Annotated in this window: 48 protein-coding genes (2 of these 48 cut by a window edge); 26 read left to right on the top strand and 22 right to left on the bottom strand. The window is 72.0% G+C overall.

The features are described from left to right. Positions 1–715, top strand: partial view of a FadR/GntR family transcriptional regulator gene (locus D2L64_RS02360; protein WP_233558713.1) — the 3' portion only. The gene continues 44 nt to the left of window position 1, outside the view; the window shows 715 of its 759 coding nt (coding positions 45–759); the start codon falls outside the window, past its left edge; the stop codon is at positions 713–715. Between the two features lie 154 nt (positions 716–869). Here D2L64_RS02360 and D2L64_RS02355 read toward each other — a convergent pair whose 3' ends face one another. Both D2L64_RS02355 and D2L64_RS02350 read right to left on the bottom strand, forming a co-directional pair. Further along, positions 870–1217, bottom strand: a complete 348-nt coding sequence (locus D2L64_RS02355) for a hypothetical protein (RefSeq protein WP_119572744.1) — start codon at positions 1215–1217, stop codon at positions 870–872. A gap of 9 nt (positions 1218–1226) precedes the next feature. Next, positions 1227–1802 carry a Dps family protein gene (locus D2L64_RS02350; protein WP_119572743.1) on the bottom strand — a complete coding sequence of 192 codons (576 nt, stop codon included), beginning with the start codon at positions 1800–1802 and terminating at the stop codon, positions 1227–1229. A gap of 164 nt (positions 1803–1966) precedes the next feature. Between D2L64_RS02350 and D2L64_RS02345 the strand changes: the two genes are divergently transcribed. Next, positions 1967–2605, top strand: a complete 639-nt coding sequence (locus D2L64_RS02345) for a CG0192-related protein (RefSeq protein WP_119572856.1) — start codon at positions 1967–1969, stop codon at positions 2603–2605. 55 nt (positions 2606–2660) lie between these two features. Next, the gene (locus tag D2L64_RS02340; protein WP_119572742.1) at positions 2661–3284 is read left to right on the top strand and encodes a DUF6518 family protein; all 624 of its coding nucleotides are present in this window, start codon (positions 2661–2663) and stop codon (positions 3282–3284) included. A 29-nt stretch (positions 3285–3313) separates the two neighbouring features. Here D2L64_RS02340 and D2L64_RS02335 read toward each other — a convergent pair whose 3' ends face one another. Next, complete coding sequence (locus D2L64_RS02335) at positions 3314–4198, bottom strand: sigma-70 family RNA polymerase sigma factor (RefSeq protein ID WP_119572741.1); 885 nt, start codon at positions 4196–4198, stop codon at positions 3314–3316. 175 nt (positions 4199–4373) lie between these two features. Between D2L64_RS02335 and D2L64_RS02330 the strand changes: the two genes are divergently transcribed. Further along, entirely contained in the window at positions 4374–5156 is a 783-nt protein-coding gene (locus tag D2L64_RS02330) for an SDR family oxidoreductase (protein WP_119572740.1), read from the top strand. Between the two features lie 10 nt (positions 5157–5166). Here the strand turns inward: D2L64_RS02330 and D2L64_RS02325 are convergent, their stop codons facing one another. Continuing rightward, positions 5167–5871 (bottom strand): CBS domain-containing protein, encoded by a 705-nt coding sequence (locus D2L64_RS02325; RefSeq protein ID WP_119572739.1) that lies wholly within the window; start codon positions 5869–5871, stop codon positions 5167–5169. 263 nt (positions 5872–6134) lie between these two features. Between D2L64_RS02325 and D2L64_RS02320 the strand changes: the two genes are divergently transcribed. From D2L64_RS02320 to D2L64_RS02305, 4 genes are read left to right on the top strand one after another with little or no spacing between them, the layout of a single operon-like run. Further along, complete coding sequence (locus D2L64_RS02320) at positions 6135–6530, top strand: YbaB/EbfC family DNA-binding protein (RefSeq protein WP_119572738.1); 396 nt, start codon at positions 6135–6137, stop codon at positions 6528–6530. Beyond that, positions 6520–6837, top strand: a complete 318-nt coding sequence (locus D2L64_RS02315) for a type VII secretion target (RefSeq protein WP_119572737.1) — start codon at positions 6520–6522, stop codon at positions 6835–6837. The genes D2L64_RS02320 and D2L64_RS02315 overlap by 11 nt, the downstream gene beginning before the upstream one ends. After that, on the top strand, positions 6834–7988 hold the full coding sequence (locus D2L64_RS27760) for a WXG100 family type VII secretion target (RefSeq protein ID WP_233558712.1): 1155 nt from the start codon (positions 6834–6836) through the stop codon (positions 7986–7988). The genes D2L64_RS02315 and D2L64_RS27760 overlap by 4 nt, the downstream gene beginning before the upstream one ends. A gap of 3 nt (positions 7989–7991) precedes the next feature. After that, positions 7992–8192, top strand: a complete 201-nt coding sequence (locus D2L64_RS02305) for a DUF4926 domain-containing protein (protein ID WP_119572736.1) — start codon at positions 7992–7994, stop codon at positions 8190–8192. 56 nt (positions 8193–8248) lie between these two features. Here D2L64_RS02305 and D2L64_RS02300 read toward each other — a convergent pair whose 3' ends face one another. From D2L64_RS02300 to D2L64_RS02285, 4 genes are all read right to left on the bottom strand, one after another. Continuing rightward, entirely contained in the window at positions 8249–9250 is a 1002-nt protein-coding gene (locus D2L64_RS02300) for a CehA/McbA family metallohydrolase (RefSeq protein ID WP_119572735.1), read from the bottom strand. Positions 9251–9346: 96 nt separating this feature from the next. Then, a complete protein-coding gene (locus D2L64_RS02295) occupies positions 9347–11656 on the bottom strand; it encodes an alpha-L-fucosidase (protein WP_119572734.1) in 2310 nt (769 codons plus the stop codon). Between the two features lie 494 nt (positions 11657–12150). Next, positions 12151–12660, bottom strand: coding sequence for a hypothetical protein (locus D2L64_RS02290; RefSeq protein ID WP_199714366.1), 510 nt, complete (start codon positions 12658–12660; stop codon positions 12151–12153). Further along, positions 12657–14444, bottom strand: a complete 1788-nt coding sequence (locus D2L64_RS02285; protein WP_119572733.1) for a RyR domain-containing protein — start codon at positions 14442–14444, stop codon at positions 12657–12659. The genes D2L64_RS02290 and D2L64_RS02285 overlap by 4 nt, the downstream gene beginning before the upstream one ends. A gap of 313 nt (positions 14445–14757) precedes the next feature. Here D2L64_RS02285 and D2L64_RS02280 point away from each other — a divergent pair, with 313 nt between their 5' ends. Continuing rightward, the gene (locus D2L64_RS02280) at positions 14758–16935 is read left to right on the top strand and encodes an AAA family ATPase (RefSeq protein ID WP_119572732.1); all 2178 of its coding nucleotides are present in this window, start codon (positions 14758–14760) and stop codon (positions 16933–16935) included. A gap of 4 nt (positions 16936–16939) precedes the next feature. Here D2L64_RS02280 and D2L64_RS02275 read toward each other — a convergent pair whose 3' ends face one another. Genes D2L64_RS02275 through fxsA form a run of 3 tightly spaced genes read right to left on the bottom strand, consistent with a single transcriptional unit; the run spans position 16940 to position 22015 of the window. Further along, a complete protein-coding gene (locus D2L64_RS02275) occupies positions 16940–17932 on the bottom strand; it encodes a hypothetical protein (protein WP_119572731.1) in 993 nt (330 codons plus the stop codon). A gap of 11 nt (positions 17933–17943) precedes the next feature. After that, positions 17944–21846, bottom strand: a complete 3903-nt coding sequence (gene fxsT, locus D2L64_RS02270) for an FxSxx-COOH system tetratricopeptide repeat protein (protein ID WP_119572730.1) — start codon at positions 21844–21846, stop codon at positions 17944–17946. Further along, positions 21833–22015, bottom strand: coding sequence for an FxSxx-COOH cyclophane-containing RiPP peptide (fxsA, locus tag D2L64_RS02265; protein ID WP_119572729.1), 183 nt, complete (start codon positions 22013–22015; stop codon positions 21833–21835). Before fxsA ends, fxsT begins: the two co-directional genes overlap by 14 nt. A gap of 291 nt (positions 22016–22306) precedes the next feature. On the opposite strand from fxsA, the gene D2L64_RS02260 reads away from it, so the two are divergent. Genes D2L64_RS02260 through D2L64_RS02250 form a run of 3 tightly spaced genes read left to right on the top strand, consistent with a single transcriptional unit; the run spans position 22307 to position 25619 of the window. After that, on the top strand, positions 22307–23503 hold the full coding sequence (locus D2L64_RS02260) for an FxsB family cyclophane-forming radical SAM/SPASM peptide maturase (RefSeq protein WP_119572854.1): 1197 nt from the start codon (positions 22307–22309) through the stop codon (positions 23501–23503). Positions 23504–23511: 8 nt separating this feature from the next. Further along, complete coding sequence (locus D2L64_RS02255) at positions 23512–24810, top strand: HEXXH motif domain-containing protein (RefSeq protein WP_158603432.1); 1299 nt, start codon at positions 23512–23514, stop codon at positions 24808–24810. A 35-nt stretch (positions 24811–24845) separates the two neighbouring features. After that, entirely contained in the window at positions 24846–25619 is a 774-nt protein-coding gene (locus D2L64_RS02250; RefSeq protein ID WP_147376168.1) for a hypothetical protein, read from the top strand. 16 nt (positions 25620–25635) lie between these two features. Here D2L64_RS02250 and D2L64_RS02245 read toward each other — a convergent pair whose 3' ends face one another. Further along, the gene (locus tag D2L64_RS02245) at positions 25636–27249 is read right to left on the bottom strand and encodes a flavin monoamine oxidase family protein (RefSeq protein ID WP_119572853.1); all 1614 of its coding nucleotides are present in this window, start codon (positions 27247–27249) and stop codon (positions 25636–25638) included. Between the two features lie 151 nt (positions 27250–27400). Between D2L64_RS02245 and D2L64_RS02240 the strand changes: the two genes are divergently transcribed. From D2L64_RS02240 to D2L64_RS02230, 3 genes are read left to right on the top strand one after another with little or no spacing between them, the layout of a single operon-like run. Continuing rightward, positions 27401–29020: a circularly permuted type 2 ATP-grasp protein gene (locus D2L64_RS02240; protein WP_119572726.1), complete on the top strand. Its 1620-nt coding sequence runs from the start codon at positions 27401–27403 to the stop codon at positions 29018–29020. Beyond that, complete coding sequence (locus tag D2L64_RS02235) at positions 29014–29970, top strand: alpha-E domain-containing protein (protein WP_119572725.1); 957 nt, start codon at positions 29014–29016, stop codon at positions 29968–29970. Before D2L64_RS02240 ends, D2L64_RS02235 begins: the two co-directional genes overlap by 7 nt. 22 nt (positions 29971–29992) lie before the next feature. Continuing rightward, the gene (locus D2L64_RS02230; protein WP_119572724.1) at positions 29993–30853 is read left to right on the top strand and encodes a transglutaminase family protein; all 861 of its coding nucleotides are present in this window, start codon (positions 29993–29995) and stop codon (positions 30851–30853) included. Positions 30854–30951: 98 nt separating this feature from the next. Here the strand turns inward: D2L64_RS02230 and D2L64_RS02225 are convergent, their stop codons facing one another. Both D2L64_RS02225 and D2L64_RS02220 read right to left on the bottom strand, forming a co-directional pair. Further along, positions 30952–31962, bottom strand: coding sequence for a methyltransferase (locus D2L64_RS02225; RefSeq protein ID WP_119572723.1), 1011 nt, complete (start codon positions 31960–31962; stop codon positions 30952–30954). Between the two features lie 140 nt (positions 31963–32102). Continuing rightward, entirely contained in the window at positions 32103–32606 is a 504-nt protein-coding gene (locus tag D2L64_RS02220; RefSeq protein WP_119572722.1) for a phenolic acid decarboxylase, read from the bottom strand. A 480-nt stretch (positions 32607–33086) separates the two neighbouring features. Between D2L64_RS02220 and D2L64_RS02215 the strand changes: the two genes are divergently transcribed. Next, positions 33087–36107, top strand: coding sequence for an amino acid adenylation domain-containing protein (locus tag D2L64_RS02215; RefSeq protein ID WP_158603431.1), 3021 nt, complete (start codon positions 33087–33089; stop codon positions 36105–36107). Positions 36108–36486: 379 nt separating this feature from the next. After that, entirely contained in the window at positions 36487–37719 is a 1233-nt protein-coding gene (locus D2L64_RS02210; protein WP_119572720.1) for a helix-turn-helix domain-containing protein, read from the top strand. Between the two features lie 422 nt (positions 37720–38141). Here D2L64_RS02210 and D2L64_RS02200 read toward each other — a convergent pair whose 3' ends face one another. After that, positions 38142–40070, bottom strand: coding sequence for a DUF2075 domain-containing protein (locus tag D2L64_RS02200; protein ID WP_119572719.1), 1929 nt, complete (start codon positions 40068–40070; stop codon positions 38142–38144). A 119-nt stretch (positions 40071–40189) separates the two neighbouring features. Then, positions 40190–40573 (bottom strand): nucleotide pyrophosphohydrolase, encoded by a 384-nt coding sequence (locus tag D2L64_RS02195; RefSeq protein WP_233558710.1) that lies wholly within the window; start codon positions 40571–40573, stop codon positions 40190–40192. A gap of 166 nt (positions 40574–40739) precedes the next feature. Between D2L64_RS02195 and D2L64_RS02190 the strand changes: the two genes are divergently transcribed. Further along, entirely contained in the window at positions 40740–42611 is a 1872-nt protein-coding gene (locus D2L64_RS02190) for an arylsulfotransferase family protein (protein WP_199714365.1), read from the top strand. Positions 42612–42753: 142 nt separating this feature from the next. After that, positions 42754–43701, top strand: coding sequence for a sugar phosphate isomerase/epimerase family protein (locus D2L64_RS02185; protein ID WP_119572718.1), 948 nt, complete (start codon positions 42754–42756; stop codon positions 43699–43701). Between the two features lie 79 nt (positions 43702–43780). Here D2L64_RS02185 and D2L64_RS02180 read toward each other — a convergent pair whose 3' ends face one another. From D2L64_RS02180 to D2L64_RS02160, 5 genes are all read right to left on the bottom strand, one after another. After that, on the bottom strand, positions 43781–44413 hold the full coding sequence (locus D2L64_RS02180; protein ID WP_233558709.1) for a hypothetical protein: 633 nt from the start codon (positions 44411–44413) through the stop codon (positions 43781–43783). Next, positions 44410–45747 (bottom strand): hypothetical protein, encoded by a 1338-nt coding sequence (locus tag D2L64_RS02175; protein WP_119572717.1) that lies wholly within the window; start codon positions 45745–45747, stop codon positions 44410–44412. The genes D2L64_RS02180 and D2L64_RS02175 overlap by 4 nt, the downstream gene beginning before the upstream one ends. Continuing rightward, complete coding sequence (locus D2L64_RS02170; RefSeq protein WP_119572849.1) at positions 45744–46544, bottom strand: ABC transporter ATP-binding protein; 801 nt, start codon at positions 46542–46544, stop codon at positions 45744–45746. The genes D2L64_RS02175 and D2L64_RS02170 overlap by 4 nt, the downstream gene beginning before the upstream one ends. Positions 46545–46632: 88 nt before the next feature. Next, positions 46633–47436: a cupin domain-containing protein gene (locus D2L64_RS02165; RefSeq protein ID WP_119572716.1), complete on the bottom strand. Its 804-nt coding sequence runs from the start codon at positions 47434–47436 to the stop codon at positions 46633–46635. Continuing rightward, entirely contained in the window at positions 47433–47990 is a 558-nt protein-coding gene (locus D2L64_RS02160; protein ID WP_119572715.1) for an RNA polymerase sigma factor, read from the bottom strand. The genes D2L64_RS02165 and D2L64_RS02160 overlap by 4 nt, the downstream gene beginning before the upstream one ends. Before the next feature lie 620 nt (positions 47991–48610). On the opposite strand from D2L64_RS02160, the gene D2L64_RS02150 reads away from it, so the two are divergent. The 7 genes from D2L64_RS02150 to D2L64_RS02120 all read left to right on the top strand — a co-directional run bounded on the left by D2L64_RS02150 (position 48611) and on the right by D2L64_RS02120 (position 57021). Then, positions 48611–49855, top strand: coding sequence for a PucR family transcriptional regulator (locus tag D2L64_RS02150; protein ID WP_147376167.1), 1245 nt, complete (start codon positions 48611–48613; stop codon positions 49853–49855). Between the two features lie 126 nt (positions 49856–49981). Next, positions 49982–50815 carry a carbohydrate ABC transporter permease gene (locus D2L64_RS02145; protein ID WP_119572713.1) on the top strand — a complete coding sequence of 278 codons (834 nt, stop codon included), beginning with the start codon at positions 49982–49984 and terminating at the stop codon, positions 50813–50815. Then, on the top strand, positions 50812–52098 hold the full coding sequence (locus D2L64_RS02140; RefSeq protein ID WP_119572712.1) for an ABC transporter substrate-binding protein: 1287 nt from the start codon (positions 50812–50814) through the stop codon (positions 52096–52098). Before D2L64_RS02145 ends, D2L64_RS02140 begins: the two co-directional genes overlap by 4 nt. Then, the gene (locus D2L64_RS02135; protein ID WP_119572711.1) at positions 52095–53093 is read left to right on the top strand and encodes an ABC transporter ATP-binding protein; all 999 of its coding nucleotides are present in this window, start codon (positions 52095–52097) and stop codon (positions 53091–53093) included. Before D2L64_RS02140 ends, D2L64_RS02135 begins: the two co-directional genes overlap by 4 nt. Beyond that, positions 53090–53968 (top strand): carbohydrate ABC transporter permease, encoded by an 879-nt coding sequence (locus D2L64_RS02130; protein ID WP_119572710.1) that lies wholly within the window; start codon positions 53090–53092, stop codon positions 53966–53968. Before D2L64_RS02135 ends, D2L64_RS02130 begins: the two co-directional genes overlap by 4 nt. A gap of 17 nt (positions 53969–53985) precedes the next feature. Next, positions 53986–54456 carry a hypothetical protein gene (locus D2L64_RS02125; RefSeq protein WP_119572709.1) on the top strand — a complete coding sequence of 157 codons (471 nt, stop codon included), beginning with the start codon at positions 53986–53988 and terminating at the stop codon, positions 54454–54456. 177 nt (positions 54457–54633) lie between these two features. Beyond that, positions 54634–57021 (top strand): WD40/YVTN/BNR-like repeat-containing protein, encoded by a 2388-nt coding sequence (locus tag D2L64_RS02120; protein ID WP_233558708.1) that lies wholly within the window; start codon positions 54634–54636, stop codon positions 57019–57021. Between the two features lie 314 nt (positions 57022–57335). On the opposite strand, the gene pdxY is transcribed toward D2L64_RS02120, so the two are convergent. Further along, on the bottom strand, positions 57336–57671 hold the end of the coding sequence (gene pdxY, locus D2L64_RS02115) for a pyridoxal kinase PdxY (RefSeq protein ID WP_119572708.1). It continues 516 nt past the right edge of the window; the window shows 336 of its 852 coding nt (coding positions 517–852); its start codon lies off the right edge, out of view; the stop codon is at positions 57336–57338.

Genomic DNA, 57671 nt, shown 5'->3' with positions numbered 1-57671 from the left:
CGTCGAGGCCGGGCTACACGGACGCGTCCTCGATCACCTCGGCACGGCCATCTGCGGTGGCGAGCTGGCACCCGGCGCGGTGCTCAACATCGACGAGTTGGTCGAGCGCTACGCCGTGTCCCGCTCCGTGGTCCGCGAGGTGCTCCGGGTGCTCGCGTCGATGGGCTTCATCGAGACCCGTCGGCGGGTCGGCGTCATGATCCGCCCGGCCGACCACTGGAACGTCTTCGATCCCCAGGTGATCCGCTGGCGGCTGGCCTCGGCCGGACGGATCGCCCAGATCCGCTCCATCACCGAGCTGCGCACCGCCGTGGAACCGCACGCCGCCTGGCTGGCCGCGCAGCGCGTCGACCACGACGCGGCGAGCGAACTGGTCGGCCTGGCCGCCAAGATGTGGGCCGCCGGCAAGGCCGGCGACGAGGAGCGCTTCCTGCACCTGGACATCGAGTTCCACCAGCGGGTGCTGCGCGCCTCCGGCAACGAGATGTTCGTCAAGCTGCAGGACCTGGTCGCCGAGGTGCTCACCGGCCGGCACCACTACCACCTCATGCCGCACTACCCCCACGAGCAGGCCCTCCAGCTGCACGCCGACGTCGCGCAGGGCATCCAGCGCCACGACGGGGAGGGCGCCCGCAGCGCGATGGTGCAGATCATGGAGCACGCGTTCGAGGAGATGTCCTCGATCTGGGAGCAGGCACACCTCACCGAGGCGTGATCGACTCGGCCCGGCCCGCGCGACCGACTCGGCCCGGCCGCGCGTGATCGACTCGGTTCCGCCGAAACGGCGGTGTCCGGGGCCCTCGGGTCACCGCCGTAACGGCGGCGGCAAGCGGACAGCGCCGCCACGGCGGCGGCAAGCGGGCGGCGGGTCAGTGTGGGCGGACCAGCCACTCCCAGGCGCGGCGCACCCCGGTCCGCACCGGGTCGTCGTCCTCCTCGGCCCGCGCGGCCGGTGCGTCCGTACCCGGCTCGTGCAGCTGCCCGACCGGCACCGACAACACGACGCCCCGCTCGTAGAGGTCGGCGATCTGCTCACGGTGGGCGAAACGGTGCACGTTGTGGGAGCGCGACGGCCCGATTATCACGCCGTGGAAGATGTCCTGCCGCTCGTCGGCCAGGACGTGCTCGACCACCCCGACCGGTGCCGAGTCGGCCGTGTAGACGGGGGTGCCGTCGGCGAGCGCGAGGTACGAGATCTTCGCCCCGAGATCCGTCACGACGTACGCCTAGGCCACGACGACCGGCGTGTCGACCAGGTGCTCGGCGACGAACCAGGTCTGCAGCTCGTTGGTCCGGATGACGTTGGAGACCAGCAGGTCGTTGCTGCCGTCGTCGCCCCCCTCGGCCACCCGGGCCGCCGCGTCGTGCGCGTCGACCAGAATCGTCTCGTGCGCCTCCAGCAGGCGCGACAGCATCGCCGGCACCTCCTCGGCGCCGTCCGGCGGACGCGGGATCCGGGTCAGCTCGGCCACGTGCCGCGGGTCGCCCACCGCGATCCCGCCCAACGTCTGGATCCGCTCGGCGATCATGTCGACCAGCGCGAGCTGCTCGTCGGCGTGCTTGTCGAGCAGCAGGTGCAGCTGGTAGAAGGTCGGTCCCCGCATCAACCAGTGATGCTTCTTGTAGAGCGAGTAGAGGATGCGGGTGTCGGCCACGACCCGGTTCAGCCGCTCGCACGAGTACATCCGTGCGTCGTACGACAACGCGACCGGCAACTGCCGTACGGTGCCGAACGCCTGGATCTCGCGGCCGTGCTGGTGCAGCCGGGGCTGGCTGTCCGACTGCGCCTTCTGCTGGGTCATGGTGTCCTCCTCGGGTTGCTCCGGCGGCAGCCCGGTGCCCTCCGCCCCGGGTGAGAGAGCCCGCGGATACCCACCTACGGGCCGCGCACACGTCGGCTCCCGCCTCGAAGCGGGCGCCGGACCGGCTTCCCCGCCGGTCGGGTGATCGTCGTACGATGCGGCGCATGGCGCTGCTGCACCGGGCGGAGATCCGCCCCACCAAGCTGGAGCTACTCGCGTCCTGGCTGCCGAGCCGTGACTGGTATCGGGGCGATCCCACCGCCGAGGTGGTGCGGGTGGCCGCGTACCGGTTCGACGACCCGGCCGGCGAGGTCGGCATCGAGACGCTGCTGGTGCGGGCCGGCGCCGGTCCGGTCCACCAGGTGCCGCTGACCTACCGGGGCGCGCCGCTGGACGGCGCCGACGCCTGGCTGGTCGGCACCATGGCGCACTCGGCGCTGGGCACCCGCTGGGTCTACGACGGGTGCGGCGACCCGGTCTACGCCGCCGCGCTGGCCGACGCCATCCTCGCGGGCAGCGGACAGGCCGAGGAGTACTTCGAGGTCGACGGCCGACGTGAGGTACGGGCACCGAGCATGGAGATCGGCAGTAGTCCCGCGCCCCGGGACGTGCCGACGGTCGGGTCCGTACGCGAGGTGGTGGACGGCGACCGGACGGTGATCGTCACCGACGCCGTACGGCTGACCGTGCTCCGCCGTCCCGACCCGGCCGAGCCCGCCATCCCCGCCGCACCGGCCGGGCCGAGCCTGATCGGCACCTGGGACGGTGCCAGCGCGCCGCTGGCGTACGCCACCCTGCTCTGACGCGGCCCCGGGCACCGCCCGGCGGCCGGATGCATACCGGGTATCCTCCTGCGTCATGCGCACTCCACCCGACCGGCGAACCGTGGCGCTCACCGCGGTTCTCGGTGGTCTGCTGCTCGGCATCGTCGACTTCGTCTGGATCAGGTTCCTGCCCTATCCGGTCGGCAACCTGGGCAACTCCAGCGCCGTGTGGGCGGTCGCCGCGTTCGGCTTCGGGTTCTGGGTGCGTACCGGCCGGGTACGCGCGGCCACCGGGGCCGCCGCCGGACTCGTCGTCGCGGTCCCGGGCTACTACCTCGCGGCGGCGCTCATCCAGGACGACGACTGGTCGGTGCTCTGGGCACCGACCTCGCTGGTCTGGATGTGCTTCGGCGTCCTCGCCGGGGTGGTCTTCGGCGTCGGCGGGATCTGGGCACACCGGCGTGGATGGCGGCAGGTGGTGGGAACCGCGCTGCCCGGCGCGGTGCTCTTCGCCGAGGCGCTGCTCGACGCCCGCCGGGTCGCCCACCCGGGCTACGGCACCGAGCCGCTCTGGGACGCCCTGCTCAAGGTCACGCTCGGCGTGCTGGTGGTGCTCGTCGTCGGCCGCGCCGCCCGGCCACGGCTCCTCGCGCTGGCCGCGGCGATGCCGTTGGCCCTGGCCGGCTTCACCGCCTTCCTGCTCGCCGGCTTCGGCTGAGCGACGACCCGCGCCACAGCGACGGCGAGTCAGTCGACGAAGGCGGTGAGATCCCACCGGGCCAGGCGCTGCGGGTCGGCGATCACGTCGATCTCGGCGACGAGCCCGCCGGAGACGGTGAAGGCCATCACCGACAGCACCCGGCCGCCCGCGACGACCACCACACCGGCGCTGCCGCTGATCACGGCGGGCCGGGCGAACGGCGAGAACCGCCCGAAGGCGGTGGCCTGCGCGGCGACGTCCCGGGCGCCGGTGATCACGGTGGTGTGGCGGGTACGGGCGAGGCCACCGTCGGACCGCAGCACCACCCCAGGGTGCAGGACACCGACCAGCGCGTCGAGGTCTCCGTCGCGGGCGGCGGCGAGAAAGGCGTCGACCACCCGCCGCTGCCGGGCCAGGTCACCGTCGGGAACCGGCGCCTGGCCGCGTACCCGGCGACGCGCCCGGCTGGCCAGTTGCCGGGCCGCCGCCGGTGAGCGGTCGATCATCGGAGCGATCTCGTCGAACGGTACGGCGAACATGTCGTGCAGTACGAAGGCGAGCCGCTCCGCCGGGGTGAGCGTGTCCAGGACCACCAGCAGCGCCAGCCCCACCGAGTCGGCCAGCACGGCGGCGTACTCGGGATCGTCGGTCCCGGCGGGGCTGACCACCGGATCCGGCACCCGGACGTCCAGCGGCTCCTCGCGGCGGCGGCGCCGGCCGCGCAGCGTGTTGAGGCTGACCCGGGCGACCACCGTGGTCAGCCAGGCGGCGAGGTTGTCCAGCTCGTCGGGGTCGGTGCGGGACAGGCGCAGCCAGGCCTCCTGCACCGCGTCGTCGGCCTCGCCGTGGGAGCCGAGCATCCGGTAGGCCACCGCGCGCAGGTGCGGCCGGTGTTCCTCGAACCGCTCGGCCAACCAGGCGTGCCCGTCCATCGTCGATCCTTCCGCCGGTCACACCGAGTCGACCCCGACCGGCACCCCGACGTGACCACCGGGTGACATGGATCACCTCCGGTCACGCCGACCACCGCGGCGGGGTCGAGCCGGTGCAGCCACGAACGGTAACCGACCGCGAGCAGCAGGCCCGGTCCGAAGCAGGGAGAACAGCGTGCATCCACCGATCCTGGTCACCGGCGGCACCGGCACCATCGGCCGCCTGGTCATCCCGCTGCTGGGGGCAGCGGGTCATCCGGTGCGCAGCCTCAGCCGGCGCGGCGGTGCCGACTCCCCCGGCGTCGAGCAGGTCGTCGCCGACCTGGCCACCGGCGCGGGGGTCGACGCGACGGTACGCGACGTCGAGGTGGTACTGCACCTGGCCGGCGGCCGGCAGGGCGACGACCAACTGGCCCGCACCCTGGCCCGGGCCGCGCGGCGGGCCGACGTACGCCAGTTGGTCTTCGTCTCGGTGACCGGCGCCGACCGGGTGCCGCTGGCCTGGCTGCGCACGAAGCTCGCCGCCGAGCAGGCCGTCGCCGACTCCGGCGTGCCGTGGACGACCCTGCGCGCCGGTCAGCTCCATGAGCTGACCCTGACCCTGGTCCGCAAGCTGGCGGCGCTGCCGGTGGTCCCGGTCCCCGGTGGGATGCGGCTGGAGCCGGTGGACGGTCGTGAGGTCGCCGCCCGGCTCGTCGAGCTGACGCTGGCCGCGCCGGCCGGCCTGGTTCCCGACCTGGCCGGCCCACAGGTGTACGAGCTGGGCGAGCTGGTCCGCGGCTACCTGCGCGCCACCGACCGGCGTCGGCTGCTGGTGCCGGTACGGATCCCGGGGCGCGCGGGCCGCGCGTACCGCGCGGGGGCGAACCTGGCCCGGCGCGGGGCCACCCGCGGCACCCGCGCCTGGACGGAGTTCCTCGCCGAGCAGGTCCGGCCGGCGACGGCCGACACCCGGTAGCCGGTCGGGCTCACGCCACCCGGGTCGGCTGGACCGGGAACGACGGGAAACCGGGCAGTTCGGTGTCGTCGAAGTCGTACCCCAACTCGTCGACCACCTCGACGACGCCGCTGACCCGCGCGGCGAGCCGTACCGCGATGTCCGCCGCCGACCGCCGGTCCAGCTTGCCGGTCATGGTCACCACGCCGTCGCGGACCTCGACCCGGACGGTCCCGTCGCGCACCGCGAGCACCCGCCGCAGTACCTCCTGGACCACGTCGTCGCGGATGTCCGCGTCGGGGCGCAGATGCACGCTCAGCAGGTCCGAGCGGGTGACGATCCCGACCACCCGGCCCAGGTCGTCCACCACCGGCAGGCGTTTGACGCCCGCGCGGTCCATCAGCTTGGCCGCGCCCACCACGGAGGTGTGCGCGGAGACGGTCACCGCCGGGGAGGTCATCAGTTCCCGGGCGGTCCCCGCCGTGCCCTTGCGCCGGGCCCGGCGCTGCCTCGGCCCCTCGAAGACGCGCCGCTCGTGCGGCTCCCCCATCCACTCCACCTTGTGCAGCAGGTCCGCCTCGGACACCACCCCCCGTACGTGCCCGAAGTCGTCCACCACCACGACGGCACCGACCCGACGCTCGGCCAGCAGATCGACGATCTTCCGGTACGGGGTCTGCTCCACCACCGTCGCGACGTCCCTGGTCATCACGTCGCCCACCTGCCAGGCCCTCATCACGCCCTCCTCCGTCGGCTGTGACCTCACGCTATGCCCGACGCGGGCGCCCCGGTCAGTGCCGGCCGGCCCGGGCCGGCGGGACTTCCGGCGGGCCCCGGGCGGGCGCAACGACCCTGCCCCGGTGGCCGTCCCCGCCCCGGTGGCCGTCCCCGCCCCGGCACGGGCCGCGGCCGGCGCGGGGCAGCACGCAGCGCGACCGGTTGGTAACGTGACGGCGACCTCGCCGGTGGCGACCGGTGACGTCCCCTGGGGAGGGTCGCATGTGGGCGGACGAGACCGCGCTGGACGCGACGCGACGCCGGCTCGACGAGTGGGAGGCCGGCTTCGCCGAGCGGGCCCGGCGGGCCCAGGCCCTCTCCGCGCGGGCGAGCACGCTGACCGGCACGGCCCACAACCCCGACCGCACGGTGCAGGTCACCGTCGACGCGGCCGGGCTCCTGGTCGACCTGCGGCTCGACGAGCGCATCCGCCAGCAGTCCGCGGCCCACACCGCCCGGCAGGTGCTGGCGACCACCCGGGCCGCGCGGGCCGACCTGCTGCGTCAGCTCAGCGCGGCGACCACCGAGACCCTCGGCGACGACCCGGCCGGGACGGCGATCCTCGACTCCCACCGGCGCCGACTCACCGGCGAGCAGGGCCGGCCGGATGCCCGGTGACGGCATCCGGGTCGACCCGGACGACCTGACCGGCCACGCGACACGCCTCGACCGCCACGCCGACACCCTCGACACCGCCCGCCGGGCCGGCGAGCACGTCCGGCTCGACACCGGCGCGTACGGGCAACTCTGCGCGATCATGCCGGTGCTGCTCGACACCCTGCAAGGCGTCCTGGTCGAGGGCGTCGGCACCGCCGCCGACTCGGTCCGCGACACGGCCGGCCGGGTGCGCGGCAGCGCCGAGGACTACCGGGCCGTCGACCAGCGCGCCCAGCGCCGCCTGGACCGGGTACGGGACCGACCGTGACCAACCCGCTGGTCGCCGCCCCGACCCGGACCGGGCCGAGCCCCTGGGCCGGGGTGTGGATCCTCGAAGACATCGAACTGATCCACCAGGGCGTCACCACCGGCAGCTGGATCGACGGCAGCCTCGGCGTGGTCAGCGCCGGCCTCGACGCCCTCGCGTTCGTCTCCGACCCGGTCGGCGCCCTCCTGCAGTACGGCATCGCCTGGCTCATCGAACACGTCAAACCCCTCAGCGAGGCCCTCGACTGGCTGGCCGGCGACCCCGCGCAGATCACCGCGCACGCCCAGACCTGGCGCAACGTCGCCGCCTCCCTGCGCGGCGAGGCCGCCGGCCTGGCCCGCGACGTCGCCGCCGACGTGGCCGGCTGGAACGGCGGCGCCGGCACCGCCTACCGCGCCTGGGCAGCCGAACAACGCCAGGCCATCACCGGCCTGGCCCGCGGCGCCGACGCGATGGCCGCCATCACCGAGGGCACCGCCGGCCTGGTCGCCGCCGTCCGGCTCCTGGTCCGCGACGCCATCGCCACCTGCGTCTCCCGCCTCATCGGGTACGCCACCGAACTCGTCGCCACCGCCGGCCTGGCCACCCCCCTGGTCGTCGAGCAGGTAACCACCCTGGTGGCATCGTGGGCCGCCCGCATCGCGCGACTGCTACGCGGACTGCTCAACAGTCTCCGCCAGCTCATCCCCGCCATCCGCCGCCTCGGCACCCTCATCGACGAACTCAAGCAGACCCTCGGCCGACTACGCGGACAATCCACGAAGCCGCCCAGCTCCGATGATCCAGGAAGAGCGAAGGTCAACAACAGCCCTGTTCAGCCGGACTTCACCAATCCAGAGATCGATTCACGGAAGATCACCGCGTACGCGTTGAATCCCCATCATCCGGTTGGCAAGAACAAGTACCGCGTGATCAACTCAGCTACCGGGCTTGGCCTTGAGGACGCAGACGCGGTCCTGCATCAGATACGAGAGGGCGTCCGCTCCGGCTCGCCGATGCTCGGAAGAGTCGACGAGTACGGTCAACGCTGGTTCATCGATCTGCCGCTGTCCGGGCCGACCGGAGACATCATTGTCCGCACGGCCTGGATCCTCGAGACTGGCGCGACCACCCCACGCATGGTCACGATCTCATTCCCATCGAAAGGTTGATCATTGGACGTCTATGACGTGGTCGAACTTCAGGAGGCCGTGCCGCACGAGCATCTGGCGGCAGGAGCGGTCGGCACGATCATCCACATCTTCGACCGGGATCCCGTCGCCTACGAGGTCGAGTTCACCGACGAGGATGGCAGGACAGTAAGCATGCTGACGCTCACGGCTGCCCAGCTCCGACCGTCGACCCGTGGCGGCTGACCACAGGTATCGTCCCGCCTGGCGTACCGGCGCCTCGACACGAGACGGTCTGGTGGTCAGTCCAGGATGATCGGGTTGGTGAGGGCGGCCAGGTGACGGTTGGGGTGGCGTACCTCGGCTCGGACGAAGCCGGCCTCATCGACGTTGGTCCGCCATGCGGTGCTGCCCGAGCCGTCGGCGGGCAGGGTTGCCCGATGCACGAGGCCGCGTTCGGTGTGCAGGGTGATGGTGCCGGACGGCACACCGACCACCTGTACGCGTACCGTGATCGGCTGGTCCTCGGCGGTCAGGCGTTCGCCGACGCCGACCGAGCGGTCGGCGGTGGTGGCGGTGAGGGTAACGTCCACGGTGGACGATTCGGCGACCCAGCTTCGACCGGCCCGGACGCCGGCCAGCACCGCTTCGGTGCTCAACTGTTCGGCGTGGACCACGGTGTGTGGGGTACCGAGCTGACCGGCCAGGTGCGCGTCGCTGTTGCCGACCGCAGGTTGCCAGTCTCCGCGACGCAGGCCGTACGCGAGGTGGCGCCCCCATTCGGCGAGGGTCGCCTCGTTGTCGGCGTTCCACGGCAGGTCGGATGCCCAGCGCCCGTTCCACACCTCCACCGCGTCGAAGCACCGGTACGGGTACATCGACGTCCCGTGGGGGTACGGCGCGTGCGGGTGGGCTGCCACGCACAGCCCGCCGTGGCGACGCACCTGGTCGAGGTGGCGGCCGATCGCGTCGTCCCGGACGCCGTACCGCCATTCGACCGACTGCCCGGGATCCAGGCCGAGCGCCAGCCAGTGCCCGGTGTGGGTGGTGACCTCCTGGCCCAGGATCACCAGCAGGTCGTCGCCCGCGTACGGCCCCCAGTGGGCGTGCCCGTCGGCGGTGTTGTGTTCGGTGGTGGCGAGGAAGTCGAGCCCGAGGGCCCGGGCGGCCGCGGCGAGCTGCGCCGGGGTCAGGTCGGCGCCGTACGACAGCAGCGAGTGCACGTGCAGGTCGCCCCGGTACCAGCCGGGGCCCCGACCAGCCGCCCGGCGGGGCGGGAAGGTCGCCGGGGTGGGCTCGGGCATACCGGCATGGTATTGATTCGGCGCGGCCGGCGTCGCCCCAGGCGCGGACGGCGCGGCGGCGGACCGGGTCCGCCGCCGCCTGACCGTCGGTCCGGATCAGCGGGTCGTCGCGGTCAGCTGCCACCGAAGGTTGGGGCTGCTGTCGACGGTCCACTGTTTCAGCGACGAGCCCGCCGGGACGTTGCCACCGCTGTCCAGTGCCAGCCCGGTCTGCTTGTTGATGAGGTGGTGTTCGCCCGCGCCGAGGCTCGCCAGGCGCCACAGTTGGCTGTCCGCCCCGGTCGCCGCCCGTTGCTGGACGAAGGTCCCGCTGCCGAGCCCCAGCCCGTCGATCACCAGCCCGCTGGCGGGATTGGCGATCTCGAAGTGGCCGGGGGTCTTCTCGGTCAGCTTCCACTCCTGTTCCGGGCCGCCGTCGGGCAACTGTTGCCGTACCGGGCTGCCGGCGGCGCCGGAATCGGTGTCCAGGGCGAAGCGGTTCGCCACGTTCGTCAGCACGAACGGCCTGCTGAAGTCCTTGACGACGCGGATCGAGCCGACCGTGGTCTTCTTGGGCAGCGACCCCACCGCGCCGGTGTAGCGGGTCGGCGTTCCGGCGAAGTCGTCGGCGGGGTACAGGACCAGTTCCGTGCCGGGCGCGACGTGCAGCGAGGCGAGGTGCTTCCCGGTCAGCCCCAGGTCGGTCAGCTCGGCCCTGGTGTAGTCGCCGGGAGCGAGCAGGGCGCTGACGCCACGGAAGTCCTTCTCCTGGTAGACGCTCGCGCCGTCGGCCGCGGGACGTGGGGTCGGGATGCCCTTCTTGAAGGACAGCTTCAGTACGTACGCGGGCGACGCGACCGGACGCTGCCCCGGCATCGTCACCTTCAGGCCGTCCGGGTCCTGGCGCACGTTCTTGGTCAGGTTGACGGACTTCTTCGCGCGGTCACCGAGCAGCTCGACCTTCTTCAGGTCGGCCAGGTTCGTGGTGGCCGAACCGAGGCTGGTGATGTTCAGAACCTGGTTGTCGCCGGGCCAGCCGAGCACCGTGGCGTAGAGCGTGTCGTCCTTCTTGTTCCGGGTGAACCTGATGTCGGTGTTGGTGCCGACCTTGGGCGCGACGAACGAGCCGCCGCCCATCTTGGTCGGACCCTCGCCGTAGATGTCCCAGGCCCGGGTGGAGTAGATCGACTCACCGTACCGGCCGAGGTAGTCCCCGATGTCGTGGAGCACGTCGCGCTGCCCCTGCGGGATCTCCCCCTCCAGGGTGGGCGAGACGTTGAGCAGCATGTTGCCGTTCTTGCTGACCCGGTCGATCAGGGCGTGCACCATCTGCTGTGACGAGTAGTAGCCGATGCCGGTGGTGTAGCTCCAGCTGCTCGACGAGATCGCGTCGTCGGTGAGCCAGTACGGGCGTACGATGTCCGCCGGCCCGCCGCGCTCGTAGTCCTCGACGGCGCTGCGGTTGTCGAAGCCGCGGTCGAAGTGCTTGTAGGTCGTCACGACCTCCTTGCCCCACTGCGCGGCCTGGTTGAAGTAGTAGGCCAGGAAGTTGAGGCGCTGCTGCTCGTCGACGGCGCAGGGGCCCGGGTCGCCGTGGCAGTAGCCGGGGCTGTTGAGACCGAAGTCGTTCCAGATGATGTCCGGCTGGCTCTGGTCGATCACTTCCTTCTGCTTGTCGAACCAGAGCTGGTCCGCCTCGGCGCGCGGCAGTTGGCCGTAGAGCTTGCGCAGGCTCGGGTCGGACTGCGGCGCGACGAACCGGAAGAAGCCGTTGTAGTTGAACGACTGGTGCATCGCCACCAGCAGCTTCATGTCCTGTTTGCGGACCGCCTCAGCGAAGATCTGCAACAGGTCCAGCTTGGGTCCGCGGTCGACCGAGTTCCACTCGTTGACCTCGCTGTCCCACATGGAGTAGCCGTCGTGATGCTCCGCGACGGGTCCGCTGAACCGGGCGCCGGCCCGCTTGAAGAGGCTGACCCACTCGTCCGGGTCGAACTTGCCACCCTGCGACTTCAGCACCGGCTTGAACTGGACGTGGTTGCCGGCCTTGTCGATCCCGCCGTCGATGAACTTCTCGTAACCCCACTCGGTCTGCGGGTCGCCGTAGGTGGCCTTGTGATGGTTGTTGATGCCGCTGCCGTTGACGTACATCTCGCGGCCGTACCACTCGTGCCCGTACTGCGGGGTGGTGAAGGCACCCCAGTGCCAGTAGATGCCGAACTTCGCGTCCTTGAACCACTCCGGCGAGGCCACGTGCCGGTTCACCGACTCCCAGGTGGGTTCGTAGGGGGCGGCTGCGGTGGGCGGTGACGGGGGCGCCGCGGTGCGGACCGACGCCGCCACCGGTGGACCGGCGAGCAATCCGATCCCCAGCGCGCCGGTGGCCGTCAGGGCCGTCGCCGCCCGCAGAATTGATCGATTCGTCATGCCTGAGAAACTCCCTCGTCGCAGAGATGTGTTATCGACTTCACATACATCTGATGTTAAGTTCATCGATCATGCAAGGTCAAGGATGTCACGGGCCAGACTGAGGCAGATTCGTCAGATCAATCGCGGTCGTCGCCCGTCGAAACGACGCAGGCGTGCCCGCCGCTGGCCCACGCCTCGCCGTGGGCCGTTCCGTCGCCTACCCGGGTAGGAGACAGGCCCCGACCAGTGGCCGCGACCGGTGACGCGACCACCCCGTTGAACGCCGCCCTGTGGCAGCTGATGGGCGCCGTGATCATGGTGTTGTTCGTGGCGCCCTGGTGCGCGCCGTCGCGGTGCTGCGGCAACCCAACATCACCAGCCTGATGACCAAGACCGGCAGCCCGAACCGGGTCCGGCTGGCGCGGTACGCCCGGGGCGGCTGGAACCGACCACCGCCCGGGGCGGCTGAGCCGGCACCGCCCGGTGCGTTCGGGCGGGGCCGCGCCGCGCGGTCAGGTGCGGCGGGGGGCGCGGCGGGCGGCGGCGGGCCAGAGGACGGTGGTCGGGATACCCCGTCGGCGGGCACCGTCGACGGTACGGTCGGTCGCCGCGGCGTGGCAGCCTGGTTCGCCGTCCCAGACCGCCACCAGCCGCTCCACCCGACGCAGCAGTTCCTGGTTGGCGGCCACGTAGGCGGCGGTGCCGGAGCTGCGGTACCCGGTGTGCACGACGCTGCTCGCCCGGGCCAGCAGTTCGTCGAAGGAGTCCCGCCAGGCCGGCTCGATGGTGTCCCGGTAGTCCAGCGCCGGCAGGATCACCTCGTACGTGCCGCCGGTGGCCAGGACCGTCCGGGCGAAGATCTGGTCGGTGCCGGCGGCCAGGCAGGTCACGCCGTGTACCGGACGGTCGCTGATCCGGTCCAGCTCGGACCGGAGCGCGTCGGCGACCAGCGGTTCGGTCTCCGGTGCCAGATGGATGTGCCCGGTGACGCCGACGCGCACCGGGGCGGGTTCGGGCGTCATGGGTTGCCTCCCGGCCGGGGTACGGGCACCGCGGGCGCCAACCGGATCAGCTCGAACCCGCTGTCGGACAGCACGTCCGGCAGCGCTCGGATCTCCTCGCGGTTCTGTTCCTGCACGGCGGCGGTCAGCTCGTCCCACGGCCGCAGCTCGGGGTGGCGCTGCCGGGCGTCGTCGCGCGGCGCACCGAACGTCCAGCCCTCCGCCCGCCGTTCCCTGCACCACCGTTCGTGTTCCAGCCGGGCCAACTGGTCGATCCGGTCGTCGATGGCCTGCCCGGCGGCCGAGGCGTCGCCGGTGTGGCCGTGCCGGGGCGCCACCACACAGCCGAGGTTCAGCAGCTTGGCGGCGATGTCCTGGACGTGACTGCGGTTGGCCCGGCGCAGCGACTCGGGCAGCCGGGACCAGTCCACCATCGCCGGTGCCGCGCCGAGGCGTACCCCGGCGCGCTGCCGGGCGTGCAGGTACCGTTCGTGGATGTGCCGGGCCAGCCGCTCGGTGAGGTCCTCGGCGATCAGCCGGGCGTCGCAGGCGCGGGTCAGCACCGGGTAGAGGCACAGCTTGCCGTGCACCTCGTCGAGCAGGTCGTGGCGGGAGTCGCCGTGGAAGGCGGCGGCGAGCGCGGCCTGCCGGTAGACCGGTACGAAGACCGCGGTCCGGGCCCCCTGCCAGAGCGCCGGGGTGTCCAGTACGAACTGCAGGCCGCTGCCCTCGTCGGGGTGACAGACGTAGATCCGGTCGTAGCCACCGGCGCGGAACCGGTCCAGGCCGGTCAGCCCGTCGACGTCCCGGTCGTAGGCGGTCACCGCACAGACGGTACGCAGGAACGGGTAGCGGGCGGCGACCAGGGCGAGTTCACTGCTGGCGTCGGGTGCGACCAGCTCCACCCGCAGTGCCGGCGCGCCGGCACTGCGGTGCGTACGCCAGTGCCGGGCCGTCTCCACCAGCAGGGCGCGGCGGAAACTGGCGTTGCCGGCGATGAGCACCGTCGTCGGCCGGTCCCGGACCGGCGGCAGCGGATGGTGCCGGTGCAGGGCGCGGGCCGCGATGTCGTCGACGTGGAAGTAGTCCAGCCGCAGCCGGCTGGATCCGGCGGCGCCGAGCCGCCGGGCCTGCAGCGACAGGCACATCTCCGGATCGTGGACCTGGACATAGACCCGGGGCGGCTGGCGTCGGTCCTGGATCAGCCGGCTGGCGGCGTTGGCGATGGCGTGGTTCAGGTCGTCGTCGTCGGTGCAGGCGTAGATGGTGTGCGCGCGGGGCAGGCCGGCGCCGCGCAGCACCGCCACGCTGGTGGGGTCACCGATCACGCCCAGGTACCGGCGCTGGCGGTACTCCAACGGCCCGAACGGTTCGGAGCGCACCACGACCACCCGTTCGCCGTCGGCGAAGAGCTGGTCGGCGAGCATGTGGGCGAACTGGGAGTCGCCGCAGACCAGAGCGTGGCCGGTGGCCCGGCGGGCGCGTAGCCGGCGGATCTCGGCGGCCAGCAGCAGGCGGCTCGCCTCGGCGACGGCCAGCAGGGTGACCAGCGGCGCGACGAACCGGGCGACCTGTAGCTGCCACGGGAAGGGGCCGGGATCCTCGAAGGGTTCGGCGCTGAGCACGAAGAGCTGCAGCGCGTAGTAGAGCACGTCGTACCGGTCGTGGATCGCGTCGTCGCGCAGCTGACCGAGACGGTCGAAGCCGATGCAGCCGAGGATCAGGGCGACCACCCCGACGACGCCGAACAGCACCCGCAGCCACCAGACGAAGGGCCGGGTGGAGCCGGGAAGCGGGTGCGTCATCGGGCGGCGTCCTCGCTCGGGAACCCGTGGTCACGGCGGCCGGCCAGGTCGGACGGCCCGGATCGGCGGTGCGACCACCGGGCTGCGACCATGGACCAATGGTATTGGACGTAGTCGATCGTGTCGGCGTCCGGCATGCCCACCGATCGGCTCTTTTTGCAGGTGAGCCCGTTCTAAGGGACGCCGGGGGTCCGCCTCGATGGCTACCGACGGCTACCATTTGAGGACGCTCCGGCGGCGGCCTACGTGGGGAACCGGCCTCCGGCGTGAGACAGCCTGGTGCCCAGACCAGAGCTACCGGAGGATCGAAGCAATGGACGCAACCGAAGATCCGCCGGCGGTCGGCCCGGTCAATCCGTTCTCTCCGACGGCCGTCGCCCGGGTGACCGGAGACGGCGCGCACGCGGCCACCGTCCGCACGGTGGCCATCCGGGACGCCCTCGCCCACCTGGACAACTACCTGCTCACCGGCGCTGGCGGGGCGGTCGCGGTGGTGGGTGACTACGGCACCGGCAAGACCCATCTGGCGGCCGAGTTGCTGGCCCACGCCCGGGAGGTCGGCGGCGCGGCCGGTCAGGCGGTCTACCTGGACGCGCCCGCCGACACGTTCCAGTCACTGAGTCGCCGGTTCCTGGGCACGCTGTCGCGCGACGCGGTACGCGCCCTGGTGGACGGGTACCGGGCGCAGTGGGCCGGCCCGGCGACGCCGGAGGGTGAGCGGACGCCGCCGGGGACGGATCTGCTCGCCGAGCGGTTGCGCGCGGAGCTGGCCGAGGTGACCACCGACCCGTCGTTCGGCACCGTGCTGGCCATGCTGGTCGACCCGGCCACCGAGGCGATGGCGTGGGACTGGCTGATGGGTTATCCGCCGGCACCGGCGCTGGTGAGCGTGGGGGTCACGGCGCGCCCGGACGTGGAGTCCGGTGCCGTGGAGACGATGGGTGTGCTCGCCCTGCTGTGCGGTCGCCGGCACGAACGTTTCGTGCTGGTCCTCGACGAGCTGGACAAGATCCTCTCGGCAGCCGGGCGGCCGGGCGACGAGACCATGTCCCGGCTGTCCCGGATGATCGGGGTGTTCGCGTCGGCCGGTGCGCTGCTGGTGCTCGCCGGGCTGCCGGACCTGCTGCACCTGCTCAACCCCGAGGTACGGCAGCGGATCGGGCCGATCGTGCGGATGTCGGCACTGAACGCCCAGGACGTGCGGGACTTCATCCGGCAGAGCCAGTTGCGGGCCTTCGGGCAGGCCCGGTTGACGCCGTTCACGGTGGAGACCACCGAGTACCTGACGAACCTGACCGACGGGGTGCCGCGCCGGCTGATCCGGCTGTGCTACCACCTCTACCAGCGGGCGGTGCAGGACGGCACGCCGGTCACCCACCGGATGGTCCGCGAGGCGGTCCGGGTCCAGTTCGACCTGGCCAGCCGGCAGGACGTCGCCGCCGACGTACGGCGGGTGCTGACCCAGGAGGGCTGGTCGTACCAGCGCGACCATCTCCTCGGCTCGCTGCGGGACCTGCCGGTCGACTTCTGGCTGCCGCTGGACGAACAGGGCGCCGGCTGCTGCGTGTTGCTGTCCGAGTCGGTGCTCAAGGCCGAGGAGGTCGACGAGCTGAACCGGCGGGTGGTGGCGATCCGGGCGGCGGCGCCGGACACCGAGGTGATCCTGGTCGTGGTCGGGCACCTGCCGGCCGAGTTCGCCGCGGACCTCACCGAGACGTTCAGCGTGGAGCCGATCGTCCACGATCCGCAGACCTTCGCCGAGGATCTCTCCGGCAGCGTCAAGGCGTCCATGCGCCGGCTGGAGCAGGCGCTCGGGTCGGACGCGCTGACCTCCGTACGGCAGCGGGTCGAACGCATCCAGCGCCAGCAGACCAACGCCCAACGCTCCATCGAACGACTGTCGTACCAGCTCGACGAGATCCGCGGCGACCTGCGTCCGGACAGCCGTGCCTCGGCACAGCGCGACGCCGCCACGCCGACCCAGCGGGGCGAGGTGGCCGCCGCGTCCCCGCTGCCGGGCCAGGTGGCGCGGGTCTTCGCGGAGGCGATCACAGCCCTCGACCAGCTCACCGGCTTCGAACGGCACCTGCGGGACGCCTTCGCGCCGACCCGACCGGAGCCGGTCCGCGGATCGGGCCGGGCCACGCCGCTGCGTTCCGGCCTGCGCTCCCGCGACGTGCAACGGGCGTTGGGCACGGCCCTGGTGCTGCGCCGGCTGATCGAGGCGTTCCGCGACGGCGTCGAACGGTGGTACGCCAACCACCGCCGCGCCCCCCACCCGGCCGACCTGGAGCGGTTGGACCGGCTCTGCGAGAACTACGACGGGATCGCCGAGTTCCTGCCGTTGTTCCAACTGGACCTGCTCGGCGACCTGGCGCTGCCCGTCGACGACGTGGTCGAGCCGACGGACCGCGCACGCAGTTGGGCGGAGGCCCGGTCGGTGTTCGACGGGCTGAGTGGGCGGGTACGGCGGCTCGCGGTGGCCGGGTGAGCGGCTACGCCTGGGCCGCCACCAGTCGGCTGCCGACGGCCCACATGGCGTCGTCGGAGTGGCTGACCCAGTCCTGGTCGAGGCAGACACCGAACAGGTACTCCTCCGGCGCCAGCAGGTAGTAGAACATCGCGCCGATCTCCAGGTCGAGCACCAGCCGTTCGACCTGGCCGACGACCGCCCCCTGCAGATCCCGACTGACCTGCAGGGCCAGCAGGGAAAGGTCCCGGGCCAGGCGTTCGTAGTTGGTCCGCCGGTCGGTCACGGTGGCGCCACGGCTGAAGAACTGCTCCAACTCCGGGTGCGCCAGGATGTCGACCGCCGCCACCCTCCCCGACCGGTGGTGGCTGAGGTAGTGCAGGCCCGCCGGCCGGAGCGCACCGGCGAGGATCCCGCCCGGGACCGCCGTCCCGCTCAGGTACGGCTCGATGCCGCCGTCGACCGACGACGGCGTGGACCGGAACTCGACGGTCTGCCAGCCGCCCGGATTCAGCGACGGCTGCCGGCGCAGGTGCCGCAGGTCGGTGGCGAGTTGGGCGGCTCCCCGGTCGGCCTGGGCGGTCCGGGCCGGGTTGACCACCGGGTCGGTGGTGGGTGCGACGGCCGCGAAGCCGACCACGTGTTCGCTGCTCACCGTCGTGTTGCAGAACACGTAGTCGGACCGGGTCTGTGCGGCCAGCCGGACCAGCCCACCACACTGCAGGTGCCACAACCGTTGGCCGAGTTCCACCGCGCGATAGGCCAGTTGGGCGCCGACCCGGCGGTACGCCACCCGGCGCTCGGCCAGGTCGACGTCGTCGGGGCCGGCCGGCGACGACTCGTGTGCCAGCACGTCCAGCGAGAAGTCGAGCACCGCGCCGGTGTAGTGGGCGAGGTGGTAGATGCCGTGCCCGCCGAGCAGCAGCCGCCGGCACAGGTCCCGCTTCTTCCGGAAGCCCGGCACGTCCTGTTCGGCCGACTCCTCCAGGACGGCACCGATCAGCTGGGGGTCGGTCACCTGGTCGCTCCTCAGCTTCTCGGCACGTCGATGTCGGTGTCGGTCAACACGGTCGATCCGGTGCCGTCGGCGCCGTCGCGCCGGGCGCGGATGGCGGCGAGGTTCGCCTCGGCGTCGACCGTGCACGGGTGGCGGCGGCCGAGGAACCGCAGGCTGGTCTGGTGCGTCTCCTGCTGGATGCGCAGGGCGTCGGTCAGGTCACCGCGGGCGGCCAGGTGCCCGGCCTGGGCGGTCGCCGCGGTCAGCGTCCACGGGTGGGCGTCGCCGAGCCGGGCCCGCAGGGTACGCATCCCGCGTTCACCGTCGCCGACGGCGTGGTCGAACTCGCCGGTGCCCCGATGGCAGATGCCGAGGTTCACCGCGCAGACCGCGGTGAACGGGTGCCCGGTGTCCAACGTCCGCTGGTAGCCGCGCAGGCACCGCATGGCGTGTTCGACCGCGATGCCGGCGTCGCCGGCCCGGTAGTAGTCGACGGCCATGCTGAGCAGGCTGGCCCGGGTCAGTGGATGGTCCTCCCCGAAACGCTCCCGGTAGCCGCGGAACGTCTCGATGCTGCGCTTCTTCGCGGCGAGGGCGTAGCCGAGGCGCCGTTCGGTGACCGCGAGGCTGCGGTTGACGTGCAGTTCGTCGAGGTGGCTGGCGGAACGCAGCTCGTGTACGCGTTCCAGCGTCTCGCGCAGCGTGGCCAGCGACAGTTCGTACTCGCCGGCCTCCCGCTCCAGCGTGCCGACCAGGCAGGAGGCCCGCCAGGTGGCGGGCTCGTCCGGCCCGAACAGGGCCATCCACCGGTCGAACAGCTGGTGGGCCAGGCGCAGCGCCTCCCGCGCGTCGCCGGTGAGCTGGAAGGAGATCGCCAGGTTGTTGATCGCCATCCGGGTGTTCGGGTGGTCCTCGCCGAGCACCTCCCGGTAACCGACGACGGTGGCCTGGTCCTCGACCAGGGCGTCCTGGAAACGACCGAGCCCGCGCAGGTCACCGCCGCGGCCCCGGCCGGCGATCAGGGTCCGGAAGTGCCGCAGCCCGTACTTGCGCCGCTGCTCGCTGAGCACCCGCTCGTCGAGGCCCAGCGCGTCCTGCGGTCTGCCCAGCACCCGGTGCAGGTTCGCGGTCTGCACGAACAGCCGCATGGTCAGCTGGTCGAAGTCGCCGTCGGCGGTCCAGCGGTCGCAGGTCTGCTGCGCCAGCCGCACCGCGGACTGCCAGGCGTCGCTGTCGCCGAAGAAGAAGAGGTGCCGGATCTGCTTGACCACCCAGTGCCGGACGGCCGCCTCGTCGGCGTGCATCGCCCCGGACGGCACCAGGTGTCGTTGCAGTTCCTCGAAGAGCGGCAGGTAACGCCGGTCGTCGGCCTCCGGGTCGGTCGGCGCGTAACCGGCCAGCCCGTGCAGGACCTGGCGGTGCCGTTCGCCGCGCTGCGCTTCGGGCATCGACTCGCGCAGCAGCACCTGGATGGCCCGGTGCATGCGCAGCGCGGCGCCACGCCCCCAGTCGATGTCGAACAGGGCGAACCGCGCGCCGACGGTCAGCACCAGGTCGATCTCCCCGGCGTTGAGCAGCAGCCGTTGCGCGTCGATGTCGGCCGCCGCGGCGAGTTGGGTGAGCATCGGCGTCGACCGCAGCAGGGGCAGCCCGATGCCCTCCGGCGAGAGGAAGGCGGCGAGTTCGGCGACCCGGCTCGCCAGCTCGCCGAACTCGGTGTCGCGCAGGGTGGTCAGGGTGTTCTCCAGCACCCGGGCGACGGTGGAGGTGCGCGAGCCGGGAATGGTCTCGGTCCGTTCCCGCTCGGCGGGCTGGCGCAGCCAGGCCAGCAACTCGGCCACACAGCGGCTGACCGCCTCCAGGTTCGGCACACCGGCGCGTTCCAGCGCCCGGGTGCGTTCCCGGATCCAGGCGGTGGCCAGTCGCAGCGCCAGCGGCAGGTGCTCGACCGCGGCGGCGATGGCCCGCGCGTCCGCGGCGCTGATGCCGAGCGTGCGGCGCAGCATGGCGATGCTCTCGTCGCCGCTGAACGCGGCCACCTCCAGCGGCGCGGGCAGGTTGGACGACCCGTCGTCGCGGGAGGTGAACAGGATGTGCCCGGCGCCGGAGCTGGGTAGCAGCCCGGCGAGCACGTCGGAGTCGTCGGCGTTGTCGTAGACGAGCAGCCAGCGGGTGATGGCGCCACGCGGCGCCGACAGCGCGGTCACGGCCGCCTCGGCCGCGCCGACGCTGTCCACCACGTTGATCTCCTGGGCGAGTTCGCCGAGCGCGGTCTGGACCGTTTCGCGGTCCTGCGCGGGAATCCACCAGACCACGTCGTAGTCGTAGGCGAACCGGTGGGCGAACTCGCGAGCGATCTCGCTCTTGCCGACCCCGGCGCCGCCGGTGAGGGTCACCGGACCGCCGCCGTCGGTGAGTCGGTCGCGCAGCCGCTCCAGGTACTCGCCGCGGCCGACGAAGGACTCGTTGCGCGGCGGCAGGTTGGTGCGCAGCCGACGGTCCGGTTCGGCCGGGTAGCGCGCCGCGGTGCGTACGTCGCCGGTGGGCTGGGTGGGCGCGATGAGCCCGAGTCGGCTGAGCAGCAACGGCTGTGCCCGCGCGGAGTCGACCTCCCGCAGGTCGACGAGCCGGCCCGGATCCCACGCCTCGGGCGGTTCGCCGTCGGTCAGCACCCCGAACACCTCGACGTCGCCACCGGGCGAGCCCGCCGGCTGCTCGCCGAGCGCCCGGAGCACCCGCGGCGACAACACGGCCAGCACTGTGGCGTCGGCGTCGAAGGTCGGGGTGGCCCCGGATCGGACGGCGTGCGGTCGCACGTGGACGTTGGCCCGGCGCAGCTGCCCGGCGATCCAGTCGGCGAACGGTCGGTCGGCCGGCTCGTAGAGCACCTGGATCTCGTCCGCGCCCTCGGCCCGGTCCAGCAGCACACCGCGGCGGTAGCGGCGCCGGATCCGCTCGGGCACCTCCACCGCCCGAGCCACCGCGCCGCCGCTGATCCAGGAGGCCATCTGCTCGTACGCGGTGAGCAGGCTGGCCTGTTCGCCCGGGTCGTCGGCGAGCACGGCAAGTACGTCGTCGTAGGTGTCGTACGTCGGCTCGGGAACCTCCACGATCTCCACGGTGGCCGACTGGTTCGCCCCGGCGACGGACTCGTCGAGCAGCTTGGCGAAGGCCTTGCGGGCCGAGTCGCGGGTCGCGCCGTACCACGGTTGGCTGACGTCGCGCAGGGTCGGCGCGGCGAGCACCCGGATGCCGCCGGTGGCCTGCCGTTGGAGCTGGCCGGCCAGGTCGGCCGCCTGTTGCATGGCCTGCCGTCGCGGCGGTATCGACACGACGGCGACGTCGCTGAGCATCGCGGTGTAGGTGACGCCCGGCACGGTCAGGTCGACCGGGGTGTCGATCAGGACGTAGTCGTAGCCGGCCTGTTGCAGCAGTTGCCGGGCCCGTACCGGGTCGACCTGCGGCAGCCGGTCGACGTCCAGGCTGACCCCGACCATCGCGAACCCGAAACTCGACCCCGGGATGGCGTAGCGGTAGAGGATTCCCTGTTCGGGTGCGGCTGGGGCGATCACCGCCGAGGCCCGGTGGGTGGGTACGTCCGGGTGCGGGCTGAACAGGGCGGCCAGGTCGGCGCCGAACACCGTGCCGGCGGCCACCGCGTCGACCCGGAACGCGCGCAGGTAGTCGTGGACCCGGGGGGTCCTGGTGCACCAGTCGACCGCGAGGACCCGTTTGCCGTTCGAGGCGAGGATCCAGGCGATGTTGGCCACCGCGCTGCTGCGCCCGGTGCCGCTGGTGGGCGAGACGAACGAGACGATGGTGCACTGGCCGGTCGACTCGTCACCCTCGACCGCACCGGTCGGGATGGTCGAGGTGGTCGAGGGGCGCCGCTGGCGGACACTCTCCGCGGCGGCACCGGTTTCAGTCGTCGCCATCGATGACACTCTGCCAGCCCGCGTACTGGTCGCCAACGGCGGCACTGCGGCGCCGCAGGCGCTCCAGTGCGGCAAGCAGAACCTCGTTGGGCACGCTGTCGAGTGGGCTCAGATCCGCATCGGTGAGATCGATCAGATCGGAACGCAACACGTCCTCCCCGGCGTCCATCCCCGATCACCGCCTGTCTGCGTCTCGCACAATGATCGCGTCGCTTCGAAGCCGGACATCGACGGTCGGCCAGATCCGCTGCGTACGCCCATGATAACGGTACGGTGTCGACTCCCAGGGCCCGCCGGAGCGCGACCCGCCCGCCACCTTCCGACGCCAGTCCCCGACGGGACGGCGCCGGTCGGCCCGGCGGCCCGGCCGGCACAGGGCAGATCAGAGCCACCCGTCGATGTATGCTGGGTGCTCGTCGACGGCGGCCGAACCGGCCGCCGCCCGCATGTGGAGCCCCTGATGCCCGGATCCGACGAGCACCGGCCGGCCGGCGCCCCCGCCGCCCGCCGCGCGCCGCCGGTCGCCTTCCGCCAGTTCGTGCTCAAGCTGCACAGCCGTTGCGACCTGGCCTGTGACCACTGCTATGTGTACACGATGGCCGACCAGCGCTGGCGGGAGCTGCCCCGGACGATGTCACCGCCGGTGCTGGCGACCACCGCGCGGCGCATCGGCGAGCACGCCCGCGCGCACCGGCTCGACGGGGTCTCCGTGGTGCTGCACGGCGGCGAACCGTTGCTGGCCGGGCCGACCCGGATCGAGCGCGCGGTGTCGGCCATCCGACAGGCGGCGGCACCGGTGCCGGTCCGGGTCACCGTGCAGACCAACGGCCTACGGCTGGACGAGGCGTACCTGCGCCTGTTCGACCGGCTGGACGTACGGGTCGGCGTCAGCCTCGACGGGGACCGCACGGCCCACGACCGGCACCGCCGCGGGCCGGACGGGCAGGGCAGCCACCAGCGGGTCGAGGCGGCGCTGGACCGGCTGACCGCCCACCACCGGCACCTGTTCAACGGTCTGCTGTGCACCGTCGACCTGCGCAACGACCCGGTCGGCACGTACCGCAGTCTGCTGGCGCACCGGCCGCCGGCGGTCGACTTCCTGCTGCCGCACGGCACCTGGAGCACTCCCCCGCCGGGCCGCTCGGCGGGGTCCGCGTCGACCCCGTACGCGGACTGGCTGATCGCGATCTTCGACCAGTGGTACCACGCGCCGGGCACACCGGTCCGGATCCGCCTGTTCGACGAGATCATCCAGGTGCTGCTCGGTGGCGCCTCCCGGCTGGCCGGGGTGGGCACCAGCGCGGTGGCGGTGGTCGTGGTGCAGACCGACGGGACGATCGAGATGGACGACACCCTCGCCGCCGCCCACGCCGGTGCGGCCGGCACCGGGCTGCACGTGTCGCGGGATCCCTTCGACGCCGCCCTCGACCTGCCGGCGGTCCGCGCCCAGCAGGCCGGCCTGGCCGCCCTCTGCGCCACCTGCCACGCCTGCGATCTGCGCCGGGTGTGTGGCGGTGGGCTGCGTACCCACCGATACCGCGCCGGAGCCGGCTTCGACAACCCGTCGGTCTACTGCCCCGACCTGTACGCCCTGATCAGCCACATCGGCCAGGCGGTACGGCGCGACCTGGCGGCGCTGCCCCGGGCGGCGCGATGATCCCCACCGTGCACCGACTGCCCCGGTCGGTGCTCGACGAACTCGCCACGGGCCGGGGCGGGGCGGACGCCGTCGCCTGGTTACGGGCCGGGCAGCACAGCAAGGCGATGCTGCTGGTCCGCGCGATGCTGCTGCTGCTGCGGCAGACCGGGCACCCGGACCGGGCGGCGGTAGAGGCGGGGTACCGGTTGTTGACCCGGCTGCCACCCGCCCAGCGGGCCGCGGCGCTCGGGCATCCACCGGTCGCCGCGTGGGCGTTCGGCACCACGGCGCTGCTGGCCGAGGGGCGGGCGGCGCAGACCCACCCGGGCCTGCTGGCCGCCGTGGCCGCGACCGCGGCGGTGCGCGCGGGTGCGGACGCCGACCTCGACGTGCCGCTGCCGTCCGGCGCGGCCGGCCGGTTGGAACTGCCCGGACTCGGCACGGCGCGGCTACCGGCCACCGCCGTCCGGGCCCGGATCCGGGTCGGCGACGGGCACGCGTGGGCAACCGGCGCGGGGATACGGGTGGACCTCGGCGCGCCGCACGACCCGCGCTGGCAGCCGACGCCCCGGCTGGAACTCACCCACCGTGGCCTGCCACTGTCGGTGCTGGTGGAGACCGGGGGCTGGCGGCACGTCCCGGGGATCGCCGCCGACCACCGGCTCGGCGCGCCGCTGACCGGCCCGTGGCGGGCCCGGCTCGACGGGGCGTGGCGGATCCTGGTCGAGCACCATCGACCGGTCGCCGAGGAGATCTCCGGCGTGCTGCGGGCGCTGGTGCCGGTGCCCGCACCGCCGGCCGGCAGTCGCAGTGGCACCTTCCACCACGCCTTCGGCTCGGTGGCGATGTCCCTGCCGCCGGACGCCCACTCCGCCGCCGTCGTGCTGGCCCACGAGATCCAGCACGCCAAGCTGGCCGCGCTGACCGACATGTTCGCCCTGCTGGATCCCGGCCCGCCAGAGCACTTCTACGCGCCGTGGCGGACCGACCCCCGGCCGTTGGAGGGCCTGCTGCACGGGGCGTACGCCCATCTGGGGGTGGCGGGTTTCTGGCGCCGGCAGGCGCGGGTGACGGGTGCCGGCGCGGCCCGGCACCGGGCCGAGGTCGAGTTCGCCAGGTGGACCCGCGCCGCCGCGGACACCGTACGGGTGCTGGCCGCGCAGCGGCGACTTACCCGGGTGGGACGACACCTGGTGGACGGCATGGCCGGGGTCCTCGCCCGGTGGACGGCGGAGCCGGTGGACGCGGCGGCGGTGGCCGAGGCACGCCGGTTGTTGCACGCCCATCGGGTCCGGTGGGCCCGGGACCGGGCGCCGACCGGGTGACCACCGGTCTCGATGTACTCCACTACGCTGTGTCCATGGGGGAGGACAACCGTCGCGAGTGCTTCGTCATCGCGCCGATCGGGCCCGACGGCTCGGATATCCGCAAACGCAGCGACCAGATCCTCAAGCACGTGATCCGGCCGGTGGTCGAGGAGCGCGGCTACGTCGCGGTGCGTGGCGACGAGATCGAACGCGCCGGGCTGATCACCTCGCAGGTGCTGGACCGGATCATCCAGAACGATCTGGTCATCGCCGACCTGACCGACCAGAACCCGAACGTGTTCTACGAGTTGGCCGTCCGGCACGCGCTACGCAAGCCCTTCGTGCAGCTGCTGGCGAAGGGCCAGCAGCTGCCCTTCGACGTGCAGGGCATGCGGGTGATCCTGGTCGACCACACCGACCTGGACAGCGTGCACCAGGCCAAGGACCAGCTCGGTCGGGCCATCGACGCCTTCGGTGAGGGCGCCGACATCGTCACCCCGATGTCGGTCGCCCTGGCCCTGCAGGAGTTGCGCGGGTCGGCCAGCCCGCGGGAGGCCGGCCTGTCCCAGATCATCGAGACGCTGCCACAGATGATGGACATCCTGCAGGACGTGCAGCGGCAGCTCGGCACCGGCGGGTTCGCCGAGGGACCGGCCGACGACGACCACCGGCGGCTGCGCACGCTGGTGGAGTCGCTGGCCGCCCGGGGCGGGGTGACGCAGGACGAGCTGACCGGGCTGCTCGGCGGCGGCAGCAGCCGGTTCGAACGCTGGGTCGAGCACCTCATCCAGCGGGTCGGTCGGGCCGGCGGTCACCGGCCCGACTGAGTGCCCCGGCCGGACGTCAGCTCGCCATCACCCGGGTGTGCAGGTCGGTGACGACCTTGCGGGCCGACTCGAACGCACCGGCCTGCCAGGCGATGTAGTGGCTGAGGTGGTCACCGGCGAAGTACACCCGACCGTCGGGCTCCAGCAGTCGGCCGTAGTGCCCGTTGCTGCGCGACGGCCACGACACCCAGCCGCCCTCGGAGTAGCGGGTGCGTTCCCAGGCCACCGAGAACGACGTCTCCAGCTCGGTGCGGTACTTCTCGCCGTGGATCCGGACGCCCTGGGCGAGGGCGCGGGCCTCCCGGGCGGCCGGCGGCAGGGCCGCGTACGCCCGGGCGTTGGCGCCGAAGTTGTAGTAGCCGACGACCAGGCCCTTGGCGTCGTGGTAGCCGTACGACGGGTACCAGATGGTGGCCAGGTCCAGGTTGGTGTTGGTGATGCCGGAGTAGATGTTCTCGTCCTGCTCCCACCAGCGTCGGCGGTACTGCAACCCGATCTTCCCGGTGTCGTTCGGGACCGCGTAGCCCAGCGCCGTGCGCACCGCCGGGCTGAGGTTGCCCGGGATCCTCGCCAGCACCTGCGGCGGGATGGTGCAGACGCAGAAGTCCGCGGTGGCGGTGCGCGGCCGGCCGCCCGGTCCGGTGTAGACGACCGAGACACCGGAGGCGGTGTTGTCGATCGACTCCACCTGGGCGCCGTAGGTGACGAACCGCCGGCCGACGGCCGCTTCGAGGGCGTACGCGATGCGGTCCATGCCGCCGACCGGCTGGAACATCAGCATCGCCTGGTCGTAGCCGAACTCGAAGGAGATGTACCGGCCGACGCCGCTCTCCAGCACGTCGGCCAGCGGGTACGGGGTGAGCTTCGGGGTGCCCGCCTCGAAGCCGGCGCCCGGCTCCACCTGGTAGCCGCGCCGGTTGGTGCCGGAGTACCGCCAGCTGGCCGCCGGGTTGCCGGCCACCCGGCCGCCGATGGCGCCGAACCCACGCAGGAACTCCAGCAGCCGTTCCTTGTCCTCGCCGGTCAGGTACCCGTCGAGGGCGCCCTGGTCGGTGGCCTTGGCGAGCAGCTCGGAGACGTAGCCGTAGACGTCCGCCTTGGCCTCGCGGTGCCGGATCGGGGTGTCCGACAGCGGGCCGGCGTTCTCGTTGAAGTAGTAGCTGTCGGCGTTCTGGTTGCCGAAGATCTCGATCGGTACGCCCAGTTCCCGGCAGTAGTCGAGGGTCACCATGTGCTGGGCGATGCGCGCCGGACCGGCGTTGAGGTACTGCCCCTTGGCGAACCGGGCGTGCTGGGTGTGCCCGTCCAGGTCGGTCTCGCTGGTGCCGCCCCGCACCGTCCAGTTCCGCCCGCCGGGCCGGGTCCGGGCCTCCAGGATCCGCACCTGGTAGCCGGCCTTGCCCAGCTCGTACGCGGTGGCCAGGCCGGCGATGCCGGCGCCGAGGACGACCACGGACTTCGCCGACCGGCCGGTCAGGGTGAAGTCGGACCGGTTCGGTGCCCGGAACGGCGGTGCCGCCTGGGCGGCCGGTGCCAGCCCGAGCGCACCCATCGTGCCGTAGAGCACGCCCGCGCCGCCGGAGACCCCGACGGCCTGCAGGAACTGTCGCCGTGTCGTTGGAATCGTCACCGCCACCTCCCTCAACAAGATCGAAGGACGACGATCCCAGTGGGGCGTTTCCGGTCGGTGACCCGTTGGTAACGCCTGTCATCCCGGCCGCCGTGATCGACCTGCCGGTCTGTGTTACCGATCAGAAACGAGATCGGCGTAACGTCAGCTCATGGCGGACTTGTTCGAGGACTACCGCCTCGGCCCAGGCTGGGACGAGATGTTCGGTGAGCCGGGAGTACCCCGGCCGGCGTACGAGGCGCTGCACGCCACCCTCCAACCCCTGTCCAGCGCCGAACTCGGCGGCCGGGCCGAGGTACTGGCCCGCGCCTTCCTCGACCAGGGCATCACCTTCGCGCTCAAGGGCGTCGAGCGGCCCTTCCCACTGGACATCGTGCCGCGCATCATCACCGCCGACCGGTGGCGGGTGGTCGAGATCGGGGTGGCGCAGCGGGTCCGCGCCCTGGAGGCGTTCCTCGCCGACATCTACGGGCCGGCGCAGGTGCTCGCCGACCGGGTGGTCCCCCGCCGGGTGGTGGTGACCAGCGCCCACTTCCACCGGGAGGCCGCCGGCATCGACCCACCCAACGGGGTACGCATCCACGTCGCCGGAGTCGACCTGATCCGCGACGAGGACGGCGAGTTCCGGGTACTGGAGGACAACGTCCGGGTACCGTCCGGGGTCAGCTACGTGATGGAGAACCGCCGGGCCATGGCCAACGTGCTGCCCGAGGTGTTCGCGGCCACCCGGATCCAGCCCGTCGACTCGTACCCCGGGCAGTTGTTGCGGGCCCTGCGCGCCGCGGCGCCGCCGGGCACCGTCGACCCCACGGTGGTGGTGCTGACCCCCGGCGTGCACAACTCCGCCTACTTCGAACACGCCCTGTTGGCCCGCGAGATGGGCGTCGAACTGGTCGAGGGCCGCGACCTGGTCTGCGTGGGCAACGAGGTGGCGATGCGCACCACGGCCGGCGAACAGCGGGTCGACGTGATCTACCGGCGGATCGACGACGAGTACCTCGACCCGCTGCACTTCCGGCCCGACTCGATTCTCGGCGTCGCCGGGCTGCTCAACGCCGCCCGCGCCGGCCGGGTGACGATCGCCAACGCGGTCGGCAACGGCGTCGCCGACGACAAGCTGCTCTACACCTACGTTCCCGAGCTGATCCGCTACTACCTCGGTGAGGAACCGGTCCTGCCCAACGTGGAGACCTACCGGCTGGAGGAACCCGACGTCCTCGAACACGTCCTGGACCGGCTCGACCAGTTGGTGCTCAAACCGGTCGACGGCTCCGGCGGCGCCGGCATCGTGATCGGGTCGCAGGCCACCGACGCGCAGCTCGCCGAGTTGCGCGAGCAGGTCCGGCGCGAGCCGCGCGGCTGGATCGCCCAGCGGGAGGTGGCGCTGTCGATGGTGCCGACCCTGGTCGGCAACCGGCTGCGCGCCCGGCACGTCGACCTGCGTCCGTTCGCCGTCAACGACGGACGGCAGGTACGGGTGCTGCCGGGCGGCCTGACCCGGGTGGCGTTGCCGGAAGGCGCCCTGGTGGTCAACTCCAGCCAGGGCGGTGGCTCGAAGGACACCTGGGTGCTCGCCCCGACGCCCCGCGACGCCGACGCACCGCGGCTCGCGGAGTCGCCGCCGACGCGGCACGGCGGCCCGCCGCCCCCGGCGGGTGACACCGCGCCGCCGACCCACCGCCTCGACCAGGGGCCGGACGTCGGCCCGGTGGCGGCGCAGCAACAGCAGCAACAGCAGGCCGGTCGACTCGACGGGAGCGTGCCGTGCTGAGCCGGATCGCCGAATCGCTCTACTGGATCGGCCGGTACGCCGAACGGGCCGAGGACACCGCCCGCATCCTCGACGTACACCTGCACCGGATGCTCGCCGACCCCCTGGTGGACGAGGAGGCGGCCTGCCGCTCGCTGCTCGCCGTGATGGGCGTGGCCCAGCCGGAGCAGTCCGTCTCCATGGCCCGGGTGGTCGAACTGCTCGGTCTCGACGACGGCGGCCCCAGTTCCGTGGTCGGCGCCCTGGCCGCCGCGCGGGACAACGCCCGCGGCGCCCGGGAGACCATCTCCGCCGACATGTGGGAATGCCTCAACGCCACCTGGCACGCGCTGCCCACCACCCGCCGGCAGGTCGAGCAGCAGGGCATGAACGCCTTCTTCCGCTGGGTCCGGGACCGCTGCTCGGTGCTGGCCGGTCTCGCCGACGCCACCATGAGCCGCGACGAGAGCTGGCACTTCCTGGTCCTCGGCCGCAGCGTCGAACGGGTCGACATGACCGCCCGGCTGCTGCTCACCCAGGCCCGGGCCGACGCGGTCATCCCGTCCTGGGTGACCCTGCTGCGCGCCTGTGGCGCCTGGGAGACCTTCCTGCGCACCTACCGCGGCTCCCTGGACGACCAGCACGCCGCCGAGTTCCTGCTGCTGGACCGGCTCTTCCCCCGCTCGGTCTTCGCCGCCCTCACCGCCGCCGAGAGCTGCCTGCACGAACTGGAACGCTCGGGGGCCTCCGGGGCGGGCCGCGGCCGCACCGGAGTCGGCACCGAAGCCCAGCGGATCATCGGCCGGGCCCGCACCGACCTGGAGTTCCGGGGCGCCGCCGAACTGGTCGCCGACCTCGGCACGGTACTGGACCGCCTGCAGGGCACCTGCTCGCAGGTCAACGACGCGGTGACGCTGCGGTACTTCCGGCAGACCTCGGCGGTCAGCTGGGTGTCGGAGGCGGTGGCGTGACGAGCCGGGAGGGCGTGGCCTGATGGTGGACAGCTGGCGGCTGCGGATCCAGCACAAGACCGGGTTCACGTACGCGGGGCAGGTCGCCTCCTCGTACAACGAGGCCCGGATGTCGCCGCGCAACGAACCCCGCCAGGCCGTACTGGAGACCCAGGTGCAGGTTTGGCCGGCCGCCCGCACCCACCGCTACGAGGACTACTGGGGCACCCAGGTGACCGCCCTGGACATCCACGACCCGCACGACCAACTGGAGGTCACCGCCACCTCGACCGTCGAGACGCTGCCGCCCGGTGACCTGATCGAAACCGGCGGCGGCGCCGACTGGGCGACCCTGGCCGCGCCGGACATCGTCGACCAGTGGTACGAGGTGCTGCTACCCAGCCCGCACACCACCCTGGACGACGAGTTGACCGCGCTCGCCGAGTCGGTCCGCGCCGCCCACGCCACCCCGCACGCCGCCGCCATGGCCCTCTGCGAGAAGGTCCGCGAGGAGGTCGCGTACACCGCCGGCGCCACCGGGGTGCAGACCGACGCGGTGCAGGCCTGGCGCCAGCGCAAGGGCGTCTGCCAGGACATCAGCCACCTCGCCGTCGGCCTGCTGCGCGCCACCGGCATCCCGGCCCGGTACGTCTCCGGCTACCTGCACCCGAACCTGGACGCGGAGATCGGCGTAGACGTGGTCGGGCAGAGCCACGCCTGGGTCGAATGGTGGGTCGGCCGGTGGACCGCCTTCGACCCGACCAACGGGGTACCGGTCGGCGCCCGCCATGTGGCGGTGGGACGCGGCCGGGAGTACGGCGACGTGCCGCCGCTCAAGGGCGTCTACTCCGGCCCCGCCAACACCGGCCAGTCCGTCGAGGTCACCATCACCCGCCTCCGCTGACCGCGGTGGCTGATCTTCGGGCTTGAGCTCTTGGGTACGGAACCGCGTCCCATCGAGGCGTCTCTCCGAGGGCCATGGCCCGGTGGTCTCTCGACAGCTCACTGCGGCCGGCCCTCGATGATCGAGAGCCAGCCCGGCTCCGGTTTCGGGATGACCCGGGTCAGCCGAAGGCCGGCCGCCTCGAACAGGGCGGCGAACTCTGCCCTGGTTCTCTCCCTGCCGGTGAACGAGGCCAGGATGACCAGGTCGATGCTCTTGCCCGGATGGGCGGCGTCGCCCTCGGGCAGGACCGTGTCCAGCGCCACCACCCGGCCGTTGGGATTCATCGCCTGCCGGCAGTTGCGCAGGATGCGCACACACCGCTCGTCGTCCCAGTCGTGCAGGATGTACTGCAGCGCGTAGACGTCGCCGCCGGCCGGCACCTTGTCGAAGAAGTCGCCGGGGACGGCCGTCCAGCGGTGATCGGCGCCGAGCGCGGCAAGGTCGTGTTGGGCAACCACATGTTCCTGGTCGAACAGCACGCCACGCCAACCGGGGTGGTTACCCAGCACCTCCAGGAGCAGGCGTCCCCGGCCACCGCCGACGTCGACCAGCACGCCGGTGTCGGCGAAGTCGTAGGCCGTGGCGAACCCGCGGCTCTCCAACTGTGAGTACTGTGCCATCCCCGGGTCGAACTCCGCCGCGGCAGCGGGGTTCGCCGCGAGGTAGTCGAAGAGTGGACTCCCGAAGATGTGTTCCACGGCGGGCACACCGGTACTCACGACGGTGCCGAGCCGACCGACCGGTTGCCAGAAGGTGGGGTTCGTGACGAACACCATGGCCTCCCGCACGGAGCTGGGGCAGTCGCTGCGCAACGCCTCGCCCAGTGCGGTGAGGTGGAACCGTCCGGCCGCGTCCTCGTGGAAGACGCCACGCGTGGCCAGCAGTCTCAGCACCCGGCGCAGCCCGTCGGCCCGGGTCGCGGTCCGGGCGGCCAGGTGTTCGACCGTACGGGGGCCGTCGGCGAGGTGGTCGGCGACGCCGGTCTGGGCGGCCACCCGAAGTGCGCCGGAGAACACGTATCTCAGTCCCTCCTCCAGCAGGAAGGCCGCTGACTTCTCCGCGTCCATCGCTCCCCTTCCACCACGGTTGGTCGTGGGTGACCGGGGCTGCCGGCCACTGATCCCGTGCCGCCTACCGGGATGCCCCCGGGAAGGCGGTTGCGCTGCGGTACGGCAGTAGCCTCGCGGCGGGACCGCACCGAATCTGCTCAGTTGCGGCGGCCGGCGTATCCGGCGGGAAGCTGGTGGGGAGGTCGGTCGATGACGGTGTCGTCGTCGGTGCCGCAGAACTCGACGAAGGTGATGTCGGCGAACTCGGCGACGAGGTGCACGGGATAGGTGGGCCCGTCGTCACGGTACTGACGCATGCGCTCCAGGTGGTCGTTCTGGAAGAGCACCGTACGTTCCGGATGCTCGTGCACCCATCGGGGGAAGAAGATGACGCCGTGCAGTCGTCGGCGCTCAGGCATGATGTTGACGCACACCGACGTGCCCGTGGGCTCGGTCCAGGACACCTTGTAGACGTCGGGCGCGAGGGCCGCCAGGTCGACCGGCTGGTCCTTGACCCATCGCCCGCCGACCATCCCGGAGTGGATCCGGTAGTCGATGGTGGCGGCGTTCTTCACGTACATCTCGTACTGCCATCCGTTGGCGTAGGTGTAGATGAGGTGCCGGCCGACGATTCCTGCCACCTCGACCGATCTCCCGGTCACTGGTCCCTCCCTCCTTCGGGCAGCTCGACGACGGCCACGACCGGCGGAGCGTCGAGGTAGGAGGTCGGCTGCCGGGTGGTCGTGCCATAGCCGGCGACGACGAGCCGGCCGTGGCACCGACGGTAGTGTCGGCTCCGGCGGCAGGGACCAAGTTCCGTTGGGGGCAAATCCTGCCCGGGATCGGAGTCCAACCTGTCGTGCCGGGTAGGGGCTGGTCCGTCCCTACCGTGGTATCTGCCGGTGCCGCCCCGGGGCTTGACGCTCGGGTCACGCCGAGATCCTCCGTAGCGTGCCGCCCGGCTGACGAGTACACCGACTTGCTCAGAGAGCGGACGGGGACGGATGTCCACTGACGACGAAGCTCGTAGTGGGAGGATGGCCGGCGAGACGAGCCGCGGCGACACCTCGGCGGGTAGCCCTCTCGACAGTGACCAGCACCTGCGACGACGCGCGGCCAACGACACCATGACCGATCCTCCCGTGGCTGGCACCGTCGACGGGTTGTTCGACCGGATCGCCCGGCGGACGCCGGCTGCGGAGGCGGTGCGCGCGACCGGCGTCAGCTGGACATACGAGCGGCTTCGAGTGACCGCCGAGCGGATCGGTGCCGCGCTGGCGTCCCTGGGGGTGACCCGGGGAGCCGTGGTCGGGCTGATCGGTCACCGCTCCGCGGAGGCCTGTGCGGCGATGCTCGGCGTGCTCAAGGCGGGAGCCGCGTATCTGCCCCTGGATGACCGGCTGCCGTCGGCGCGGCTGCGGCGCATGACCGACACCGCTCGGCCGGTCGTGGCGATCCGACTGCCCAGTAGCCGCGCCGTCCTGGACGACATGGTGCGCTGCGTCGACTACCCGGCGCTCGCGGCGCACCACTGCGTGACCCCGCCGCACTCGGCTCACTCCGGCGCCGATCCCGCATACCTGATGTTCACCTCGGGCACCGCCGGACGTCCGAAGGCCGTGGTCGTTCCGCATCGCGCCGTGCTGCGTACGGCGGTCGACAATCTGTTCCTCGAGCTGGGGCCGGGCGACCGGATGATGCACGGCGCGACGATCTCGTTCGACGCGGCGACGTTGGAGCTGTGGCTGCCTCTGCTCAACGGTGCCAGCGTCCTGGTCGTCGACAACGAAACCCTGTTGTCGGCTCTGGAGTTCCAGCGGTGGCTGGCCGAGAACGAGCCGACCGCCGTCTTTCTGACCACCGGCATTCTGCATCAGCTCGCGCACGACCGGCCCGGGATCTTCGCCGGCCTGCCGCACCTGCTCACCGGGGGTGAGGCGCTGAATCCCCGCCTGGTCAGGCGGATACTGCAACATGGTCCGCCGGGCCGGTTCGTCAACGCTTACGGGCCGACCGAGGCCACCGTCCTCGCCACCACCCACACCATCACCGCCGTCGCCGAGGACGCCACGGCAGTCCCCATCGGGCTGCCGATCGGTAACACCTCATGCCTGGTCCTCTCTGCCGACGGCAGCCCGGTGCCGCCGGGCGTCGAGGGCGAGTTGCACATCGGCGGCGCCGGCCTCGCCCTCGGATACCTCGGCGACGACGAGCAGACCGCCCGCTCGTTCGTGACGGTGCTCCTCGACGGCGTCCCGCAGCAGCTCTACCGCACCGGGGATCTCGCCTGCCGTGACGACGACGGTGTCCTGCACTTCCGGGGCCGCCGGGACCACCAGGTGAAGGTCCGCGGCAACCGGCTCGAGCTCGACGAGATCAGGCAGGCGCTGAACACGCACGAGGCCGTGACCGACAGCGCCCTGGTCACGGTCGAGGACGCGGTGAGTCGACACGTCGTCGCCTACTACACCTGCACCGACCCCGCCCCGGACATGGCCGGGCTCCGGCGTCACCTGGCCCGCGACCTGCCGAGGTATGCCATCCCGTCGGCGTTCCACCGGCTGGCCGTGTTGCCGCTGACCCCGACCGGCAAGGTCGACCTTGACCGGCTCCGGCAGTTGGCAGCCACGACCGCCCGCCCCACCGAGAGGACCGGTCTTCCGAACAGCGACGACATCGCCGCGCGGGTGGCGCACTCCTGGTCGCTGGTCCTGCCGCAGGGTGACCCGGCGTCCGACGAGGACTTCTTCGGTCAGGGCGGGGATTCGCTGCGCGCCGCCCAACTCATCAATCGGATCGTGACGACCCTGAAGATCGATCTGACGCAGAGCCGACCGTTGTTGCACCGGCTGCTCGCGGACCCGCGACTCCCCTCGTTCACCGGTGCCGTGTCCGATGCCGTGTCCGGCACGCTGGACACCGAGGAGACCGACGAGGCCGACCGGTGGCAACGCGACCTGTACCTACACCCGACGGTGCGGCAGCGCGGCCCGGCGGCTGCGGCCCCGTCCCAGCGCGCGCCGCGCCGGATCCTGCTGACCGGTGCCACCGGGTTCTTCGGCTCGTACCTGCTGCGCGGCATCCTGCAGCACACCGGTGCGGACGTCGTCTGCCTGGCCCGGGCGGACGACGACGACCACGCCCTCGCGCGGGTCCACGACGCTCAACGCCGGTACGGGCACCCCGGCACGCTGCCCCGGGCGCGGGTCACCGCCGTCGCGGGCGACCTGCGGCGACGCCACCTCGGCTGGTCCGACGTGCGGTGGCGGGAGCTCACCGGCACCGTGGACGCCATCCACCACAGCGCGGCGCACGTCAACTTCGTCTACCCGTACGAAGAGCTGCGCCCAACGAACGTCGACGGCGTACGCAATCTCATCGAGTTCGCGATGAGCGGCCGGGACGTCCCGTTCCACTACGTGTCCACCATCGCTGTGCTGGCCGGCTTCGGCTCCGCCGGCATCCGTCACGTCGGCGAGGACCAGCCCCTGGAGCACTTCGGTCGGCTGTCCATGGGCTATCCGGAGAGCAAGTGGGTCGCCGAACAGCTGCTGCGCCGGGCTGCGGCCGACGGGCTACCTGTCGTCGTGCACCGCCCCTACGAGATCACCGGTGACAGCAGCACCGGAGTCTGGAACACGGAGGCGGCCATCTGTGCCCTGTTCAAGGCGATCGTGGAGATGGGTAGCGCGCCGGACATCGACCTGCCGCTCGACTTCGTGCCCGCCGACTACCTGGCGGCGGCGATCACCTTCCTGACCGGCAGCCGGGGTTCGGCGGGCCGAACGTATCACCTGACCAATCCCAGGCCGGGACGGTTGGCGGACATGATCGACCGCATGCGGGCGCGGGGGTACCGCATCACCGTCACCCGCTACGACCAATGGGTCAAGGAACTGGTCGACTTCGTAGACGCGCGGCCACGGCATCCCATCGCCGCTTTCGTGCCGATCTTCACCCTGCCCGCCGCCGCCCGTGACTTCACCGTGAAGGAGCTGTACACGCACAACGTGTTTCCGCAGGCCGGCCGGTCGCACGCCGATCGGGACCTCGTCGATCTGCCGGTAACCTGCCCCGCGACCGACGCGGCCATGCTGGACCGTTACCTCGACTACTTCGCGCGGGTCGGCTTCCTCGGCAACCCGCCGGGGTGGTGCCAGTGACCACCGGCCCGAGATCCAAGAGGACTGCATTCTGCGATTGTCATATCATTGGGTGCGCCCATCTTCACGCGTCCTACCGTCGAGGATTTCGGTTGCCTCAATTCTGAGCAGAATGCCATCGCCCGAGATTGCCCGGATAGGCCAGGACATCATCGCCGGCGCCCTCGACGGAACAAGTCCGCCCCACGGGGCGACCCTCACGCAACTTCCACCCAACGGGGACAATGCTCCGGAACTCCTGATCCGAAGTGTCCCGGAGCTCCATGGAAATTCCAGCGCTCGTCGACCGCCACCCGCCGAAGATGGTACGTTTTTCGGCAATGGGAGGTACCCAAAACACAATCCGAGAATCTGCCAGTAATGCTGATAACGTGACGCCATGGAGCCAAGGAGCGTGCTCCGTGGGCGGTCGCCCTCCGTGGGCGACCGGATAGCGGCAGCGCGGCGCAGACGCGGAATGTCCCGGCGGGTGTTGGCCGACCTCATCGGTCGAAGTGAGGAGTGGCTACGGCAGATCGAGAACGGCAATCGACGCCTGGACAGCATCGCGTACGCGACACGCATCAGCGCCGTTCTCGACATCAACGAGCTGATGGCGGAGCTCGGTCTTGCCGAGGCGCAAACGCCACGGACATCGCGGCCGGCGAGCGCGGTGGCGCGAACGCGAGCCGCGATCCTCAGTACGTTCGGCACGGAGTTTCTCGCCGACGAGTCGGAGCGCCGCCCGCAGACCGTGACCCTCAAACAGGACGTCGACCAGGCCTGGCGGACCTGGGCCGGCCACGCGAACCGCTACGAGCGAACCTTTCTCCTGCTGCCCCAACTGATCCACGACGCGTCCGCGTGGCTGCGTACCGCGGTATCCGCTGATTCGATCACCGCCGCGTTGTCCGTGCACTACCTGGCGCGCACCATCCTGTCCCGCGTCAACGAGGAGCAGCTCGCCTGGATCATGGCCGACCGGGCGCTGGTAGCCGCCGGCCGGGTCGGCGGAGAATCGCTGTTGGCCGCGGCCTGGCATGGGGCGTCAAGCTACCTGCGGCAGGGCTACCACGAAGAGGCACAGCGGCTGGCTCTCGCCGCCGCAGCCCATGAACCGCCCGGCGGCACCCGGGTGAGCGGTTTCCTGCCGCTGCGCGGAGCGCTGCTCCTGGTGGCCGCGGAGGCTGCCGCAGCGGCCCTCGACGCCGAGCGCTCCTTCCAGTTGTTGCAGGACGCCCGCCGTATCGCCCGGAGCGTTTCGGACGATCTGCAGCCCCACATGATCCCGTTCGGGATGACCGAGGTGGGCATCAGCGCCGTCCAGTGCGAGATCCGTCTCGGTCGCATCGCCGAGGCGAACCGGCTGGCCGCCGAGGTGGATATCCCCGACGAGTACCCGCCGGACCGCCAGGCACGGTTCTTCATTCCGCTGGCGTTTCTCCATGCCCGCCGCAACGAGGACGCCGCCGCGGCCTTCGCGCTGGGCAAGGTCGCCGGCATCTCGCCGGAGGACATCCGCTACGACCGCCTCTGCGGTCAGGTGCTGCACCGGCTGCTGCGCCGCAACAACCTCACCATCCGCCGCGAACTGGGTCGCCTCGCCGCGCTGAGCGAGTTTCGTGCCGGGTGACGATCCGTGCGGCGGGTCGGTGATCGATAGGCAGTGTTGGATGATCGGCGGTGGCGTCGTGGCTGGCAGCCCGGGAGAGGGTTACCTCCAGAGCGCTGATTTCATGGTGAAATAAAAATTTCAGGGTGAAATCACGCCTACCCGCGGGTCTGTCTCCGGCCAGCCGAACTGCGTCGTCGGTTAGAGCCTGGGTCGAAGTCGGTCACCGCCACTCGCAGATCGCGGCGACACGCACGGTGGCTTCGTAGCGCGGCGAGCTCGTCGAACCCGGTTACCGCTCGGGATCCAAGGCCGGTGGCCGGCCGCCCTTCGAACCCCGTTCACGCCGGTTGCCCCCACTCGCAGGCCAGATGCAGCTCCATCGTCACGCGGCCAACGCCGGAACAACCCGAACACCGCCGCCCAGGACCCGCAACACTCCGCTACGTCCCGCCACGACACACCGACCCGGACCCGCCACCGTGACCACGAGGCCTCGGCTTCACCAGTTCAGCCAGGAAGTCGCGGGTCTGTGCGTCGGTGGAGTAGATGATCGTTCCGCGCATGCCGCGGGTCAGCAGTACTTTGTAGGTGTTGCGGATCAGCCGCTCCGCCTCCTCGTCGCTGACCGCGTTGCGGCTACGCAGGGCCGGATCCCTGGACTTCTCCCGCCGGACCACCAGCCGCCCCTCGCGGGCCACCAGGTCGGGCCCGATGATGACACCGGACCAGTCGTACTCGAACCCCTGGGCCGTGTAGACGCAGCCCACCTGGCCGAAGCCGTTGGGGTCGGTAGCCCAGAAGGCACTGCCGGGAGCGTCGCCCACGCTGCGATCACTCTTGACATTCCACGGGCGCTCCCAGTCGCCGACCGTCACGTCCGGGACGAGGGTGCCGTCGGGTCGCGGATCACTCCATGGCCAGCAGTAGCCGGCCGAGATCCGCGCGCTCTGTGGCGGCCCTCCCGTGAGACGCTGCCGAGCCGCCAGGAACGCCTCCAACTGGCTTGGCGATTCCGCGAGCCGCAGGTCGAACCTCCCGTCGCCGGTCCACTCGACAGGATCGCCACCGTCGAGGCCAAGCAGCTTGAGCACCCACTCCTCGTAGGCCTCGCTGCCGCCGCAGCGGAACTGGTCATGCAGCGCAACAACCTCGACCTCCAGGCCGAGCCTCTCGGCGGCCGCGGAGATGATCTCGATATTGCCCAGTTCGCCGGGCTTGACCACCTGATGTTCGTCGAGCAGGAAGACCGGCACCCGCGCGGCCGAGATCAGTTCGTCCAACTGTGGTCGGGCGACACTCCGGCGGGCCTTCGAGGTGTAGCGGTTGACCGAGGTCTCGCGGATCCGATGCGCCTCGTCACAGAGCAGAACTTCGATGTCGTTGACGTCGGCGTCCATGAAGCTGTTGAAGTACTTGAACATTCCCTGCAACCGACTCGAGCCGCGTCCGACGTAGCGGCGCAGCGTTTGGGTGAACGCCCGCGAGCCCGTCGCGTGAAGCACCGTCCGACCTTGGCGGGCCAACTCGCCCATGACCGACAGCGCGATGACGCTCTTGCCGCTGCCCGGTCCGCCAGCCACCACGACCGCCCGCTTGCGGGTTGCCGTCCGGGCCCGCTCGACCGCGTGCAGCACCAACTCGTACGCGATGTGCTGCTCGTCGAGCAGGGTGAACTGCGGCCGTTCCTTCAACTCCTGTGCGGCGTACCGCAGCAGGTGCCGGCTGGGCCGGACGGTACTGGTGAGGAAGCGGTCGGCGGCGGTCGCGCCCGACTTCGGCGCGAACCGAGACTGTAGATACTCGAGCCACTGACCACGCCGCTGGCCGGTGAACAGTCGACTCTGCTCGGTAACGGGCCTGGCAAGCAACTCGGACACGTCGTGGTCGACGGCGTTGTGCAGGTACGCGGCGCCGTACAGCGGGCACTGTTGACGTCCGAGAAGCCCGAGGAAGTCGTTGAGGTACTGGCAGTAGTCCGCGACCTGCTGGCCGGGGTGGAGTCGGGGACCCCGAGCGTGCTCCACGGCAACCAGCGTCTCGGACCCCTCGTACGCCACCGCCGAGGACCACTGCTTCAGTTCGACGACCAGATACGAGTCCTCACCGCCGCGCGGATCGACTCCGGCGAGCACCGCGTCGATGCGGCGGCTGGTCAACGGAAGTTGGTACTCGACCAACACCTCGACCTGGCCGAGGCCGGCATCGGCCAGATCCTGCGCCAGCACCGGCAGACTACTGGCCCAGGAGCGCCGCTCAGCCGGGCTCACGCCGTGGCGCATCGCCCGAAGGTGCTCGGCGATCCGCTCGGCGAGTACGCCGTCGGTGGCGAGGCGCAACAGACCAGCAGCGGACGTGCGGAACGCCGACATTGACAGATGCCCCCAGGCAGCACGAATGATCGTGCGGATGGGGGGCATATCCGTGCATCGGAAGCCCGTCGGACCGCTTGGCTCTGAGCACCCTACCGACTCGGATCAAGCGATGCCGGCTAGCCGGGGCCATCGGCTGGCGCGGCTTTGGCCGCTGATCCGAACGACCGTTCGACGGGGTAACGTCGTGCGACGTCGATCAGTTTGTCGTTGGCGGCTGCCACGAGATCGATTCGCAGGACATCGGCCAGCCGAGCCAGGTAGATCATGACGTCGCCGATCTCGGCCCGCACCCGGGCGGCGTGCTCCGCGTCGGCCATCACGCGCTCGGACTCCTCAGGGGTGAGCCATTGCAACTCCGCCAGGAGTTCACCCACCTCTCCGGCGAGGGCCATGGCGAGGTTCTTCGGCGTGTGGAACCGTCGCCAGTCGCGCTCGTCAGCGAAGCTGCGCAACCGGCAAACAAGATCCGCCAACTCGGCGTCATTCGGTTCGTGTGCCACGAGACCGAAGCCTAACCGCGTTCGAATCAGCCGATCCCTTCCTCAGCGCGGCCAACGACGCCGTCGGGGTGTCCGGAAACTGGTAGCTTGACCAGGTAGGAGACCTGTTCACATACCCCTCCGGAGTGCGGAGGACGTCGTGTCGCATCCGATCGGAGCCGCACGGGTGAGTCGTACCGCGAGCCGACGCGGTCGGCGGTTGCTGGCGGCGGTCGCGCTGACCACGGCGGTGCTGGCCGGAGCCGGTGGCGTGGGCTGCACCGGCGGGGGCGCGACGTCGCCGAGGAAGGCCGACGCGCGGCCCGACGGCGGTGATGCGCCCGGCGAGATGACCGACGCCGGTGGACCCGACGGGATGGCCGACGTCGGCGGACCCGGCTCGCCGGCCGGGCCGGGTGCGGGGGAACGCGCCGACGGGTCGGGGACTGATGGGCCCGGGGACGGTACCGGCCTCGCCGACCCGCCCGACCCGGGGACGTACGACGCGCAGCCGTGCGCGGGCACGCCGGCCGGCGGCGCGGACCCGGCCGGACGGTCGCCGATCGTCACGGGTCCGCAGGTGTGGAGTTTCGTGTCCGCGCCGCAGCTGCGCCCGATGCGGGTCTCGGTGTCGGCGCTCCGGCCGGGTACCGCGCCGGGTCAGATCTTCCTCGCGCCGTACAGCGGGTCGACGGTGGTCGGGCAGACCGGGGCGTTGATCCTCGGCGACGGCGGTGATCCGGTGTGGTTCCGCCCGTTACCGTCAGCGGGCCTGCAGAATGCCGGCTTCACGGTGCAGAACTGGCACGACCCGCGGTCCGGGGCGGCGGAGCCGGTGTTGACCTGGTGGCAGGGCAGCATCGTGCTCCCCTCCCCCGGCGGCGACGGATCCGGCCGGGTGGCGGCGAGCGGGCCGGTCGGGCGGGCCGAGCCGGGGGGTTGCTACTACGTCTACGACTCGAGCTACCGGCTGCGGCGTACCGTCACGGCCCGCAACGGCTTCCATGCCGACCAGCACGAGTTCCTGCTGACCTCGCGGGGTACGGCGCTGTTCCTCGCCTCCCGGGCCGAGCCGGCGGACCTGCGGCCGTACGGGGGGCCGGCCGACGGCGCGATCCTCAACAGCGAGGTGCAGGAGGTGGATCTGGCCACCGGGGCGCTGGTCTTCTCCTGGAACGTGCGGGAGCACGTCGACCCGGCGGACTCCGAGGTGCCGGCGGCGCAGGCGTGGACCACGGGCGGGTTGTGGGACCCGTACCACCTGAACTCGATCGACGAGGGGCCCGACGGGCAGTTGTTGGTGTCGTCGCGGAACATGTCGGCGGTGTACGCCGTCGACCGGGCCGCTGGCGACATCCGGTGGCAGCTCGGTGGCCGCCGCGGCGACTTCACCTTCGGAGCGGAGGCGGATTTCTCCTGGCAGCACGACGTCCGGTGGCGTCCGGACGGGCGGATCGGCCTGTTCGACAACGGCTGTTGCGGCCCGGCGGGGCAGCGGCCGCAGCGGCAGTCCCGCGGGGTGGTCCTACGCCTGGACGCCGAGCGGCGGACCGCGACGCTGGACCGTTCCTACTACCACCGGCCGGCGCTGTCGTCGGCGTCGCAGGGGAACCTGCAGGCGCTGTCGAACGGCAACGAGTTCGTCGGCTGGGGGCAGCAGCAGTTCTACTCGGAGTACGCCGGTGCGGGCAACGGCCCGGGTGACGGGGCACGGAGTCTGCGCTACGACGCGCGGATGCCCGGGGAGAACGTCTCCTACCGGGTACTGCGGCACGAGTGGGTCGGCACCCCGCACTATCCGCCGAGCCTGGCGGTACGCCGGGACGGTGGGCAGAGCGTCGCGTACGCCTCGTGGAACGGGTCGACGCTGACCCGGGCGTGGCAGGTGTTGGCCGGCCCCGACCCGGGTTCCCTCGGGGTGGTGGTCGAGCACGCGATGCGTACCGGGTTCGAGACGGCGGTCGGTACCGCCGACGTGGGCCCGTACTTCCAGGTGCGGGCGTTGGACGCGGAGCGGACGGTGTTGTCCGCCTCGGCCGTGGTCCGCCTCGACGGCTGACGCCGCGACCCGACTTTCGTCACATCAGTGGAAAGGGCGAACGAAGATCACCGAAAGACATAGACATATCTACACCCATTTGTTAACTTCGGTCCGGATGTTGCGGCGAGGTGAACCGTAATCCTGAACCGAGGAGCACCACATGTGTTACGGGCACGACGGAGCCGCCGCCCTGCGGCGTTCCGTGATCGACCGGCGGGGTCTGCTGCGCGGTTCACTCGCGGCGGCCGCCGGTGTCGGCTTGGCCGCGTCCGGGGTCGGTGCGACCGCCGCGCTCGCCGGTCCCGGCAGGACCGGGCGCCGGCACGTACCGCCGGGTCTGGTCAGCATCCAGCTGTGGACGGTCCGCGACGCGCTGAACGGCGCCCCCGGCTACGACGCCACCCTCCGGCACCTCGCCCGCATCGGCTACCCCAAGGTGGAGCTGGCGCTCGGCTACTTCGGCCGCAGCGCCGGGCAGCTGCGCCGGTTCCTCGACGGCATCGGGATCAAGGCCAGTTCCAGCCACGACGGGATCAGCCCGGACGGTGCCGCGCTCCGGGAGAAGATCCGCAACGCGGTGACCCTGGGCCAGAAGTTCATGGTGGTGCCGTACCTGTACTCCGAGAACGCCGACGACTGGAAACGCTGGGCGCAGCAGATGAACGCCGAGGCCGCCGCGGCGCGCGCGGCGGGCCTGCGGTACGGCTACCACAACCACGCGCACGAGTTCACCATCGACCTCGGCGGCGGTCGTACGCCCTGGAACGTGCTGACCGCGGAACTCGACCCCCGGCTCGTCCACCTGGAGATCGACATCTACTGGGCGGTCACCGGCGGGATCCAGTCCGGTGCCGGTGCGGCCGACCCGGAGGGCTTCACCCTGGACGTGATCCGCTCCGCGCCGCAGCAGGTGCTGCAGTACCACGTGAAGGACCGGCACGCCGCCGACGGTGACATGGCCGACCTGGGCACCGGCATGATCGACTTCGGCCGGATCTTCCGCGGGCACTCGGTGCTGGAGTACATCGTGGAGAACGACACTCCCGACGTGACCCCGCAGCGGACCGCCGAGGTCGGCTACCGATACCTGCGCGAGCTGCGGTACTGACCGGACGTCGACGGGCACCGGCGCGGCGAACCGCCGGTGCCCGTCGAGTCGTGGCCGGTGCCGGGCCGACCGGGGCGTCTCAGGCGAGGTGCTCGGTGGCCTCCCGCCGGGACGGACCGGCGAGCGAGTAGACGATCAGCCCCCCGAGGGCGAGTACCGCGGCGGTCAGCGCGGCGGCGGTACTGCCGGGTGGTTGGCCCGGCCAGGTGGCGATCGCGCCCGCCGTGCCCGGCTGCGGGTAGAGGGCCGCGACGCCGGTCCAGCCCAGCGGCACGAACCACGATCGACCGGCGCCGAGCACAGCGGCGCAGAGAGCGGTCAACCCGAGCAGCCCGGCCGCGTCGCGGACCACCAGCGCGGCCGGGCCGAACCGGGCGCCGGTGTACCGGGTGGCGAGCAGCACCACGAGGACGACCAGCAGGCCGGCGAGCAGGTGCGCCGCGCGCCGCCACGGCCAGCGCACCGAAGCGGTCCGCTCCAGGTTCTCGTCCGGGCCGGCGAGGGTGGGCGCGAACACCGCGACCATCAACGCGACGGTCATCACGACCACCAGCGGGGTGGCGTCCCGGTCCTCGGCGAAGACCAGGCACAGCGCCCAGACCGTCGCGGCACCGCCGAGGGCCGCGGCCAGGGTCAGCGGTACGTGCCGCGAACGCAGGTACAGCAGGGCCGCCGCCACGTCCGGGCGGAACGTCCAGGCGCCACCGCTCACCGGGCGCTCCCGGACAGCAGTCCGGCGGGATCCGCGCAGACCCGCAGGGCGTCGCGGACCGCCGTCACCCGGGCCAGGGCCGCGTCGTCGGGCAGTTCACGCAGCCCCTGCCAGAGGGCGAGCGCCTCGGCGTTGATCTCCGGGTCTTCGGTGACCATGCCGGGAACCAGGCCGACGTCCGAGCGCGGTTCACGGCCCAGCAGCCAGTAGGCCGCCGCCCGCTCGACCACGTCGTCGCGGTTGCGGCACTGGCCGTCGTACTCGACCCCCAGCCCCTGGACGACCTCGTGAACCACGGCGGCCGGGTGGGCCAGCCCGCCGCGTCTGTCGATCCGGACGTCGATCGTGACGACGCTCCCCGCCGGTGCCGGCGAGACCTCGTCGAGGCCGAAGGCGCGGGTGTCCTCGTGCACGGCGGTCGGCGCGTTCGGCAGTTGCGCCAACGCCGCCAGGCCTTCGCGGGCCAGCGGGGTCAGCGTGTCGAGCACGTTGGCGTTGACCCGGCTGACGCAGACCGTCGGGGTGTCGTCGGTACACACCAGTTCCCGCGCGACCGGATCGGCCGGCCAGTTGAGCACGTCCCGATCGCGAGGTACGACCGCGGTCGCCGCGACCAGCCCGAGCGCCACCGGCAGCACCGCCGCCGTCCGGCTGCGCCACCCGCCGGCGACGAACAGCAGCAGGCCGGTGCCGGCGAGCCCGACCAGCCAGATCGCGAGCGCGCCGCTGACCCGGCTGTCGATCGTCTGGTAGGCGTGGAACGGACCCGAGCCGTGCGCCGGTGAGATCACCGCGGCCACCCAGTCCGGCGGGCCGATCGTGCTGAAGAAGACCAGCAGTGTGCCGGCCACCGCCAGCGCCGGGGCGGTCACCAGCGCGGGCAGCATCCGCCCGATGCCCAGCCCGAGCCACGCGGCGGCGATCAGGGACAGCGCACCGACGACGGTGACGACGGTGAAGTCCAGCAGGGGGCGGTACTGGGCGGTGGAGATGATCCAGGCGATGCCCGCCGCGGTCAGCAGCAGGTAGGCCAGGGCGAGGGTGAGGCTCATCGCCGCGAGCACCGGCAGCATCCGCGCGGTGCGGGGCCGGGGAGTGCTGGCGAACAGTTCCTCGACCTTCGCCCGGTGTTCCCGGCGCCCCTGCCAGGCCCCGGCGGCCAGGGCCAGCGGCCACAGCAGGAGCAGGTACTCGCGGACGGCCAAGGCCAGCGCCATCCAGCCGCCCGACCACCGGCCGGTCGCGGCGTAGAGTGCGACGACCCCGACCACCAGCGTGATCAGCGCGGCGCCGAGCGCGGCGGAGCGGCGCAGTTCGATCCCGAGCACGCTCATCGGCCACCCTCCGCCCGGTGCTGGCGGAGGATCGCCGAGTAGCCCCGCTCGGCCGGGCTGTCGCCGGCGTGTCCCTGGTCGCCCTGGGCGGCCAGCACCTCGGGGCTGCCCTGCCAGACCAGGCGGCCCTCGTCGACCAGCACCACGTCGGTGCAGGCCGCCGCGACGTCCTCGACCAGGTGGGTGGAGACCAGCACGCAGCTGTCGGTGCCGAGGTCACGCAGCAGTTCGCGGAAGTCGAGCCGCTGTTCCGGGTCGAGACCGACGGTCGGCTCGTCCAACAGCAGCAGCCGCGGGTCGTTCACGATGGCCTGCGCGATGCCGGCCCGGCGCAACATGCCGCCGGAGAGCGTCTTCAGCCGGGCATCGGCCTTGGCGGCCAGCCCGACCCGGTCGACGGCCCGCTGCACCGCCGCCGGGATGCCGGCCTTCGGCATCTCCTTGAGCCAGGCCATGTACCCGACGAACTCGCGAACGGTGAACCGCGGGTAGTAGCCGAAGTGCTGGGGCAGGTAGCCCAGGGTGCGGCGGACCGGCCGCAGGTCGGCACGGCCGTCGACCGGGTGCCCGAGCAGCGTCAGCCGCCCGCCGGCCGGGGCCAGCACGGTCGCCAGGGCGCGCATCAGGGTGGTCTTGCCGGCGCCGTTGGGGCCGAGCAGTCCGTGCACGCCGGTGGTCAGGGTCAGGTCGAGACCGTTCACGGCCAGGTGCCGTCCGGCCCGGACCTGCAAACCCTCCGCGTGGATCGCCCAGGCATGGGTGGTGGCGGTCGTCTCGACCGCACTCACGGCACGCATCGTCATCATCTCCTTCGGTGAGCGCCGACAGGTCGCCGTCGGCGGGTGCGGCGGTAGTGCGGGTGCGGCGGTAGTGCGGGTGCGACGGCTAGTCGTGTTGGGAGAGCCGCCGGAACGCGTTGATCCGCAACAGGGCCACGGCGGTCAGGAGCACCGTCACCAGCGCCCAGGTGGGGGTGCTCTCCCCCGCCAACAGCACCGGGATCCGGGCGGTGGCGAGGCTGGGGGCGATCACCGCGAGCGTCCAGATCGCGATCAGCCCGATCGCCGCTCGGTGGACGCCGACGAGGGTTCCCAGCAGCAGCGTGGCGGCGGTGAACGCCAGGCAGGGCAGCAGCATCAGGGCCAGTGACGTCCCGGTGCCGGCACCGACCAGGGCGAGTGCGGGAATGACGAAGGCCAGCACCGCGGCCGTACGCCGCAGCAGCGTGGTCAGGCCGGCGGCGGGCGTGGCGGCGATCAGCTCCCAGGCCGGGTCGACCCGACGGTGCCAGGCGACCGCCACGCCGGGTAGTGGAGCGAGTGGTGCGATCAGCAGCACCAGCTCGGGTAGCCCGGTCCACAGCACGCCGAGCAGCGCGGCGCAGGCGAGCACCCCGGCGGTCATGCCGAGCCACGGCAGCAGGGTGCCCACGAGCCAGCGGTTGCCGAGCGCCGACCAGGACCGGCTGCGGCCGGCGGGCATCGGCGTCGCCGCGATCTCGCGGTCCAGGACCGCCGCGACCCGGTCGAGGGTGGTCCGGGTGTCGGCGGTGGTGCTGCCGGCCAGCCGGGCCCGGCAGTCGGCGCACTCCTCCAGGTGCACCTCGATCGTCCAGACGCTGGGTTCGTCGAGAGTGGGGTCACCGGTGGCGTAGCGGCCGATCTGGGCCAGGGTGGGGTGGGTGGTCATGACAGCGCCTCCCGTAGGACGATCCGGGCTCGGCGGACGCGGGACTTGACGGTGTTCTCCGGTACGCCCAGCAGCACCGACGCCTCGCGCGGTGAGAGCCCGTCGAGGACCGTGGCCCGCAGAGCGGCCCGGACCTCGGACGGCAGGGCGAGCAGGGCCTGTTCCAGTTCCTGGCCGATCCGGGCGGCCATCACCTCGTCCTCGGCGGCGGGCGCGGTGGCCGGCATCAGCTCGACCTGCGGCACCTGCGCCTTGCGGGCCCGACGCCGGAACGCGTCGACGAGGCGGTGCGCGGCGATGGTCCACAGCCAACCCACCGCGCTGCCCTGCGCCACGCCGCTGCCGCTGGTGCGGGTGCCGGCGAAGCTGCCCGCCGCCCGCCATACCGCCAGGAAGGTGTCCTGCAGCACCTCGGCCACGATGTCCTGGTCGGCACACCGGCGACGCAGGCGCACCTCCAACCACGGCGCGGTACGCCGGTACAGCTCGTCAAACGCCCGCCGGTCGCCGCGGGCGACCCGGCGTACGAGTTCACCCTCGTCGGCCGCGTCCATTCCGGTACTCACATCTGGAGAGACGACGGGTCCGCCGGGATCGGGTCACGAACCAGTGTGATCGCCGTCACTGGTGTCCAGGTCCGTCGGCACGGCGAGGCGGGCCGGGCGGCGCCGTCGCCGGATCCGGCCGTGGGCGAGTGCCGCGTCGACCCGGCAGTGCACCACCCGGATGTCCGCGATCCCGACCAGCGGATCCAGGCCGGGCCGCCAGAGCCGGCCCTGGAAGGCGGTGGGCCAGGGTCGTCTTGCCGCTTCCCGGCGGCCCGCTGACGACGACGAGGGTGGGGATTGCCATCAGCCCGTTATAGCCGGGCGGCCGCCCCTGCGGTGGGCGACGCTCGACCGGCACCGCCCTCACTCGATCCGTCGAAGTGACGTTCGGTAGTCGATGGAATCCCACAGGTGACGAGAGTGGGCCATGGGAAGTGATACTTACTGATGTCCGAGATCGGCGGGGCGGCCGAACCATCGACACCGATCGGATGTGACAGGCAAGGCGAGAACGATACACGTAACTGTAACGTTAGCGCGTGGTCGAACGCTCTTCCCGGGTGTAGACAGGATCCTGATCATGGCGGGGGTGCGGGGCGCGTTCGCCGCGCTCCGGGGTCCGTGACGTGAGAGGGGGCCTGGTGCGGGGCGAGTTGCAACGCATCGTCGACGCCGTCGCCGCCCACGTCGGCCGTCCCGCCCTCATCGAGGACCGGCGCCAGCGGGTCGTCGTCTACAGCGAGCAGAACGGGCTGACCGACGAGGTCCGGCGGGCGTCGATCCTGCGCCGGCAGAACGCCCCCGAGGTGGTCGCCTGGCTGCGTGACCTCGGTATCGCCGAGGCCCGGCAGCCGGTGCGTACGCCGGCCCGACCGGAACTGGACCTGCTGCCCCGGTTGTGCGTACCGGTGCGCCACCACGACCTGCTGCTCGGCTTCGTCTGGTTCATCGACGCCGACGGCACCATGACCGACGTCGACCTGGCGGCGACCGGACTGCTCAAGGAGTTGTCGCTGGCGCTGTACCGGGAGAACCTGCTCGGCGAACTGGCCGCGCAGAGCGAGACCGAGGCGGCCCGTACCCTGCTCGCCGACAGCCCGGACACCCGCGACCAGGCGGCCCGCGCGCTGCTGGAGGCCGGGATGATCGGCGCGGACGGCCCCCGGACCGCGCTGGTGGCCCGGCTGGTCGGGTCCGGCGAACGGCAGCCGGACGAACTGGCCCGCATCGCGTTGGAGCAGTCGCTGGTGGCCGCGCGCCGACGGGCCGGCACCCGGGAGGCGTTGCACCTGGTCCGACACGACCACGGGGTGCTGCTGCTGCCCGCCGAACCGGCCGCCGGCCGACCCGCCCCGGAGGCCGCCGCCCGGCATCTCGACGAGGACCTGCAACACGTGACGCGCAGCCTCGGCTCGGTGCAGCGGACCGTGGTGGGCGTCGGCCAGACCCGGCCGCGGCTGGCCGACGTCGTCGAGTCGTACGCCGAGGCGTTGCACGCCGCGCGGGTCGGCGCGCAACTGCCGGCGTTGGGCCGGGTGGTCCTCTGGTCCGGGCTGGGCAGCTACCGGGTGCTGGCCCGCCTCGGTGACCAGCAGCTGACCGTGGCCGACGTGCATCCCGGGCTGGCCCGGCTGCTGGCCGCCCCCGGCAGCCAGGTGCTGCTGGCGACTCTGGAGCGGTACCTGGACCAGGCCGGCAACGCGCACGCCACCGCCGCCGAGCTGCGCCTGCACCGCACCACGCTGTACTACCGGCTGCAACGCATCGAGGAGATCGCCGGCACCGACCTCAAGAGCGGCGACGAGCGGCTCTGCCTGCACCTGGGGCTGAAGCTGGCCCGGCTGACCGGGCAGCACCGGCCCGACGAGTGAGGGACCTACGACACCCGTAGCAAGCTGGCCCGGAGATCTTCGACAGGTGCCCGATGACCGGCGGCGAACCGGTCCATAGGTTCGGCGCAGTGCCCGGGCTCGGGCGGTCACGACAGGAGTGGTGCGGTGGTCGGGCGGTGGGTCGGGCGGTACCTGGTGCCCGCGCTCGTCGCCGCGTTCTTCGTCGCCCCGCTGTGGTTCATGCTGGTCGGCTCGCTGCGACCGGCCGGATCACCGCCGCCACGCACGCTGGAGCTGTGGCCGGCCGGGGCCACCACGGCGGCGTACGCCAGGCTGCCGGAGCTGGTGCCGCTACTGCGCTACCTGGCCAACTCGGCGCTGGTGGTGGCGCTGGCGGTGCCGCTGACCGTGCTGGTCGCGTCGCTGACCGGGTTCGGGCTGCGGCTGCTGTCCGGTGCCGGCCGCCGACGGGCGCTGATCGGCCTGCTGGTGCTGCTGCTGGTGCCGGTCACCGCCGTCTGGGCCACCCGGTTCGAACTGTTCCGACTGGCCGGGGTCGTCGACACGTACCTGCCGCTGCTGGCACCGGCGGCGCTTGCGGTGAGCCCGTTCCTGGTCCTGCTGTACGCGTGGAGCTTCGGCGGTGTCTCGGACAGCCAGTTGCAGGCCGCCCGGCTGGAGGGCGCCGGCTGGCTCACCATCTGGCGTCGCCTGGCGATGCCGCAGGTCAAGCCGGCGACGCTCGCGGTGGCGGTGCTCGCCTTCACCTTCCACTGGGCCAACTTCATCGACCCGCTGCTGTACCTGACCAGTGGCGACCGTTACACCTGGCCGCTGGGGCTGCGGTTCCTGCTGCTGCTCAACCCGACGGACTGGCCGCTGTTGATGGCCGGCAGCGTGGTCGCCACCCTGCCGTGCGTGCTGGTGTTCCTGCTGGCCCAGCGGATCCTGCTGGCCGACGACCCGTTGGCGGCGCTTCGATCGAAAGGACGCCGATGACTCCGCACTGGCGACGCCTCTGCGCCACCCTGCTCACCGTGCTGCTCGTCGGCACCGGCTGCACCTCCGGCGACCGGGCTGCGGAGCCGACCGGCATCACCGTCGTGCTGTTCGGTGACGCCGAGGAGATCGCCGGCTACCGGGACCTGGTCGCCGGCTTCAGCACGGCCAACCCCGACCTGCCGGTCACCCTCTCCCCCGTGGCCAGCCAGGACGAACTGATGGCCCGGCTGACCACCTCCTTCGCCGGTGGCCGCCCGCCGGACGTGTTCCTGCTCAACTACCGCCGCTACGGGCAGTTCGCCGCACAGGGCGCGATCGAACCGGCCCAGTCGTACCTGGACACCAGCGAGGCGATCCGGGAGAGCGACTTCAGTCCGCAGGCCCTCGACGCGTTCCGGTTCGACGGGCTGGAGCTGACCTGCCTGCCGCAGAACCTCTCCTCGCTGGTCGTCTACTACAACGCCGACCTGTTCGCCGCCGCCGGGGTGCCCACGCCGACCGCCGGGTGGAGCTGGGACGACTTCCTCGCCGCGGCGAAGGCGTTGACCGGCGACGGCCGGTACGGCCTGGGTGTCGAGCCGACCATCCCACGGCTGGCGCCGTTCGTCTGGTCCAACGGAGGTGAACTGGTCGACGACGAGCAGCGCCCGACCACGCTGACCCTGCGCGCCGACCCGGCCGCCCGGGCGGCCGTCGACTGGTTCGTCGACCTGCAACTGCGCCACGGCGTCGTGCCGCCGGACGCGCAGGAGCAGAGCGAGTCCAGCGAGGCCCGGTTCCTGCGCGGCACCCTCGGCATGTACCTCAACAGCCGGGTGGCGGTGCCCACCCTGCGGACCGTCTCCGGCTTCACCTGGGACGTGGCGCCGCTGCCGGTGGCCCCCGGTGGGGTGCCGGCGTCGATCCTGCACAGCGACGCGTACTGCATGAGCGCCGGCCTGGCCGACCACCGGCCGGCCTGGCGGTTCATCGAGTACGCGATGGGCACCGCCGGGCAGCGGGCGCTCGCCGAGTCGGGCCGGACCGTGCCGTCGCGGCTCGACGTGGCCGACTCCGCCGCGTTCCTCGACCCGAGCAAGCCGCCCCGCTCCTCGCAGGTCTTCCTCGACGCCGCGCCGCACCTGCGCGCCACCCCCCGCACCGGCACCTGGTCGCGGGTGGAGAAGGAGGCGAACAGCCTGCTGACCGAGGTGTTCTACGGCCGGGTCGACCGGGAGCAGGGGCTGCGCCAGTTGGAGGAACGGGTCCGTCCGCTGTTCGCGCTGACGGTGGGCCGGTGAAGGGAGTCATCCGGCTGGAGGCGCTCACCCGGTCGTACGGGGCGACCACCGCCGTGGACGGCGTGGACCTGACGGTACGCGCGGGAGAACTGGTCACCCTGGTCGGTCCCTCCGGGTCGGGCAAGTCGACGATCCTGCGGCTGATCGCCGGGCTCGACCGGCCGGACAGCGGCCGGGTGCTGGTCGACGGCGCCGACGTCGCCGGGATGCCGCCGCACCGCCGGGCGGTGGCCATGGTCTTCCAGGACTACGCGCTCTTCCCACACCTCACCGTGCTGGGCAACCTGACCTTCGGGCCGCGGGTGCGCCGGGTGCGGCGGGCCGAGGCGGACCGGCGGGCCCGCCAGGCGGCGCAGCGGCTGGGCATCGCCGACCTGCTGGACCGCTACCCCGACCAGATGTCGGGCGGGCAGCGCCAGCGGGTGGCGTTGGCCCGGGCGCTGCTGCGCGACCCCAGCGTGTACCTGCTCGACGAGCCGCTGGCCAGCCTGGACGCGCCGCTGCGCTTCGCCACCCGCGCCGACCTGCTCACCCTGCACCGGGAACTGCGTACCACCGCCATCCACGTCACGCACGACCAGCACGAGGCGATGACCCTCGGCGACCGGGTGGTGGTCCTGGCCGAGGGAAGGATCCGGCAGGTCGGTGCGCCGCAGCAGGTGTACGACGAGCCGGCCGACACGTTCGTCGCCGGGTTCCTCGGCAGCCCGCCGATGAACCTGGTGCCCGGCGGCGGGGTGCTCGGCGGCGACGCGACGCTGACCGTCGGCGTACGGCCGGAGGACCTGACGCTGGACGAGGCCGGCACCGTCACCGCGACCGTCGAGGCGATCGAGGCGCTGGGCAGCGAGGCGGTGCTGTTGACCCGCTGCCCCGACGGCACCCGGCTCACCGTACGCACCGGACCCCGGCCCGGTGTCGCACCCGGCGACGAGGTGCGGCTGCGGGCCGACCGGCTGCACCGGTTCGAGGCGGCCACCGGTCGGCGCCGGTGACCCGCCGCCCCCGGCCGGAGTTGACCGGCTGGGCGTTCCTCGCCCCGTACGCGGTGGCGGTGGCCCTGCTGGTCGCGGTGCCGGCGCTGCTCAACGTCGGGTACGCCGTCACCGACCACACCGGACTGACCCGCGATCCGCAGTTCGTCGGGCTGGCCAACGTACGCCGGATGCTCGACGACCGGTTCCTGCTGGACAGCCTGGAGGCGTCGCTGGCGCACGTGGCGCTCGCCGTGCCGGTGCGGTTCGTCGCCGCGGTCGGGCTCGGCCTGCTGCTGGCCGCGCCGCGGCCCGGCGGACGCTGGTTCCGTACCGCCGTCTACCTGCCCACGGTCATCCCGGACGTGGCCCTGGCGGTGCTCTTCCTGTGGGTGCTCAACCCGCTGTACGGGCCGTTGAACCAGTTCCTCGGGCTGTTCGGGCACGCCGGCTACAACTGGCTCGCCGATCCGACCACGGCCCGCCTCGCGGTGGTGCTGATGCTGGCGTTCCCGATCGGCGAGGGCTTCGTGGTGGTCCTCGCCGCCCGCCGGCTGCTCGACGGCCGGCTGTACGAGGCCGCGGCGCTGGAGGGCTGCGGCCCGTTCGGGCAGCTGCGGCGGCTCACCCTGCCGCTGCTCGCGCCGGTGCTGGTACTGCTGGCGGTCCGGGACATCATCCTCACCCTGCAGGTCAACTTCGTGCCGGCGTACGTGCTCACCGACGGGCGTCCGGCCAACGCCACCCTGTACCTGCCGGTCTACATCTTCGACCAGGTGTTCGAGTTCTCCGGGTTCGCCTACGGCTCGCTGGTCACCATCCTGCTGATGCTGATCACCACCGTGATCATCATCGGGTTGCTGCTGGGCGTCCGGCGCTGGCGGGTGCTGCGATGAGCTGGCATCCTGCTGCGATGAGACTCCGGGCCCTGGCCGTCGCCGTCGCCGTGCTCCCGCTGTTGGCCGCCTGCGGCGGCGACACCACCCGATCGGGCGGCGGCCAACGGGACCTGCTGGCGAACCTGCCCAGCTGCGACCGGGTGCCGCTGGACCAGGAACCCGAGGTCGGCGCCGAGGTGACCGGGCTGGTCCTGCCCGACGGTGCCCGGGTCACCAGTGTGGTGGCGCAGGGGATGCTGACCACCGTGGAGGCCACCGTCCGGATGTCCCCGTTGGACGTACGCGCCCACTACGAGCAGCGCACCGACATCGACCTGCTGCGCATCGAGGACGAGATCTTCGAGACCGAGGTGCTGGCCCGGACCCAGGACCGGCGGATGTACCTGCGGGCCGGGGCGTTGTGCGCCGACGGCACCACGCTCACCGTCATGGTCGGCCCCGATTCCGAGGACGCCGGCCTGCCCGAGTTCCGCAGCGGCGGGTGACCTCGGTCCGGCCGGTGAGCCGGTCGGCTGAGTCGTGGCTGCCGGGCGCCGGCGGGCGCCCTCGACACCTGTCCTAACCGGACGTCGGCATTCCCGACAGATGCTCGGTGACGTTCGCCGATGCGCACTCTAGCGTGCGCATTCAGGACCGTCCGTGTCCGGATCAGGAGAGACGGAATGAAACTCACCTTCGCCAGACGCCATCGCGGCCTGGCGGCGACAGCGGTGCTGGGGCTGCTCGCCACCGTCGCGTTGGCGGCGTCGGCCGGCGCACCGTCGACCGAGCCGCCGCTGGCCACCAACTTTCCCACCGGACCGATGGAGCTGCCCGACGAGTGGATGACCGCGCAGCGGATGAGCGACGGCGCCACCGACCTGTCGGCCGCCAAGTACGCCAACGCCCGCGGCGAGGCCAACCAGCTCGCCGCCCGTACCCGCAGCGTCTACCGGCCGCTCGCCGAGCGGTCCTGGTCCTTCTTCGGACCCGCCAACATCGGTGGCCGGGTGGTCGACATCGCGGTCGACCCGCAGGTGCCCGACCAGGTGTTCATCGCCGCCGCCTCGGGCGGCGTGTGGAAGTCCGGCGACGCCGGGGCCACCTTCACCCCGGCCTGGCCGGACAACTGGAGCCAGGCCATCGGTGCGGTCGCCATGACCAGCGACGGGGTGCTGTTCGCCGGCACCGGCGAGGCGCAGCCCGGCGGTGGTTCCATCACCTTCGGCGGCGACGGCGTCTACCGCTCCACCGACCGGGGCGCCAACTGGGAACGGGTCGGTCTGGCCGACAGCCACGCCATCGGCCGGTTCGCGATCGACCCGAGCGACGAGGACCGGATCTTCGCGGCGGCCAGCGGCAACCTGTTCGTACCGGGCGGCGAGCGCGGCGTCTACCTGACCGACGACGGCGGTGACAGCTGGCGGCAGGTGCTCGCCCCACCGAACGACACCACCGGCGCCACCGAGGTGCTCGTCGACCCGAGCAACCCCGACCGGGTGTACGCCGCGATGTGGGACCACCTGCGCGAGCCTCACCAGCGCACCTACGGCGGCCCCGGGTCGAGCCTCTGGCGTTCCGACGACGGTGGCGAGAACTGGACGCGGCTGACCAACGGCCTGCCCACCGACGCCGACCAGGGCCGCTGGGGAATCGCACTGGCCCCCAACGACCCGCAGCGGCTGTACGCGTACGTCGGCACGGCCCTCGGACCGTTCCGGGCCTTCTACCGCTCCGACGACGGCGGCGACACCTGGACGCAGCAGCCGATCAGCGCCAACCAGGCGTCGCAGTCGACGTTCAGCTGGTGGTTCGGCAAGATCTTCGTCGACCCGGCCAACGCCAACCACGTCTTCCTGATGGGCGTGAACCTGATGCGCTCCACCAACGGCGCGCAGAGCTTCTCCTCGGTGGGTGGCGTGCACGCCGACCAGCACTCGATGCGCTGGGATCCGAAGGTGCCGGGCCGGGTGTATCTCGGCAACGACGGCGGGTTCTACCGCTCGCAGAACAACGGCGCCAGCGGCTGGGTGAAGTCCACCGACGAGCGGTACACGCAGTTCTACACCGTCGACGTGGCGCAGACCGACCCGAGCCTGAAGGTCGGCGGCACCCAGGACAACGGCTGCAACCGCGGCTACAACGGTGCCGGCGGCCCATGGAACGCGATCGGCTGCGGTGACGGTCTACAGACCCTCATCCACCCGGAGAACCCGAACATCGTCTTCGGCTGCAGCCAGTACGGTGCCTGCTACCGGTCGGAGAACGCCGGCGGCACGCCGCGGCAGAACATCGGCACCGGCCAGACCACCTCGCAGCGCCGCAACTGGCTCACCCCGCTGCAGTTCGACCCGAACGACCCGAACGTCATGTACTACGCCGGCAACATCGTGAACCGGTCGACGGACAACGGTCGGACCTGGACGGCGATCAGCCCCGACCTGACCGGCGGCGGGCCGAACGACCCGTCCGGCTACCCATGGGGCACGATCACCACCATCGCCGCCGCGCCCAGCGACGGCAACACGTTGTACGTCGGCACCGACGACGGCAAGCTCTGGTGGACGCGCGACCTCGGCGGGAGCTGGCACGAGGTCGACGCGGGGCAGCTGCCCGGCACCTGGGTCACCCGCGTCGCGGTACACCCGAAGGACGCGAACATCGCGTACGCCACGTTCTCCGGCTTCCGTTCCGGCAGCGACCGGGCGCACGTGATGATGACCCTCGACGGCGGGCTCACCTGGACCGACATCGGTCGGGGCCTGCCCGACGCGCCGGTCAACTCGGTGATCCCGACCGCCGACGGGCTGCTGCTGGTCGGCACCGACGTCGGTGTCTTCCTCTCCGGCTGGAACGGCGGCGAGTGGGCGGCCCTCGGCGCCGACCTGCCGCAGGCCGCGGTGATGTACCTGCGCTACCACGAGCCGTCGCGGCAGCTCACCGCCGCCACCTTCGGTCGGGGCATCTACGACCTGACGGTGCCGCGCTGCCCGGCGGCGAACACCCGGCTGCCGCTGAAGGAACCCGGCGTCGGTCTGGTGGGCGTCCTGTCCTCCTGCCGCGCCGGCTAGGTTCGGCCCCCCGGCAAGCGGGCGCCAGCCGCAGCGGGGTCCTCGGTCGCCGCGTGAAGTCCACGCGGCGGCCGGGGACCCCGCTTTCCGGTCAACCTGTGTCACGACCCTGTCGAGCTGATAGCGCGGACGGTTCGCGGCACCCGGCGCAGGGCCGGACCGAGGGACAGCAGGGCGGCCGGGACGTACCGCCTCCGCAGTGTGCGGGCAGCGTGGTACAGGACGCCCCCGACCTGACGACGCTGCAACGGCGGGCGGCGCAGATCAGCGCAGCCGGCCGAGCAGCACCGGGGCCGATCAGCGCGGCCGGCCAGTCAGCGCAGCCGGCGGGCGGGGAACCGGGCCGGTGGGTCGGCGATCGCCGCCTGGGCGGCGACCAGTTGCAGTTCCCGGGTGCCGGCGGCCAGGGTCGCCTCCAGCACGGCGAAGATCGACGCGGTGGTGCGTTCCAGCGCCGTCGCGGGGGAACCGGTGCTGCGCAGGTGGGCGAGGTACAGGGCGGCGGTCACGTCGCCGCCGCCGTTCGGGCTGATCGGCAGCAGCGGGGTGGTCACCACCCAGGCGCCCTCGTCGGAGACGGCCACCACCTCCAGTTGCCCCGCCGGCACCCCGCCGTGCAGGACGCTGGTGACCAGCACGTGCCGGGGGCC

This window comes from Micromonospora radicis (assembly GCF_003583405.1).
Lineage (GTDB): Bacteria > Actinomycetota > Actinomycetes > Mycobacteriales > Micromonosporaceae > Micromonospora > Micromonospora radicis.
Note: the sequence above shows the minus strand (reverse complement) of the source record. Positions and strands in the feature narration are given on the sequence as shown.

Coding starts and splice junctions, on each gene's coding strand:
- D2L64_RS02325 (WP_119572739.1), bottom strand. CDS start 5,871: ATGAGGGCCTGGCAGGTGGGCGACGTGATGACCAGGGACGTCGCGACG.
- D2L64_RS02300 (WP_119572735.1), bottom strand. CDS start 9,250: ATGCCCGAGCCCACCCCGGCGACCTTCCCGCCCCGCCGGGCGGCTGGT.
- D2L64_RS02140 (WP_119572712.1), top strand. CDS start 50,812: ATGACTCCGCACTGGCGACGCCTCTGCGCCACCCTGCTCACCGTGCTG.
- D2L64_RS02200 (WP_119572719.1), bottom strand. CDS start 40,070: ATGTCGGCGTTCCGCACGTCCGCTGCTGGTCTGTTGCGCCTCGCCACC.
- D2L64_RS02345 (WP_119572856.1), top strand. CDS start 1,967: ATGGCGCTGCTGCACCGGGCGGAGATCCGCCCCACCAAGCTGGAGCTA.
- D2L64_RS02185 (WP_119572718.1), top strand. CDS start 42,754: ATGTGTTACGGGCACGACGGAGCCGCCGCCCTGCGGCGTTCCGTGATC.
- D2L64_RS02250 (WP_147376168.1), top strand. CDS start 24,846: ATGGGGGAGGACAACCGTCGCGAGTGCTTCGTCATCGCGCCGATCGGG.
- D2L64_RS02335 (WP_119572741.1), bottom strand. CDS start 4,198: ATGGACGGGCACGCCTGGTTGGCCGAGCGGTTCGAGGAACACCGGCCG.
- fxsT (WP_119572730.1), bottom strand. CDS start 21,846: ATGGCGACGACTGAAACCGGTGCCGCCGCGGAGAGTGTCCGCCAGCGG.
- D2L64_RS02175 (WP_119572717.1), bottom strand. CDS start 45,747: ATGAGCGTGCTCGGGATCGAACTGCGCCGCTCCGCCGCGCTCGGCGCC.
- D2L64_RS02315 (WP_119572737.1), top strand. CDS start 6,520: ATGCCCGGTGACGGCATCCGGGTCGACCCGGACGACCTGACCGGCCAC.
- D2L64_RS02280 (WP_119572732.1), top strand. CDS start 14,758: ATGGACGCAACCGAAGATCCGCCGGCGGTCGGCCCGGTCAATCCGTTC.
- D2L64_RS02320 (WP_119572738.1), top strand. CDS start 6,135: ATGTGGGCGGACGAGACCGCGCTGGACGCGACGCGACGCCGGCTCGAC.
- D2L64_RS02160 (WP_119572715.1), bottom strand. CDS start 47,990: ATGGACGCGGCCGACGAGGGTGAACTCGTACGCCGGGTCGCCCGCGGC.
- D2L64_RS02165 (WP_119572716.1), bottom strand. CDS start 47,436: ATGACCACCCACCCCACCCTGGCCCAGATCGGCCGCTACGCCACCGGT.
- D2L64_RS02225 (WP_119572723.1), bottom strand. CDS start 31,962: ATGGACGCGGAGAAGTCAGCGGCCTTCCTGCTGGAGGAGGGACTGAGA.
- D2L64_RS02295 (WP_119572734.1), bottom strand. CDS start 11,656: ATGACGAATCGATCAATTCTGCGGGCGGCGACGGCCCTGACGGCCACC.
- D2L64_RS02170 (WP_119572849.1), bottom strand. CDS start 46,544: ATGCGTGCCGTGAGTGCGGTCGAGACGACCGCCACCACCCATGCCTGG.
- D2L64_RS02340 (WP_119572742.1), top strand. CDS start 2,661: ATGCGCACTCCACCCGACCGGCGAACCGTGGCGCTCACCGCGGTTCTC.
- D2L64_RS02260 (WP_119572854.1), top strand. CDS start 22,307: ATGCCCGGATCCGACGAGCACCGGCCGGCCGGCGCCCCCGCCGCCCGC.
- D2L64_RS02240 (WP_119572726.1), top strand. CDS start 27,401: ATGGCGGACTTGTTCGAGGACTACCGCCTCGGCCCAGGCTGGGACGAG.
- fxsA (WP_119572729.1), bottom strand. CDS start 22,015: ATGGACGCCGGGGAGGACGTGTTGCGTTCCGATCTGATCGATCTCACC.
- D2L64_RS02290 (WP_199714366.1), bottom strand. CDS start 12,660: ATGACGCCCGAACCCGCCCCGGTGCGCGTCGGCGTCACCGGGCACATC.
- D2L64_RS02230 (WP_119572724.1), top strand. CDS start 29,993: ATGGTGGACAGCTGGCGGCTGCGGATCCAGCACAAGACCGGGTTCACG.
- D2L64_RS02285 (WP_119572733.1), bottom strand. CDS start 14,444: ATGACGCACCCGCTTCCCGGCTCCACCCGGCCCTTCGTCTGGTGGCTG.
- D2L64_RS02210 (WP_119572720.1), top strand. CDS start 36,487: ATGGAGCCAAGGAGCGTGCTCCGTGGGCGGTCGCCCTCCGTGGGCGAC.
- D2L64_RS02350 (WP_119572743.1), bottom strand. CDS start 1,802: ATGACCCAGCAGAAGGCGCAGTCGGACAGCCAGCCCCGGCTGCACCAG.
- D2L64_RS02120 (WP_233558708.1), top strand. CDS start 54,634: ATGAAACTCACCTTCGCCAGACGCCATCGCGGCCTGGCGGCGACAGCG.
- D2L64_RS02125 (WP_119572709.1), top strand. CDS start 53,986: ATGAGACTCCGGGCCCTGGCCGTCGCCGTCGCCGTGCTCCCGCTGTTG.